Raw genomic sequence first — 51,439 nt, forward strand, 5'->3', positions numbered from 1 at the left:
CAACATGACCCAAAGAACGAACGTTCCCGTGACTGTCGTCGGGCTGAACGCACGAGGTGCGGCGTTGGCCCAGGCCTTGGCGGCGCATACCGCCGTCACAGTCTGGAAGGGGGTCGATCCTCTGTCCGAGGCGTCTCCCGTCGAGGGCGTCTCCCATGCCGAATCAGCACGAGAAGCCTTCACCGCCGCGCCTCTGATCATGATGTGCGTCGACGACTACGACCACGTCCAGCGCATTCTCGAGCAGGCGGAACCACATCTCTCCTCCGTCGACGTAGTCAACCTGACCTCGGGGACGGATGACCAGGCCGAGCAGGTAGCAGCCTGGCTCGGCGTGCGCAGCGGCGACTACCTCGATGGCGCCTTGATGGCTCACCCGGAGCATGTCGGCGACCCGGACACCGTGCTGGTCTACAGCGGATCACGCTCGGTGTTCGACCGCCATGCGGCCACGCTCGCGCGTCTGGGGAGCCCGCACTACCTGGGGCCGGACCCCGGTACCGCAGCCTTGTACGACGTAGCGATGCTCAATTTCGCCTGGTCCACCCTGCTTGGCTTCCTGGAGACAGCCGCCCTGCTCGGTACCGCGCAGGTCTCGGCCACGTCTGTGTCGCCGCTGCTGACCCGCTGGCTGTCCGGCACCGTGACAGAGGTGATCACTGACTACGCGAGCCAGGTCGACGATCGCCACTATCCAGGCGGCCAGGACTGGCTCGAACTGGACGCCCCGCTCATGGATCACCTCATCGAAGCCGGGAGGGCCCGCGGTGTCGATACCGCTCTGCCCGAACTCATCAGGTCACTGACCGCGAAGGGCATCGAAGCAGGCCACGGACAGGCGAGCTTCGCCAGCTTGGTCGAGGTCATACGAGGGTGACACCGTCGTCCCGCACTGGTCTGCCGCGCGACCTCGGACTCGAGGGCTCCTGGAGGAACAGTGCTCACCGAACCGCGTCCGGACGAGTGGTGGCAGCGGTTCTCACCACGGTTCGCCGGTGCACACGGGACAAAAAGAGTGGCCACCTAGTACGCCGTAGCTACTAGGTGGCCACACTCGACCAGGCGAGACTTCCCCTGGTCGCTCTGTCGGGGTGGCGGGATTTGAACCCACGACCTCTTCGTCCCGAACGAAGCGCGCTGCCAAGCTGCGCTACACCCCGAAGCAACGTCCACAAGTCTAGCGGACGCCGGGGAGTGCTCGCGCACGCTTTTCGGCCGGGGCTTCGGGGAGGGTCAGGAGGAGGCCACGAGGTCCAGCAGGGAGGCCTCCGGGCGGCAGCAGAACCGCACCGGGGCGTACGGGGAGGTGCCCAGGCCGCCGGACACGTGCAGCCACGCGTCCCCGTACTCGTGCAGCCCCCAGGCGCGCCTGCGGTCGATCCCGCAGTTGGTGACCAGCGTCCCGTAGAAGGGCAGGCACAGCTGGCCGCCGTGCGTGTGCCCGGCCAGGAGCAGCTGGTAGCCGTCGGCCGTGAACCGGTCGAGGTTGGACGGCTCCGGCGAGTGCAGCACGCCCAGGCGCAGGTCCGCCGACGGGTCGGCCGGTCCGGCGACCTCCTCGTACCTGTCCAGCTTGATGTGCGAGTCGTGCACCCCGGCCAGGGCGATGTCGAGTCCGCCCGCCTTCAGCCCGCCTCTGCGGTTGTTCAGGTCCAGCCACCCGGACGCGGACATGGCCTCGCCCAGCTCGCGCCAGGGCAGGTCCGGCACCCGGCGCTTGTTGTAGTCGTTCTTGCTGGTCCGCCACAGGTAGCGGGCCGGGTTCTTCGGCTGCGGCGAGAACAGGTCGTTGGACCCGTACACGAACGCGCCCGGCCGGTCCAGCAGCGGCCCCAGGGCCTCGGTGAACGGCCCCACCGCGTCGGGGTGCGCCAGCGAGTCACCCGTGTTGACCACGAGGTCCGGCTCGTGGGCCTCCAGCCCCCGGATCCACTCGATGAGCATCTTCCGGTCGGGTGTCAGGTGCGCGTCGGACAGGTGCAGGATCCGCAGCCGCGGGCTGCCGGGGGGCAGCAGAGGCAGCTCGTAGCGGCGCAGCCGGAACCAGTTGCGCTCGATGACCGAGGCGTAGACCAGTCCCGCCGCTCCGACGGCGCCCGTGATCGCGGCCGCGCGGCCCACCCGGCGCAGGATTCGTCTGTTGTCGGCGCCCATCGCCCTCCTTCGTCGTCACAGAGATCGTCGCAGATCCACGGAGCACACGGGCGCGAATCCCGCTGGCCGACCAACGGACCGGTGTGAGCTCCGTCCACACGGCGTCCGCGCGCGCAAACCGTTGGTGGCCCCGCGGCGCCCCGCCGTAGGATCGGCTCATGTCCGAACTCAAAGACCGCCTCCAGAACGACCTGACCACCGCCATCAAGGCGCGTGACAAGGTGCGCACCGGCACCCTGCGTATGGTCCTGGCCGCCATCTCCACCGAGGAGGCCGCCGGCAGCACCTCGCGCTCCCTCGGCGACGACGAGATCACCCGTCTGCTCACCCGGGAGGCCAAGAAGCGCCGCGAGGCCGCCGAGGCGTTCGACAAGGGCGACCGGCCCGAGCAGGCCGCGGCCGAGCGGGCCGAGAGCGAGGTCATCTCCGACTACCTGCCCAAGCAGCTCACCGACGAGGAGCTCGCGTCGCTGGTGGCCGAGGCCGTCACCGAGACCGGTGCCGAGGGCCCCCGCGCCATGGGCCAGGTCATGAAGGTCGTCAACCCCAAGATCGCCGGCCGGGCCGAGGGCGCCCGCGTGGCCGCCGAGGTCAAGCGCCAGCTCGCCGGATGACCCGACCCGGCCTGACCTGACCCGGTCTGACCTGGCTTGGACAGACCTGCCTGTTCTGACCGGTCCCGTCCCGGATCCGGCGGGGAACGCGAAGGGGCGGCGGTGCGCGCACAGCCGCCCCTTCACGCGTTCAGCCTCAGTCGTCCTCCCTGCCGGGGGAGTTCGACGCGGGCGCGACCGGGAACCAGTCCTCGTCGTCCTCCGGTCCGCTGGCGGTTCCGCCGCCGCTGCTGAGGAACACGTTGACCGTGGCCCCCTCCGGCAGCCGCGTCCCCGGATCCGGGTTGACCGCGGCCACCGTGCCCTCGGGCTCGGGGGAGCGGACCCGGGTCGAGGACACGTTCACCGTGTAGCCCGCGGCCTCCAGAGTGCTCACCGCGTCCGCCTCGGACCGGCCGAGCACGTCCGGCACGCCGCCGTCGTCACTGGCCGGGCTGGCGTCCTCGTCCGTGCGCGGAGCCGACGTCGAGCCGAACTGCGACGGGGCCGCCGACAGCTGCTCGACGTCCAGACCCTCGTGGGCGCCGACCATGGTCTCCTCCCAGATCGGGCCCGGGATCGTCGCCCCGTACACCACCGGGAAGTAGCGGTCGCCGATGGTGACGTTGCGCAGCGGGTACTGCTGCGGGCCGCGCGGGTCGCCCACGAAGACCGCACCGGCCATCTGCGGGGTGAACCCGGCGAACCAGGCAGCGGCCGAGCCGTCGGTGGTACCGGTCTTGCCCGCCGCCGGGCGGCCGATGTTCAGGGAGGCCGCGGTGCCGCCGTTGAAGGGCTGCTCCAGCAGGTAGCTGACACCGTCGGCCACCTCCTCGTCGAGCACCCGCTCGCACTCGGGCTCGATCTCGATCGTCTCGTGCGCGTGCTGGTCGATGATCCTGGTGATGGCCTGCGGCTCGCACAGCATCCCGCCCGAGGCGAAGACCGAGTAGGCGTTGGCCACCCGCAGCGGGGAGACCTCCTCGCTGCCCAGCGTGAAGCTGCTGTTGGCCAGCGACCGCTCGTTCTCGGTGAACAGCGTGCCGTCCGCGCGCCGCAGCCCCAGGTTCTCGGCCATCTCCATCACGTCGCAGATGCCCACCCGCGCCTGGAGCTGCGCGAAGTAGGTGTTGGACGAGGCCCTCGTCCCGGTCATCATGTTGTGCGTGGTGTTGGAGTTGGTGTCGCCTGAGTTGCTGGGAGACCAGGGACTCAGGGTGCCGCCGTTACAGCTGCGCTGCCCGGAGACGGTCACGCTGGACGGTGAGTTGAACGAGGTGCCGAACGGCAGCCCCTCGGCCAGCGCCGCCGCCAGGGTGAACGCCTTGAACGTGGACCCCGCCTGGAAGCCGCTGCTGCCGCCCCGGTTCGCGTCGGTGGCGAAGTTGATGGAGGTCTCGCCGAGCCTGCTCTCGTCGGGCCCGTAGTTGCGGCTCTGCACCATGCCCAGGATGTGGCCGGTGCCCGGCTGGATGACCACCTCGGCGGCCACCTTGCGGGACTCGTTCTCGCGCGGGACCCACTCGTCCACGGCCTCCTGCGCCGACACCTGGGTCTGCGGATCGAGCGTGGTGTGGATCTGGAGCCCGGCGGTGCGCAGCCAGCGCGCCCGCTCGGTCTCGTTCTGGCCGAAGCGCTCGTCCTTCTCGATCTCCTGGACCACGTAGTCACAGAAGAACGGCTGGTCGCTGGGCACGCACCCGTTGGGCGGGGTGGAGATCTCCACCTCCATCGGGACCTGCTTGGCCTCCTCGGCCTCCGCCTCGGTGATCGCGCCGGCGGCCACCATGCGGTCGAGCACGACGTTGCGCCGGTCGGTGGTCTGCTCGGGGAAGAAACGGGGATTGTAGAGGTAGGGGTAGCGCACCAGGCCCGCGATGGTGGCGGCCTGGTGCAGTTCCAGGTCGCTGGCGGGCACCTGGAAGAAGTGCTGCGCGGCGGACTCGACCCCGTAGGCGCCGTCGCTGAAGTAGGCGATGTTGAGGTAGCCCTCGAGGATCTCGTCCTTGCTCATCCGCTGTTCCAGGGCGACGGCGTAGCGCAGCTCCCGGATCTTGCGGGCGATCGTCGTCTCGGAGGCCTCCTCCAGCTCCTCCTGGGTGGTGGCCGCCTCGATCTGGACGTTCTTGACGTACTGCTGGGTGATGGAGGACGCGCCCTGGGTGTTGCCGCTGAGCGTGCGGACCGCGGCGCGCAGCGTGCCCGACACGTCCATGCCGCCGTGCTCGTAGAAGTGGGCGTCCTCGATGGCGAGGATCGCGTCGATCATGACCGGCGATACGTCCTCGAGTTCGACGAGTTCGCGGTTCTGGTCGAAGATCTCCGCGATGACGCCGCCCTCGCTGTCATAGATCGTCGATCTCTGAGGAGGCGGCGGAGTCTCTAGATTGCTGGGCATCTCCAGGAAGCCGCTGGCCACGTTGCGCGCCGTGATGCCCAGTCCCCCGACGGCGGGAAGGGCGAGTGCGGCGACGAGGAGTCCCGCGACGGCGCCGACGACGACCAGTTGGCTGATTCTTTGAAGCAATGTCCCCTGACCCACCCCATCAGACTAGGTGACCACGTACGTACGAAGTGGTCCGATGTGGAACGGATAGTGCGCGAACGCGCGGAAATGACCCGCGTACCGCGGGCTGTGCCCCCATGCCATCTTTTCATGCCTATCGCAGGCCGGGCACTGACCGGTTCGGCGGCGCGGCAAGCCCACCCCGTCCGATGCGGAGAGCCACCGGGCCCCCACGCAATGGCCCGAGCGGGCCATATCGGTGAGACGTGGAGGGGGTCCATCGGGTTCTGTTGTCGTGGCGAACGAATCCGTAACTTCTAGGCAACAGGGGTGGGCGTCGACCACCGCACCCCACGCGGCAGCGGGAGCCCACGGTGTTCTCCCCTCCGGCCAGGGCTCGCGTGTGCCCTGCGCCCCGGATCCGCTGGCGCGGGGAACCGGGTGCGCACAGGGGAGTTAGAGGCATGTGGACCGACCAGTGGACGACCAGGGCGCTGTGCCGACGGGTGGACCCCGACGCGCTGTTCGTCCAGGGCGCGGCGCAGCACCGCGCCAAACTCATCTGCCAGGAGTGCCCGGTACGCACCGACTGCCTGACCGACGCCCTCGACAACCGGGTCGAGTTCGGCGTCTGGGGCGGCATGACCGAACGCGAACGCCGCGCCCTGCTGCGCAAGCACCCCGGCGTCACCAGCTGGGGTCCGCTCCTGGAGGAGGCGCTCAGGGAGGGTGACGTCGACCTCGCCAGCTACGCGGCCGAGCACGCCGAGCGCCCTTCGCACGCCGAGCACCCTTCGCACGCCGAGCACCCTTCGCACGCCGAGCGCACCTCGGCGGCCTGACCGCCGCCCGCGGCCCCTACCGGTCGCGGCCCGCCAGCTCCTCGCCGACGTCGCGCAGTCCCGCCAGGTCGTGCACGTCCTCCGGCAGGGCGGTCACCTCGGCCACGCGCACACCGCCGTGCGCCGCCAGCAGCGCGTCCCGCAGCCGGATCTCGCGCCCGCGCGTGCGGACTCTCTCCGCGTGCAGCCGCAGGGCCGCCGATGCGGGCGTCCGCGTGCCCGAGCGCTCCAGCGCCTCCGCCGCGGCGACCGCCTCGCGCACGTCCAGGGTTCCGCCCGCCCCCTCGGGCAGCGGATGCGTCCGGTTGACCACCAGCCCGGCCAGCGGCATGGCGTCGGTGGCCAGCCGCTCCACGAAGTAGGCCGCCTCGCGCATCGCGTCCGTGTCCGGCACGGCCACCACCACGAAGGCCGTCCCCGGCGCCTGGAGCAGCCGGTAGGTGCGCTCCGCGCGCTTCTGGAAACCGCCGAACACCGTGTCGAACGCGGCGACGAAGGACCGCAGGTCGTCGAGGAGTTGGGCGCCCACGACCTTGCTGACCGCCGAGGTCACCAGGTTGAACCCGGCGCCGAGCAGCCGGAACGCCCCCGTGCTGGCCGGGGCGCTCAGGAAGCGGATCAGACGCCCGTCCAGGAAGCGGCCGAGCCTCTTGGGCGCGTCCAGGAAGTCCAGCGCGGACCGGCTGGGCGGGGTGTCCACCACGATCAGGTCCCAGTCCCCCGACTGGCGCAGCTGTCCCAGCTTCTCCATGGCCATGTACTCCTGCGTGCCCGAGAAGCTCGTGGAGAGGGTCTGGTAGAAGGGGTTGGCCAGGATCTGCCGGGCCCGCTCGGGGTCCGCGTGCTCCCTGACGACCTCGTCGAAGGTCCGCTTCATGTCGAGCATCATCGCGTGCAGGCTGCCGTCGGCGCCCTCGGACAGCGGGACCGGGCGCGGTGTGTCGTCCAGCGACTCCAGCCCGAGGGACTGGGCCAGCCGCCGTGCCGGATCCACGGTGATCACCACGGCCCGCCGCCCGCGCTCGGCGGCGCGCAGCCCCAGCGCCGCGGCCGTCGTGGTCTTGCCGACCCCGCCCGCGCCGCAGCACACGATGATCCGTGTACCGGGGTCGTCCACGAGGGCGTCCACGTCCAGGCGCCCGGCATCCACCACCGCGTTCACAGCCGCACCCCCTGCTCGACCAGCCGTCGCGCCAGGGAGTCCAGCGCGGCGCGGTCCACACCGCCCTCCAACAGAGGCAGCTCCAGCAGCGGGCGGCCCAGCTCCTCCAGGTCCGAGCGCATCCGGCGCTCCAGCCGCACCCGCAGCGCGTGGGACCGCAGCTCGCCGGCCAGCGCCGCCGCGAGTTCCCGCGCGTCCTCCAGACGCGCCTCCTTCAGCCCGGCGGCCAGCGCGTCCAGGTCCGTCTCCCCCTCCGCGGCGGCGGCCAGGTCGGCCTCGTCCAGCAGCGGCCGCCGCACCATGTTCACCAGTACCGCGCCCACGTTGAGCCCCAGCCCGCCGACCTCGGCGATCCCGTCCCGTGTCTCCTGGACCGGCATCTCCTCCAGCAGGGACACGAAGTGCACCCGGGTCTGCCCCGAGCGGATGACCTCCATGACCCGGTCGGCGTGGTTGCGGATCGGCCCCACGCGGGCCAGACCCGCCACCTCGGAGTTCACGTTGAGGAACTGGGCGATCCGGCCGGTGGGCGGCGCGTCCATCACCACCGCGTCGTAGTGGAAGGGGGCCGTCGGCGTGCTCTCGGCGGACCTGCGGCGACCGCCCCGGCGGCGCCGCACCGCCTCGGTGGCCTTGCCGGTGAGCAGGACGTCGCGCAGTCCGGGGGCGATGGTGGTGGCGAAGTCCACGGCGCCCAGCCGGTTCAGCGCCTGGCCCGCCCGGCGCATCCCGTAGAACATCTCCAGGTACTCCAGCAGCGCCGCCTCGGCGTCGGCGGCCAGCACGCTCACGCTGCCGCCGCCGGGCGCGGCCATCATCTCCCGCTCCTCGTAGGGCAGCGGCGGGCTGCCGAGGAGGGTGGAGACGCCCTGGCGGCCCTCCACCTCGACCAGCAGCACCCTCGCGCCGCCGGAGGCCAGCGCCAGCGCCAGCGCGGCGGCCGCCGTGGTCTTGCCGGTCCCGCCCTTGCCGGTAACGATGTGCAGCCGTGCTCCCGCGCAGGCCTCCCCCGGAGGCTTCGGTCCGTGCTCGCTCTCGCTCACTCCAGGCAGTCTATGCGGGCGCTCCAAGCGGGGCCGGGAGCGGTGCCGCGATGGGCACGGGAGGGCACGCGGATGAGTAAGGTGGCGGCGTTGACGTGCGGCGCCCCGCCGTGGGGCGGGTCGCCGGTGAGCGAGCAAGGGTGAGGGACACATGAGCAAGTGGGAGTACCAGACGGTGGCACTGCTGTCGCACGCCACCAAGCAGATCCTGGACAACTGGGGCGCCGACGGCTGGGAGCTCGTCTCCGTCGTGCCCGCCCCGCTGCCGGAGGGCACCGACCCCCGCAACCAGCAGTACGTCGCGTACATGAAGCGGCAGCTGTGATGGCCACCCCCGAGGAGCGGATCGCCGAGCTGGGTCTGACCCTGCCCGAGGTGGCCGCGCCGGTCGCGTCGTACACGCCCGCGGTACGCAGCGGGAACCACGTCTACGTGTCCGGCCAGCTGCCGTTCGTGGACGGAGAGCTCCCCGCCACGGGCAAGGTCGGTGCCGAGGTCACTCCGGAGGCGGCCAAGGAGCTGGCCGCGCGGTGCGCGCTGAACGCGGTCGCCGCGGTGCGCGCCGAGATCGGCGAGCTGTCCGGCGTGGTCCGTGTGGTGAAGGTGGGCGGCTTCGTGGCCAGCACCCCCGACTTCACGGGACAGCCCGGCGTGGTGAACGGGGCCAGCGACCTGCTGGCCGAGGTCTTCGGCGACGCCGGTGTGCACGCGCGCGCCGCAGTGGGCGTGGCGGCCCTGCCGTTGGACGCGCCGGTCGAGGTTGAGATGATCGTCGAGGTCCGCTGAGCGGTTCGCCCTCTTTCGGGGCGGTGACCCTCGTTTCGCGGTGCTCTGTCCCCGAGGAGGAGGGTACGCCGATGCACGACGACCCGGCAGGCGACGGTATCGCGCGCGAGGGCGCGGCGCCGAGCGGCTCCGCGCCCGACGGTGCCGTCGCGCCCCGCCCGGCCGCCACGGTCATGCTCTTGCGTTCGCGCGGCGGTGTCCAGGACGGGGGCGCGGACGGCCCCATGGAGGTCCTGCTCATGCGCAGGGTCCGCTCCATGGGGTTCGCCCCGGGCGCCTTCGTCTTCCCCGGCGGCGGGGTGGACGCGCGCGACGCCGACGGCGACCTGCCCTGGACCGGCCCCGGCCCCGAGGAGTGGGCGCGCACGCTGGGCACCGACGTGCGCATGGCCCGGGCGCTGGTGTGCGCCGCGGTCCGCGAGACCTTCGAGGAGACCGGCGTCCTGCTGGCCAGCGAACCCGAGCACGCGGGCGAGGAGGCCATCACCCTCGACACCTCCTCCGAGGACTGGGAGCGGGACCGGCTGGGGCTGATCGACCGCTCCCGCTCCTTCACCGAGGTCCTGTCCCGGCGCGGCCTCGTGCTCCGCTCGGAGTGGCTGCGCGCGTGGTCGCGCTGGATCACCCCGAGGGCCGAGCCGCGCCGCTACGACACCTGGTTCTTCGCGGCCGAACTCCCGCCGGGGCAGGTCTCGCGCGACGTGGGCGGCGAGGCCGACCTCACCCGGTGGACCGACCCCGCCGAGGTCCGCGGCGAGTGGGAGGCGGGCCGGATGCCGATGCTGCCGCCCACGGTCGTGGCCTGCGCCGAACTCGCGGACTGCCGGACCCTCCGGGGAGTACGGGAGGCCCGACGGGATATCGTCCCCATTGAGCCGGTTGTCCGGGAGATCGGCGGCCAGATGCGCGTCGTCGCGCCGAACGGGGTGGACTACCCTCTGCCGAAGCCCGACGCGACTCCCTGAGGGGCCGCCGATGCGCGGGTCGAGTGCCGGAGGCCCCGGCCGCTCCCCGGCCCGGTTCGGCGAGCGAAGCGAGGTGCGATGAGGATCGACGGTTCCGGGACACTGCGCGCCAGCTGCGTGCTGTGCCCCAATCCCGGCCCGATGACGCTGGAGGGCACCAACACCTGGATCCTGCGGGAGCCGGGCGCGCGCGGGGTCGTGGTCGTCGACCCCGGCCCCCACGACGAGCGCCACCTGGAGCGCGTGGCGCGGACCGTGCAGGAGCAGGGCGCCCAGGTCCTGATGGCCGTGGTGACCCACCGCCACCCCGACCACGGGGAGGGCGCCCGGTACTTCTCGGAGCTGACCGGCGCCCCCGTGCACGCGGTCGACCCCGGGACCAGGGTCGGCGGACGCGGTCTGTCCGACGGCGAGGTCCTGGAGGCCGACGGCCTACGGGTGCGGGTGATCGCCACCCCCGGCCACACGGAGGACTCCGTCTGCCTGATGGTGGAGGCCGACAACACCATCCTGACCGGCGACACGGTCCTGGGCCACGGCACCACGGTGATCGACGGCGACGACGGGCTGGGCCCCTACATGGAGTCGCTGTACCGGCTGCGCGCCCTCGTGCGCGAGCACGACGTGCGCACCCTGCTGCCCGGCCACGGCCCGATCATCACGTCCCCGTCGACGGTGCTGGACTCCTACGTCGACCACCGCGAGTCGCGCCTGGGGCAGGTCCTGGACGCGGTGCGCGCGGGGGCGACCGGGGTCGGGCAGATCGTCGATCGGGTCTACCCCGACGTCACCGAGCAGATCCGGTTCGCGGCGGCCTCGTCGGTGCGCGCCCAGCTGCGCTACCTCTCGGCGCGCGGGGAGCTGCCCGAGGACGTCGAGGCCTAGGCGGCGGGCGCTCCCCCGGGGCAGGGTGCGACGGCCTCCCGGACTTCGGAACGTCGGGAGCGGACGGCTTCGGACACGGCTGTGGCCGCCCACCCCGCCGGGGGGAGCGGCCACACAGCGTTCAGGCCCGGGAGTCCCTGCCTGAGGAACACGGTCTAGCGGGCGCGGCGGCGCATCCGCTCGACGTCGAGCAGGACGACGGCCTTGGCCTCGATCCGCAGCCAGCCGCGCAGGGCGAACTCGGCGAGGGCCTTGTTGACCGTCTCGCGGGAGGCGCCGACCAGCTGGGCGAGCTCCTCCTGGGTGAGGTCGTGGTGGACGTGCAGTCCGTCCTCGCCCTCCTTGCCGAACTTGTCGGCCAGTTCCAGCAGCGCCTTGGCGACGCGGCCGGGCACGTCGGTGAAGACGAGGTCGGCCATCACGTCGTTGGTCCGGCGCAGGCGGGCGGCCAGCGCCTTGAGCAGCTGGAGCGACACCTGCGGGCGGCTGGACAGGAACGGGCGCAGGTCGTCGTGGCCCAGTCCCGCGAGCACCGAGTCGGTGACCGCCACGGCGCTCGCGGTGCGCGGGCGCGGGTCGAACAGCGACAGCTCGCCGAACATCTCGCTGGGGCCGAGCACCCCGAGCAGGTTCTCGCGGCCGTCCACGGCCGTGCGGGTCAGCTTCACCTTCCCGCTGAGGATGACGTACAGGCGGTCGCCCTCGTCACCCTCACTGAACAGGGTCTGGCCGCGGCCGAGACGCACCTCGTTCACCGAGGAGCGGAGTGCGGCCGTGTCCTCCTCGTCCAGCGCCTCGAACAGAGGGGCCTTCCGCAGCACCTCGTTAATCTCGTCCACCACACGTCCTCCTAAAACCTGACCGCCAACAGTGTGACGTATATCGCACCCGGGTGTGAAACCAGGTCGTGATCCCGGCTTGTCCGCCGAGAGACAACTGCCCACAACAGCCGACGTCAGCCCCTGCGATCCTAGCCGTCCTCAGTTCTGTACCAGGGCTGTCCGCGCCGCGCCACCGGACATTGGTTACATAGCCCCGTTCGTCAGCGGTGGCGCAGTCCCGCTTCCGGCGGCCGTGCGGGCACGGCAGCAGGGCCGCGGTACGCCCCGTCACCGGGACGCCTACCCTGGGATGATGCCCCGTGACACACCAGACGCGACCGAGCCGACGACCACGCCCACCGGTGAGAGCCGGCTCGCGCTGGTCCGCCGCGCCCGCAGGATGTACCGGGAGCTCGTCGAGCTGTACCCGGACGCCCACTGCGAACTGAACTTCACGACCCCCCTGGAACTGCTGGTCGCGACGATCCTGTCCGCCCAGTGCACGGACAAGCGGGTCAACCAGGTCACTCCCGCCCTCTTCGCCCGTTACCCCGACGCGGAAGGCTACGCCTCGGCGCGGCGGGAGGAGCTGGAGGAGATGATCCGCTCGACCGGCTTCTTCCGGGCCAAGGCCAACAGCCTCATCGGACTCGGGCAGGAGCTGTGCGAACGGCACGGCGGAGAGGTTCCGAGGAAACTCTCCGACCTGGTCAAACTACCCGGTGTAGGACGAAAGACCGCAAACGTACTGCTCGGTAACGCCTTCGATGTGCCCGGCATCACCGTTGACACCCATTTCGGGCGGCTCGTCCGCCGCTTCGGGTGGACCGACGAGGAGGATCCGGTGAAGGTCGAGCACGAGATCGGCGCGCTCTTCCCGCGCCGGGACTGGACGATGCTCTCCCACCGCGTCATCTGGCACGGCCGCCGGGTCTGCCACTCCCGCAAGCCCGCGTGCGGGGCCTGCGGACTGGCTCGCCTGTGCCCCTCCTTCGGCGAGGGTCCCACGGACACCGCCACCGCCACCAAGCTGTTGCGGATGCGCTCCTTCTCCTGAGACCCCCGGAAAGCCGCGCGCCCGGGCGGGCAGGAGCGGACGTGACGGACAACGGGAGCAGGTGCCGGGGGTTTGTACCCTGATCACGTGAGTGTGCGCACATCGGCCCCGTCGCGGGCATCCCGGTCCGCGGCGCCCCGCGTGACGGCGGCACCCCCGCCCGCCGGCGCCGGGGAAGGTCCGACGACGTGACGACTCCCGAGGAGCAACGCGCTCCCTCGCGCGGCGCTCCCCCGGGCGCGGGCCCCACGGCCCCGCGAGGAGTCCGGCGCACGGCCCCTCCGATCCACCGACGGCGCGACGACTCCCGGAACAGGTTCCCCGCATGAACTCGATCCCGCTCTGGCTGGCCGCGCTCGCGGACGCCGCCGAGACGATGACCGTGCCGCCGCCCATGCGGCCGCCCGCCGAGGGAGGACGCGAGTCCGCCGTCCTCGTCCTCTTCGGCGAGGGCCCGAGGGGACCCGACCTCCTCCTCATCCAGCGCAGCGAGGGCCTGCGCCGCCACGCCGGACAGCCCGCCTTCCCCGGCGGTCGGATCGAGCCCTCCGACGCCTCCCCGGAGGCCGCGGCGCTGCGCGAGGCCGCGGAGGAGACCGGTCTCCTCCCCGAGGGGGTCGACGTCGTCGGCCGCCTCCCCGAGCTGTACCTGAGCTTCAGCGACTTCCGGGTGGCGCCCGTCCTGGGCTGGTGGCGCGAGCCCAGCGAGGTGCGGCCGACCGACCTGGGCGAGGTCGCCGCGGTCTCCCGCGTGCCCGTCGCCGACCTCGCCGACCCGGCCAACCGGGTCAAGGTGCGCTACGGGGGCGGGCCCCACTGGGGCCCCGGCTTCCGGGTGGACGGCATGCTCGTGTGGGGCTTCACCGGCGCGGTGGTCGACAGTCTGCTCGCCCTGGGCGGTTGGGAACTTCCCTGGCGCGACGAGGGTCTCACCGATGTGTTCGAAGCAACCCCGCAGGGCCTGCGGCCGGTCGGTTAGCGCTCACTCTTGGAGGGCAATGTGCTCGACGTGATCCTGGTCGTCCTGCTGCTGCTGTTCGCGGTGACGGGGTACCGACAGGGTTTCATCGTCGGTGTCTTCAGCTTCGTGGGCTTCGTCGGAGGCGGCGTCCTCGCCGCCCTGACGGCCCCGGAACTCATCCAGGAGTGGGTGGACGATCCCGGCAGGCAGGCGCTGCTGGCGATCGCCGTGGTGTTCCTGTCCGCGGCGCTCGGCCAGTTCCTGCTCTCCTACCTGGGCACCTTCGTCCGCAACAAGGTGACGTGGGACTCGGCCCGGGTTTTGGACGCCATCGGCGGCGCCGTGATCAGCGGGCTGTCGGTGCTGCTGGTGGCCTGGTTCATCGGCAGCACGGTCGCCAACTCGGCGCTGCCGTTCGTCGCGGGCCAGGTCAGGGACTCGCGGATCCTCCACTCGGTGGACACGCTGATGCCCGAGGCCGCCCACAACGGGTTCTCCACGTTCCGCCGGATCGTGGACCAGAGCGCCTTCCCGCAGGTGTTCAGCGGCCTGGGCACCGGCGAGCTGGCCGAGGTGGCACCGCCGGACCCGGACGTGCTCACCACCCCGGAGCTGATCGAGTCGAGCCGCAGCGTGGTGAAGGTGCTGGGCACCGCGCCCTCCTGCCAGCGCCGCGTGGAGGGGACCGGCTTCGCGTACGCGCAGGACCGGATCATGACCAACGCGCACGTGGTCGCCGGGGTCACCGACGACCTGCGGGTGGTCACCCGGGAGGGCTACCAGCTCGACGCCACGCTGGTGCTCTTCGACCCGCAGCAGGACCTGGCCGTGCTGCACGTGCCGGGCCTGGACCTGGAGCCGCTGGAGTTCGACCACGAGGCCCCGCAGGGCGGTGACGCGGTCGTGGCGGGCTTCCCGCGCAACAGCGGCTTCACGGCCGTCCCCGCGCGCGTACGGGCCCGCCAGACGGCTCAGGGGCCGGACTTCTACCACTCGCAGCAGGTGAGCCGGGAGATCTACCAGGTGCGCGCCGTGGTGCGCCCGGGCAACTCCGGTGGCCCGCTGCTGTCGCCGGACGGCACCGTGTACGGGGTGGTCTTCGCCGCCGCCACGAACGAGCCCGAGACGGGTTACGTGCTCACCGCCGACGAGATCGCGGAGAACGCCCGGAGCGGCCTGGAGAACAGCGGGCAGGTCTCCTCCCAGGCCTGCGACTGACCGGGGGCCTCCCGTCGTCCACAGGCCGGATCCGGGGCTTTCCAGGGCCTGTGTGAGGCGGTTGACTGGATGTACGGGGGTCCACGGGCACGGTCGGCACCGTGCTGCCCGTCTTCGCCCCGAATCCCGGGACCGCCCCGGGCCCCGCGACCGCGCACGGCCTCGCGGGCTGTGCCGGGCCGCCCGAGCAGTCGGGCCCACGACGCGGCGCGCGGGCCCGGACACGCACCGAGGGCGCCTTCCCGCAGGGAGGCGCCCTCGTGAGCGTCGGGTACCGACCCGGGCCCGGTCCTAGTTGGAACTCGGGTCGGGCGAGTGCTCCGTGGCCAGCGGCCAGCTCATCCGCACCACGGTCCCCCGGTCGCTGGGGTCGATCTTCACCTCGTCGGCCAGGCCCGTGATGACCGCCAGGCCCAGCCCCGGGGAGAACCCGGAGATCCCGCCGGGAGGGGTGTCCTCACCGTCCAGGAAGAGCCCGTCGAGCAGGGACGGGTTGGTGGGCTCCTCCGTGTCCTTGGCGGGGGCACGGTCGGAGACGACGACCTCGAAACGTTGCGTCGCGCTCCCGTTGGCGCGCAGGATGCTGCTCGTGGCGTCGGTGCGGGACTCCGACGCCGGATCAGGTCCGCTGCCGTCGATCAGCTGGAGCAGGATCGGCTGTGTCGGACAGTGCAGCTTGTGCGCCGCCACCGCCCGGGAACACGCCTCACCGACCGCCAGCCTGATCTCGTCGATCGCTGAGGCGGCGATGCCCGCCCGCCGCGCCACGGTGGCGGCCATGAGCCGTGCCGTGCGCACGTGAGCGGGGAGCGCGCTGATCGTGAGCGTGATGGTTGCCATCGCTCGCTCGGGGCTACTTCGCGGAACGCTTGTCGATGGCTTCCTGTACCGAGTCGTGGATACCGAAGACCTTGGTCAGACCGGTGATCCGGAAGATCTTCAGGATGCGCTCCTGGGTGCAGACCAGGTCGAGGGTCCCGTCGTGGGCCCGGACGCGCTTGAGCCCGCCCACGAGCACACCGAGGCCCGTCGAGTCCAGGAACTCCACCTTCTCCATGTTGACCACGAGATGGAAGTTGCCCTTGTTGACCAGGTCGATCAGCAGCTCGCGGAGCCGGGGCGCGGTATAGACATCGATCTCACCCTCAACGACGACGATCTCGGTGTCGCCCTCGGTGTAATGATCAAGCTTCAAGTCCACTAGTCCTCCAGCGCCGAACCGCGAAAAACGCGAATGATCTCTGCCGGGCGTTACCCCACCAGCACGCATTCAACCACGCGTGTCGAGTGCGTCTTCCTGTGATGCACAGAAAAACCGTGACACCGCGCCACTGTTCCCCCGGATGTCACACTGAAACCAATGTCCCAGTGCTCCACCCTTGGGTAGGAGGCGCCTGCGGGCCTCGAACGCGTACCAGTGAGGAGGGGTCTCGGATGAGGCGACCGGAGCCCGTGCTTCCCGGTGTGTGGCGTGACGATACCCGGTACCCGCAGGTGACCCACATCGAGCACGTGGCCCGCAACGACGGGGTGAGCGGGGAGTGGCCGGTGTGGACCGCGCCCCACCTGGTCGAACGGCTCGCCGACAGGGGGATCACGGGACCGTGGTCCCACCAGGCCGAAGCCGCCGACCTCGCACGTTCGGGCCGTGATGTGATCATAGCCACGGGTACCGCCTCGGGAAAGTCACTCGCCTTCCTCCTACCCGCTGTGGACGCGGTTGACGCGGGCGGAACCGTGCTCTACCTCTCCCCGACCAAGGCGCTCGCCCAGGACCAGCTGCGGTGGATAACGGACCTCTCCCTGCCGGGGATGCGGACAGCCGTCTATGACGGCGACACCTCGTCCGAGGAGCGTTCCTGGGTGCGCGAGCACGGCAACTACGTGCTGACCAACCCGGACATGCTGCACCACGGCATCCTGCCCCGCCACGGGGCGTGGTCGCGCTTCCTGCGTCGGCTCCGCTACGTGGTGATCGACGAGGCGCACCGATACCGGGGGGTTTTCGGCTCGCATGTCGCGCAGATCCTGCGACGGCTGCGCCGCGTGTGCGCCCGCTATCGGGCGCGTCCGGTGTTCGTGCTCGCCTCGGCCACCTCCGGCAGCCCCGCCGAGAGCGCCACCCGGCTGACCGGTGTGCCCGTCACGGCGGTCAGCAGGGACGGTTCCCCGCGCCCGGGGATGTCCGTGGCGCTGGTGGAGCCGGAGCTGACCGACCTGACCGGCGAGCACGGCGCGCCGATTCGCAGGACGGCGCCCTCGCAGGCCGCCGAGATGCTCGCCGACCTGGTACACGACGGCGTGCGCACCCTGGTGTTCGTCCGCTCCAGGCAGGGCGCTGAGGTGGTCGCGCTGACCACCCAGCGCCTGTTGTCCGAGCGCGGCGACCACGCCTTGGCCGGGAGGGTGGCCGCTTACAGGGGCGGATACCTGGCCTCGGAGCGCCGGGAGCTGGAGGAGGCGCTGCGCTCGGGGGAGATCCTGGGCCTGGCCAGTACCAACGCCCTGGAACTGGGGGTGGACATCAGCGGCCTGGACGCGGTGCTCATCGCCGGGTGGCCGGGAACGCTCGCGTCGCTGTGGCAGCAGGCAGGCCGCGCCGGGCGGCGCGGGGAGGACGCGCTGGCGGTGTTCATCGCCCGGGACGATCCCCTGGACACCTATCTGGCGCACCACCCGGAGGCCATTTTCGGCCGGTCCGTAGAAGCGACCGTCCTTGATCCGGAAAACCCGCACATCCTGGGGCCGCACCTGTGCGCGGCCGCCCAGGAACTGCCGATCACCAAGGACGACTTCGACCTCTTCGGGGCGACGACCGAGGAGCGGCTCGACGAACTCGTCGAGCGCCGTCTGCTGCGCAGGCGTCCACGGGGCTGGTTCTGGACGAGCAATGAACGGGCCAGTGACCTGGCCGATATCCGCGGATCAGGCGGACCGCCCGTGCAGATCGTCGACACCGGGAGTGGACAACTGCTCGGAGAGGTCGACGAGCCCGCCGCCCACGGCACCGTCCACCCCGGCGCGGTGTACCTGCACCAGGGGTACACGTACCTGGTCGACGACCTCGACCTCGACGAGGGCGTCGCCCTGGTCCACCCCGCGGAGCCGACCTACAGCACCTGGGCGCGCGACACCACCGACATCACCGTCCGGTCGGTGCTGCGCCAGGAGGAGTGGCCGAGCGGGGCCACGGTGTACTTCGGCGAGGTGCAGGTGGTGCGCCAGGTGGTGGGGTTCCTGCGCAGGGACGTGCGCACCGGTTCGGTGCTGGGGGAGCGGTCGCTGGACCTGCCCGAGCGCACCCTCGACACCCGTGCGGTGTGGTGGACGCTGCCCACCGAGGGCGAGGAGCGGCTGCGCCGGGAGGACGTGGGGCTGCTGGGCGCCGCACACGCCGCCGAGCACGCCGCGATCGGTCTGCTGCCGCTGCTGGCGACCTGCGACCGCTGGGACATCGGCGGGGTGTCCACCTCGGTGCACGGTGACACGGGCAGGCTGACGGTGTTCGTCTACGACGGGTACGAGGGCGGCGCGGGCTTCGCCGAACGGGGGTACGCGGCGGCGCGCGAGTGGTTGTCCGCGACCCGCGCGGCCATCGCCGGCTGCGAGTGCGACCAGGGCTGCCCGTCGTGCATCCAGTCGCCCAAGTGCGGTACCGGCAACGAGCCGTTGAGCAAGGCCGGTGCGCTGCGTCTGCTCGACGAGGTGCTCGCGGGCGGCGAGGACTGAGACCGTCCACAGGCTGTGGACGAAGCGCCGGGGGCGTGGAGTTATCCACAGGCTGGGGAAGGGTCTTTCGCCTCGACCCCAGCCCGTCGAACCTGGAGGGAAGAGGGCCGGAGCAGTCGGCCCCCGCCAGGAAGGCCGCCATGTCCGCTCCCGTGCTCCCGTCCGTTCCCGCCTTTGCGCCCACCGCGGCGCCGCCCCCGTCCGACGCCGGGATGACGACCTCCGAATACGCCTTCTGCACCATCGCGGCGGTCGCCTTCGCCGGGGTCCTCTACGCCGTGCTCACCAGCGGTGCGGTCGAGGACGTCCTCACCGATCTCGTGGTCAATGCGCTCGGCTCGGGTTTTTGACCGGGGATCGGCCACCGCGGAGGCGGCGATGGTGCTGCCCTCCCTGCTGCTCGTCCTGGCCGTGGCCCTCGGCGCAGTCCAGGCCGCGTCGGCACAGCTCTCCTGCGCCGACGCGGCGCGCGTGGGTGCGCGGGCGCTGGCCCGAGGCGAGCCCGACGACCGGGCCCGCGCCCTGGCGCTGACCGCCGCGCCGGACGGAGCGGACGTGCGCCTGTCCGAGGACGGGGGCATGGCCCGCGTCACCGTACGGACCCGACTCCTACTCGGCCCGGGGATCTCCCTGCCGGTGGACGGCAGTGCTTCCGTTCCCCTCGAACCCGGGAGCTGATACCGATGCGCTCCGACACCGGTTCCGCCACCGTCTGGTGGGTCGCCCTGGGCGCGCTGCTCTGGTCCACCACCCTCGCCGTCCTCGCGATCTCCGCGGCACGGCTCGACCGCGACCGTGCCACCACCGCGGCCGACCTGGCAGCGCTCGCGGCCGCCGCCGGGGCCGTCCACGGAACAGAACGGGCCTGCGCGCGGGCCCGCGACACCGCCGAGGCCAACCAAGCCTCCCTCGAATCCTGCGTCCTCACCGGCTCCACCGTCGAGGTGGTGGTCGCGGTTCCCTCGTCCCTCATCGAACGGCCCGTCCGTGCGCACTCCCGGGCCGGACCGGCCGCCGTCTCCTCCGAGGAAGTGGAATGAGCCCTGCCCCCGTCTCCGTGCTGGTGTGCGCCCTCCTGCTGGGAGCCCCCGCCCAGCCCGGGGACGCACCACCCTGCCCCGCCTCGCCCGCGCCGCACACCACAGGTCCCGTTGATCCCGACCACTCCATCGGCCCCGCGAACTTCGCGCACGTCCCTGGTTCCGCTGGTCTCACCCACGCGGTTGGTCCCCAGGGCGGTAGGAGCAGCGCTGGGCCAGAGGATTCCGCCCACTCCGCTGGTCCCCACGACAGCATGGGCACCACTGGGCCAGAGGAACCCGCTCCCCCCGTCGGGCCCACCGATCACGCGCACTCCGGTGACCCCGTTCGCTCCGACGACCCCGTTCGCTCCGGGGCACTCGGGAACTCCGGCGAAGCGGCTCCTCCCGGTGGTCCCGAGCCGTGCGCCGACCCGTCGCCGGTGCCCGCCTCCGCCTCCCCGGAACCGCCTGGGCCCGTGCGGGACGGCCCACGCGGCGCGACGGACGCACCCTCGCCCGTCAGCGAACCGGTGGTGTACCGCACGGCCGCCGCTCCGACCCCGACCGGTACGGCGTTGCGGATCGTCGGCAACGTCTCGACCGGAATCCTGGCGGTGCTGTGCGTCGTGGTGCCGGTACTGCGCCTGTCCGTCGGCTGGCCCCGCTTCCCCGTTCCCTACGAGGGCCAGCGGCGGCGCGGCTCCGGGGGCGAGGAATCCTGACCGTCACCGCGTCACCGCGTCACCGCGCACGCGACCGGGTCCGGGTCCGGGGACTCAACCGCCCAGGGCCCGGGACAGCAGCTCGGCGGCCATCGGCACGATGCCGATCAACACGAACGCGGGCAGGAAGCACAGTCCCAGGGGCGCCACCACCAGCACGCCCAGCCGTTCGACCCGGGCCGTTCCCCGTGCCCGCAGGGTCCGGCGCAGATCGGCCGCGTGCCGGTCCAGGAGGTCGGCCACCGGCGCCCCGGTGTCGGCGGCCCGGGCCAGGTCGCGCCCCACCGGGACGAGGGGCTCGGGCAGCGCCGGACGCCGCCACGCCTCGGCGGGAGCGGCACCCAGGCGCAGCTGTTCGGCCACCGCCATCAGCTCCTCCCCCAGCCTTCCCCGCGTCGCCCGGGACACCGCCGTGAGGCAGGCGGGCACCGTCGCCCCGGCACGGATCCCCGAGGCGAGCAGACCGATCACCACGGGCAGGTCGGCGGTCACCGGCAGCCGGTCCGAACGGGAAGCGGAGCTCCTGCGGGCACGCACCCACAGGGCGGCGCACACCCCGGCCGCGCCGACGCCTCCGACCGCGCCGAACAGGGCCACCGCGAGGGTCAGCGCGAACGCCCCCGCCAACGTCGGCCCCAGCAGCCGGACCGGCGGCCCCGGCCGGGTTGGAGGACGGGAGGGGGGACGCAGTTCGCGCGCCGGTCCCCCGCCCAGCAGTATCCACACACACGCGGCTCCCAGAACCGCGGCGGCCGTCAGGAACATCCGTCCTACCCTTTCTCTCCTCGCGCCCCACCACCGTGGCCGGAGCGATGCCGACCGTGCCTCTCCCCGAGATCCCGGGTCCAGACTCCCGGGCCGGATCCTGGTGTCTGGTGTCCGAGCTCCGGTGCCCGGGCGTGGCCCTGAGGCCCACTGGCCGGTGCCCGCTGCCCGCTGCCCCGTGGCCGGTGCCCGGCACCCGAGGTCCACTGTCCGGCGCCTGTCAGGGAAAGGCTGTCGCCGAGCGCACCATGCGCAGCGTCCACCAGGTTCCGAGAGCGTCCAGGGCCACCCCGCCCACCAGGCAGGCCAACCCCAGCGGCGTGGTCAGCAGGAACACCAGCGGCGACCCGCCCAGGCCGGAGGACAGCAGCAGCCCGACGGCGGGCAGGGCGGCCAGCACGATCGCGGTGGTGCGCGGACCGGTGGTGCGCGCGGCGGCCTCCGTGCGCTGCTCCTCCTGTTCGGTGAGGTTCGCCGCCAGGGCGTCCACCACTTCGGCTAGGCCCGCCCCGGTGTCCGCGGCCACCTCCCAACACACCGCCAGGTAGGCCAGCGCCCACAGGTCCGGTTCGCGCTCGGCCTCGCGGCGCAACGACGCCGCGTCGGTCAGAGCGCCCACCAGCGGGCCCGCCTCGGCGGCGGAGATCCGCAGGGCCTCCTCCGGCGGCTGTCCAGCGCGCAGCTCGGCGGCCAGCACCCGGCACAGCACCACCACCGCGCCGCGGCGCCGGGCACCCTCACCGGGACGGGCCGCCAGCGCCCTCCAGCCCACGGGCCGCGACACCGGACGCCGGAGACGGGGGAGGAGGGCCGCCAACCGGCTGCGCCGCGTGCCGGGGACCAGGCACAGCAGCACCAGACCTCCCGAACAGGCCACCAGCGCGGTCACCACCGACGCCACCCCCCGCCCAGACGGGCCGCCACCTCGTCCGCTCCCGCGTGCTCCCGGCGGGCGCCGTCGGGACCGAAGGACACCGCTGGCACCGCGTCCACCAGCCCGTCCGAGCCGCGTCTCAACACCCGCAGCTCGGCCAGGCGCCGCCCGTTGGGATCACGGACCAGGTGCACGACCATGACCCGGGTGGCGGCCAGTTGACTGTGCACGGCGGCCCGGTCCAGCCCGGCCGCGCACCCCAGCGCCTCCACCCGCGCGGGCACGTCACCCGCGCCGTTGGCGTGGAGGGTGCCCGCGCCGCCCTCGTGCCCGGTGTTCAGGGCGCCGAGCAGGGACACGATCTCGGGCCCGCGCGCCTCGCCGACCACCAGCCGGTCCGGACGCATCCGCAGCGCCTGCCGCACCAGGGTCTCCAACGACACCTCGCCGCTGCCCTCGATGTTGGGCGGACGGGTCTGGAGGCGGACCACGTGCGGGTGCTCGGGCCGCAGCTCCGGGGAGTCCTCGGCCAGGACGATCCGCTCTCCCGGATCCACCAGGGAGAGCAGGCACGACAGCAGGGTGGTCTTGCCCGTGCCGGTGCCCCCGCTGACCAGGAACGGCACCCGCGAGGCCACCAGGGACCGCAGCAGCGCGGCCCCGCAGGGGGTGACCGCCCCCCGCTCGGCCAGCCGCTCCAGGGTGAACACCCGCCGGGGCGGCAGCCGCAGCGACACGCACGCCCCGGCGGGAGCCACCGGCGGCAGCACCGCGTGCAGCCGTGCGCCGTTGGGAAGCCGGGCGTCCACGTACGGCACGGCCGAGTCCAGCCGCCGCCCCGCCTGCGCCGCCAGCCGCTGGGCCAGTCGGCGCACCGCGTCCGCCGACTCGAAGCACACCCCCGCCCGGCGCAGTCCCCCGCCGTCGTCCACCCACACCTCGTCGGGACCGTTGACGAGGATGTCGGTGACCCCGGATATGCGCCGGAAAAGGCAGTCATCTGCCGCCTGACCGGCGTCGGGCCTTTCCGGTACTGTCTCTTCACCGGCGCCGCCGTCCCGGCTCCGTCCTCGCAGCGCCCGCTCCGCTGCCCCCTGATCCTCTGCGAGACTCGGAGTCCCCCATGTCCTACGGACCCTACGGCCAGGCCGTCCCCCCGCCCCCGAAGAGGGGCATGTCCACCGGCGCGAAGATCGGCATCGGCTGCGGCGGCTGCCTCGGCGTCTTCGCCCTGGGCTTCGTCTTCCTCCTCGTCATCGGCCTCCTCGCGGGCGACCCGGAGCCCAGCACCGACACGACCACGGCTGCCAGCCCCGAGGCGGCGGCGGAGAGCGGCGCCCCGGAGGAGGCCGCGGCCGAGGAGGAGCCCGCCGCGGAGGAGTCCGCGGTCACGATGACCGCCACCCACGCGGGCACGGTGGGTGACACGATCGACGACACGACGTACACGGCGATCGACATCGTCGTCGTCAACGAGAGTGACGAGAGCGTCGATGTGAACCCCATCAACTTCACCGCGGTCCTCGCGGACGGCACGGTCGTGTCCGACTGGGCCGACACGGTGTTCGCGGACATCGACGCCATCGACGCGGTCACCCTCCAGCCGGGGCAGCGCGCGGAGGGTCAGATCGCGGTGGTCGGTGAGGTCGACGTCGCCAGCGTCGAGATGGGTGACATCCTGGGCCTGGGCGACCCGGTTGTGGCCGAAGTCCAGTAGCAGACCGGACCTTTCGGCCTAGTCGGGCACCCGCGCCGGGCGGTAGACTCGGCGCGGGAACGCTGTTCAGGTACAGCGCACGAAGGCCCCCAGCGTGATGCTGGGGACCTTCGTTGTGCCTGGATCAGTAGTCGCGGGCGACATCCAGGAACGCGGACCACTCGGCACCAGGGAACTCCAGATGCCCCAACTCACGGTGCTTGGTGTCACGCACGGCCGCGCCGGTGCCGGTGTCGGCGACCTCGACGCAATCCTGTCCCCGGCCGCTGGAGTAGGAGGACTTACGGAAGGTGAGGCGGGAACGCTCAGGCATGGGTCCTACTTCTGGTCGGTGCTCAGCTTGCTCTCCAAGAATGCCACCGTCTCAGCATGCGACAGGGCGGCATTCCTCACCGCAGAGAACACCCGGTCGTAGTGCGTGATCTCCGGTTCTTCCTCCAGGAACAGGCCGCTGATGGACTGCTCCAGGTACACCAGCGCCGGGTCGTGCGGGAACACCATCACGACGAACGACCCAGACAGGGCCGCATGTGGCCCGACCTGGTCAGGGATGACACGGACATCCACCGTGGGGCGGGGCCTGAGCAGGTCCGGAGCTGCTCGTCCAGGACGTCGCCGTCGACTTTGCGGAGCGCGGCCTCGTCGATGACGGCAGTCAGGCGGGGTGCGTCTGGCCTGTCGAGCAGGGACCGCCGCATCATCCGGGCTTCGACCCTCCGGTCGATTTCGCTTGGGTCGGTGACGCCGCTTCCCTCGATGACGGCGCGTGCGTAACCGGGGGTTTGGAGTAGGCCGGGCACGAACCCGAGCTGGTAGCTGCGCAGCTCTGTCGCTTCGGTCTCCAGGTCGATGTAGGCGGCGGCTCCGAACTCGTCGCGGTATCCCACCCACCATCCGGTGCGGCTGGCTTCGGCGGCCAAGGCCACGAGGGAGGCGCGTTCGCCAGCGTCGGTGACGCCGTAGATCCCCAGCAGAGTGAGCAGGTCGGCCTCACGGATCTTCTGAACCTTGCGGTTTTCGATCCGGGTGACCTTCGCAGCCGACCACTTCTGAGCTGGGGCCCGCCGCTTCGCCTCCTTGCTGACCGCGTCAACGGTCATCCCCTTCGCCGCGCGTAGGCGGAGCAGTTCCCGCGCGAGGCGGCGTCTGCGAAGGGTGGGGCTGGCGGCCAACTCGTCGCTCCTCGGGGTCGTCGGTGGCCGTGATTCTACGCGCCGGGGCGTTTTCTGCGACATTTTTCTCACCATTCACATCTGATCGATGTACTCATGGCGGATTGTCTCACCAACTTAGAAGTGAATATTGCATTCCTGGTTGCACTGAGGCAGCATGGCACTACCTGAACAGCCGCCGGACCTCCCATCCGGCACCCTGTACGAAGGAGGCGCCCTGTGCGCTACCTGTTCCTGATCGCGTCCGCGCTGTGGCTTGTGGCCCGCGCGACAGCTCACCACGCGCGTCAGCGCGGCAACCGGGTCCGCCGGTACGCCGCCCGGCCGCTGGCGCCCCGCCCCTCCGTCGTGACGGGCCCCATCCCGCTCATCACGCCCCTGATGGCGTCCGGTGTGGAGGCCCCGCCGCTCCCGCCACGCCCCGTGCTCCCGTGGCAGGCTCCCGCTCCAGCGCCGGTGGACGTCCTCCGCGCCGACCGGACCCGCCTCGGCGTCGCCGTCCTGCTCGACATCTCCCAGCCGCGCCCGGTGCGCAGCCCCGGACGTCACCGCGCGGAGGTCGCAGCATGATCGACACCCAGACCGGCGACCTGCTCGCGGTCATCCGCGACGCCATCGACGTTCCTTTCCCCGCCACCGACGCCGCGCGCCCCGCATACCTTGAGCTGTGCCGCGACCGGGGCGCCGCCGCGCGCTCCGCTCTGGACTACGCGCTGGCCACCGGCGACCTCGCGCGGGCCACGGACCTGGCCGACGAGGCCATTGCCGCGCACCCGGTCAACTATCCGATCGACGCCCGGTGGTCCGCGCGGGGCATGGACGCGGCGGTGACCGGATGAGGCCCCGCACCCCCCGACCCCGCCGCTCTCAGTGGTGTGACGACGAGAGCCGCGACCCGTCTGGGGTGGCCCGCTTCTGCGTCCGCGACCCCGGACACGCCAGCGATCACGAGGACATCCACGGCCGCCGCTGGGAACCCGCGCACGTCGCCCTGGAGCGCCTCCAGGAGCGGTGGGGCGACACGCACGACATCCGGCGCTCCGGCCACATGTGGGTGGCGCTCGCGCACAACCCCAAGCCGTGGGCGACGCACATCGAGCCGACCCCCGAACAACTGGAGGCGTCGATCGCGTCGCGGTCCGGGCTGTGCCCGCCGTCCCTGAGGGGTGTCGGATGACGTGGTGGTCGCTGGTGTGGACGCGGATGATCATGCACTGCCCGGTCCGCGGGTTCGTGGAGTGGTGCCCGCACCTGTACCCGCCGGACCGCCGATGAGCCCCCGCGCGCCCGGCCCTGTCCCTGCCGGGCGCACGGGCCCCTACACGCGTCCCCGGGCGCGCAGGGGGACGAGGAGGGCGTCGCGCACGACGCGCCAGTTGACGTCGTCGAGGGTGCGGTGGCCGAGGTCCTCGCGCACGGCCGCGATGGAGCGCAAGTCGTACTCGGTGTCGAGCTGGCGGTCGCCGTCGCGGTGGTCGACCACGAGTCCGGTCGCGTACCGGCGAACGGCCTCCGTGGACGTGATCGCGGCGGACCGGGCGGCCTCGTGCCAGCGCGCGTCGTGGGGGAGCCAGGACGCGAGCACTTCAGTCGGTGACGGGGGCACAGTTTCAGATCTCATAATTGGACGCTAGCAGAAAGGAAAGCGCAATGAGAAAGCTTTTGAAAATGGTGTTTGCGCAGCTCATCGTGTACTCGAAGGGCTGTCCTTCGTGCAGTGCAGAGAACTCGAACGGAAATACGCACTGCTGGAATTGCGGCAACGCCTTGGGCCCTGCGGACCCCTGGCCGCGTAGCTAGACCCCCGCGCGCCCGGAGTTCCGTCCCGGGCTCGCGGGCTCCAGCCCCGTCTCTGCTCCGTGGGGGAGAGGAGGCGGCGGTGCGTGGCCGGTAGGGGTACCGGCCGCGCGGAGGCCACCGGATCTAGGGCCGGTGGCCTCCCCTTCGCACATTCACCGTCACATACAGCATCCGGGGGGATACTTTGCGACACATGGTTTTGGTCATGGACATCCGCATGACACCAGGACAGGAGAGGCGCTACAGGGAGACCCGAGACATCCCGCCCGGAGAGGACGTCCGGGCGCGCGTGGTCGGCGAGCTCTGCGAGACCGTGGAGGGCATCGGCGCCCTCGACGACGTGTGGACCTCGAAGGTGCGGGGCCGCCCCGAGGAAGCGTGACCGGATCCGGCCACCGGCCACGGCACGCCCGCGCGGGTGGGAGCATGCCCCCATGACGGACGCGAAGTGGCCCCGGGGCGAGCTGGTGACGCTCTGGGGCGGCCCGATGGACGGCGAGCAGATGAGCTACGAGCCCGGGGAGCTGCCCGCGGATCCGACCGTGTGGGGCGGCTACTACATGGTGCCGGAGGTGGTGACCCCGGCCGCGCCGGAGGGTGTGGAGCTGCGCGCGGTGTACGAGCCCCGGCCTGGGGAGAGCCCGACGACGTGGTACTTCGACGGGTGGGTGCCCTGGTAGGCCCCGGACACGACGAAAGCGCCCCCGCCCTCCAGCAGGAGGACGGGGGCGCCGTGGTGTCGAAGGGGTGGGGTCAGAGGTCGGTGACCCTCAGCGGGCCGTAGATCGCCGTGCGGCGGGTGCCCGCGCGGACGACGTCGAGCCGCCACGCCAGATCCCCGGGCTCACTGAGGTAGCCCCTGTTGATCATGGCCAGGGCGGTCCCGGCGGCCGCGTCGAGGATGGTGATCTCCCCCGTCTCCGTGGACAGGATGACGGTGCCCGGGTCCGTGTCGAGCTGGTCGACGTCGGCCTTGAGGATGAGCTCCAGGACCGCGCCGGACAGGTCGTAGGCGGACCCGCTGTCGGGGTCGGTGATCTGGAGTTCGACTTCCTCGTCGTTCCACTCGTACAAGATCAGGCTCTGGTGTGTCGCCACGTCACCTCCTGGTTGCAGTGCCGTCGATGCGGCTGGTCGGGTGTGCGGCCCCCGCCGGGCGGGACGACGCGCGGGCTGTTCCCTCGGGTTGGTTGACGATGCGGGCCACAGCCTGCACCGGGGGGACGGGCTCGATGAGTTGTGTGGCGAGCGTGTTGAGCGCCAGCTCCGCGACGGCAGAGCCCGCGGTGTGCTTGGTGCCCTCGACGGTGGCCACGACCCCGAGGGACGCCACGGCGGTGCCGTAGGCGTGCTTCGTGCCGGACGCGTCCGTGACGGCCCCAAGGAGGCCCTCGACGGAGCCCCCGACGGCCTTCGTGCCGTCGACGACACCGGCCGCCCCGAGGGCCGCGATGGCGTTGCCGCCGCGGCCGCCGGTCTCTCCGGCGAGCGCCCCGAGGGACGCCACCGCAGAGCCGGTCGCAGCCTTCCGGCCGGGGATGTCGTCCACCAGGGCGGCCAGCGACGCGACCGCGTCACCACCAGGAGGAGCAGCCGCCCCTATCGGCGTGGTGCCGTCCCCGGCGGCCAGCTGGGCGACGTAGGTCGGCGGGGGGAGCGCGGTGCCCTCGATCTCGGCGACGACCAGGTCCATGGCCGCGCCTGTCTCCGGGCCGATCTCGCCGTCGACGGGCACCAGCCCGTAGGCGGTCTGGAAGTTGGCGACGGCCGTGGACATTTCCCCGCCGTAGTCGCCATCCGCGCCGAAGACCGGCAGTTCGTCCGGGTCCCAGATGAGGATCTGTTCCTGGCGTGGGGTGACCAGCCCGCCGGTGGACGCGTCGGTGTCCCCGGGCTGGAGGAGGACACCGGACTCGAACCGGTACGCGGACACCTCCGCCGTGATGCCGCCGGGGAGGGCGGTGCCGGTGTACGTGAAGATGCGGCCGCCGCCCCCGTGCTCGGGGTCGACGGTGACGACGGTGTTTGCGCCGTCGCTGCTCACCTCGATGCGCATCCACTGCCCGAACGCGACCGCGAAGCCGCCCGTGGCGGTGGGGGCGACCGGGGTTGCGGCTAGGCCGCCGGGCTGGAGGCGGCTGCCGATGTTGCCGTCGGCGGTCTCGTGCAAGACGAGGCCCATGGTGCCGAGGCGGGCGACCCACCGGCGTTCCGCGCTGCTGACGGCGCGGAGCGACGGCAGGTGCACGTACCAGCGCAGCCGCCACGGGGCCGCGGGGAGGCTGACCTCCAGCCGTGGCGTCGAGTTGGCGCGGTGGTGGCCGGTGTCGATGCGCACGCTGGTGAGCCCGTACAGGGTGCGGTCCGCGGAGTACGCGGAGCGCTCCGGGGCGACGATGCCGACGGCCCCGGCCCGCGCCGTCCGCGCCAGCGTGGACGCGGACGGCTGCGTGCCGGACGGGCCGGACAGGGAGTTGTTGACCGTGATGGCCACGGCGTGCCCCTCCCTACGCCGGGGTGACGTCCGACTGGGTCACACGCACCAGCAGGACCGTGTACGTGCCCGCGGCCCCGTAGGACTCCTCCGTGCTGAGCTTGATGGAGCCCTGCCACACACCACCGGAGTCCCACAGGCCCAGGTGCGTCACCGTGTACCCGCCGGGCACGTCGAACGTGAACTGGCCGCCAGCGTCGATCTGACCTCCGCTGGCGGGGTCCCACGTGACGGCCTGGCGGGCGTAGGTTCCGCCGGTGATCTCGTCGGCACCGGTGGTGCCGCCGTCCGTGGTGTGCAGGGACGCGCTGACCGCCCCGGACACGAGCCCTTCGAGGGTCCTGTCGAGGGCGACGACATGAAACGCCACGGCTAGGCCTCCTCTCCGAGGTCGGGCCGCCGGGTGTGCGGCGTGAGCCAGGCGGCGACGAACGCGGCCAGGGTCACGGTGGCCGTGGCGACGGTGTCAGGCAGGTCGTAGCCGAAGGCGTTGACGATGAACACGAGGACGGTCACGGCCGCGCCGGAGGCGGCACCGACAGACACCTTCATCTCCGGGATGAGGCTCCGGCCGGAGCTGGGGGAGGCGTGCATCAGGCCCCCCGGAGGTTCACGGTGCCGCTGATCTCCGCCGTCGCGGGCAGAGCCCCGCCGGTGCCGCCCGAGGACAGACCGGCCAGGGCCTTCTCCAGGGCCCGCTTGGTGACGGCCGCCTCGACCTGGTCGCAGGCGTAGGCGGTCATGAGGTCGCCGAAGTGGGCTTCCGCAGCGGAGCCCACGTACTCGCGGCACAGCCGCACACCCTCGGCAGTGCCGTCGCCGTAATCGCTGTCCACGCCGTCCGAGGGGCCGCCGGGGTAGACCATCGCGGCGCTGAATCCGGCGCGCTTGATGCGGAGCTGGAGCAGCTTCACGAGCTCTCCCGAGTCGCCCTTCTTGAGCCCGAAGTAGGCGGGCATGGTGTCCTCCGTGGTGTTGGTGGGGGCCCCGGGGGGCTGGGTGAACGTGCCGTCGCGGACGAGGTCATACGCCCGGTCGCCGGGGCACGAGGTGGCAATGAAGTCGCGGTGTCCGAGCACCGCCCCGGCGATCGACGTGTCCGGTTCCATCAGCCACTGCCGGAGCGCGCGCACCGCGTTGATCTGCTCCGGGGTGATCTCATCGTCGGGGCCGGTGGCCAGCGTGCACGAGTAGTGGGAGGTGTTGCCGCCCGGCTGCGCGGCCTGGGTTCGGTAGAGCCCGCGGCCCTCCAGGACGTAGCCGTGCGCGCAGGCCATGAACGAGTACCCGATGTCCGCCCAGCCGCGGGACGGCCCGGTGTGGAAGGAACGGGTGTCGCGCCAGTACTGGATGCACGCCGAGTGGTTCTTCGCGGCCAGTCCCTGGTTGGCGCTGTCGTAGTGGATGACGAGTCCGGATCGGGGGTTGGCCCGGGTCGCGGGCGAGGTTCCCCAGCCGAGATCGGCTCGGGAGACGTAGCGGGATGGTCGGGGCATGCATGCCTCCAGACATGACGAAGGGCCCGCCATCAAGACGGGCCCGGGGTGGGTCAGGGGACCAGAGACGACAGCGGCGCGTCGCCGCCCGCGATGGCCAGCAGCGCCAGGGCGAGCGCCGCCCCGGTGCCCCACCGCCACCGCTCCAGCGCCCGCAGGCGCGTCTCGTGGTCGGCCTGGGCGTTCTCCACGGTGGTCAGCCGATCCAGGCTGCGGCGCACGTCGCCCTGTGTTTCGCGGACGACGTCGTACACGTCGCGGGCGGTGATCACCCCCGAGAAAGGGTCCGGGGGCAGGGGCGGCGGCGTGGGCTGTGTGGTCATGGGTTACCTGTTCGTCGCTGCTGTGTACGCGTCATGGATCCGGGCCGACACCCCGCTCATGTGCCGCCCCCAATCCGGGGGGAACTGGGGAATCCCCTCGCGGGGGTTGTCGGCCGGTTCCTCGAAGATGTAGCGGAGCCGGTCGGGGCCGCCCCGGTCGTGCGGGGACAGCTCCACACCCACCACCCGGCGGGACCCCAGCAGCGTCGGCCGCCCGTCCGCCCCGGGCGGCCACATCAGGTCCGTGATCGACAGCATCACGTCGGAGCCCAGCCGTTCGGGTGGCACCCCGAGATTGTCGTCGGTGCTGGCCACGGTCACTTGGAGGATGCGGGAGATCCCGGACCTGTGCGTCCTCCACCAGGTGGCGTAGGCATCCAGGGTGGAGGTGAGCACGACGCCCTGGTAGTCGATGGACTGGTCCAGGACGGGCCATCCGGCGGAGGTGTGGTCGGTGGACGTGGTGACGGCCGACAGGAACGCCTCGTCGGTGGTGTCGTCGCGGGCCCCGCGCGTCTGCCAGGACGTGCCGGTTTCGGCTGCGTCCATCAGGTATGACCAGTCGGTGATGGTGCCCGGGTAGGTGGCCTCGTAGTAGGAGCCGAAGCTTCCGGTGGCTCGGGTGAGGGCCTGGAACTCGCGGCCCACGATGAGCCACTCAATGCCGTGGTCGACCTGGGAAAGCTCCTCCAGGCGCTGCCCGTAGGACGCGGTCTCCGACGCCAGATAGGTACGGTCCCGGGTCCGGGAGGACGCCTGGTTGCCGCCGTAGGTCAGGCCGATGTCGTACCCGGTGCCGCCGCCGGGCGGGTGCTGTGCCTGGTACACCAGGTCGCGGGCAAGGTCGACCTGGTCCCAACCCACATAGGTGAGGTCGTGGCGGATGATGCGGTGGTGCAGCCACGACTCCAGCGACGCCCCGGACAGCTGGACGGTGGTGCGGCCGCTGCTGTTGTTGATGGTCGCTGACCAGATGATGAACTGCCCGAGGTCCCGGTCGTTCCTCCAGACGTGCACGACCATGCGCCCCGGCCCTCGGGACAGGTCTCCGGGGTCCATGGGCAGCACCTCGCGGGCGGCTGCCGCGACCCGGGCGTTGGTGATGGGCAGGGTCGCGGAGAACGCTCCGGGCTGGCACAGGCGCCGGTCGAAGCTGACGTTCTTCAAGGGCAGGTCGGTGATGTGGGTGTCGGTGATCAGGTCGTGGATGGCGTACCGCCACGCAGGCACAGCGCCTCCTCTCTACAGGTAGGCGTGCCGGTAGGAGATGTGCACCCGCGTGTTCGGGCCCGCACCGGGCGCGGACAGCGCGACCGTGGACACCCCGGGCGGGATCGCGAACGCCTCCGGAGGCAGACCGGCCAGGTTCACCAGGGCGCCCGTGGTGACACCTGTGGAGCAGTTCACAACCAGGACGTCCCACTCGGCGAGCACGTTGGTGGACAGCCGCCCGGTCCAGGCCAGGGTGAACACGCGCCCGGTGGGTGTGGTCAGGGTGAGTTCCAGCGGGGCCTGCGCTGGCCCGTAGAACGTCAAGGTCGGGCGGGAGCTGGTGCTGCCGTTCTGGGGGAGGTAGCGCTCCTGCCCGGCGGGCACCACCACGTGCACGGGGTCGGGGTCGTAGCGGATGGGGTCCGGACACGTCCACTGGAGGACGTAGGGGATGTGACCGAGCCGGGCGTGCTTGTCGACGCTGATGATGCGCTGCGACACCCGCGCGTCCACGGAGAGGGTTTCCCCGAGGGCGGTGATGGTGAGCGGGTGCAGGGTCTCGTCGTCGGGCACGGCGCACGCCTGGCGGAGCTGGCGGAGCCGGTCGGCGACGGCGTCCCGGCTGGTGCGGATGCGCCCGGTCACGGTGATGGTGCGGGCGCGGGCGTAGGGCACCCCGGGCCGGTCGCCGTGGCGGCCAGGCCGGGGTCCGTCTCCCGAGTCGAGGGGCGGGAGGTCTTCCCAGCCGTCGATGCGCACGGTCTGGTACGCGGTGGCGGGGCCTAGTTCCAGGCCCCGCCATTCCAGGGTGGTCGGCAGCATCAGACACCTCCCCGCGCGGTGACCAGGCCCCACAGGGCCTCTCCGACGTCGTGCGGGCTCATCCGCTCTGTGGCCTCGAAGCGGTCGATGTGCACCGCAGCGCCCGCGTACCCGCCGCCGCCGGGCCCGTCACCAGGACGGCGCGGATCCGCGCCAGCACCCAGCGGGGCAGCCGCCCCGAGGGTGAGCGACATGGAATCCGCCATCTTCCGGACGCGCCGGTCGAGCCTGCTCTGGCCGAGGTCGAGCCCGGCCGAGATCCCCTCGGGGATCCACCTGCCAACCTGGTCACGCATGGCCTTCGACGGGCTGTTGATGCCCAGTGCGTCCTTTGCGGCTTGCAGCGCGCCCGCCGCGATGCCACGGAGGGTGCTGTACAGCTGCCCGGCCGCGCCGTAGACGCCGGACACGATCCCCGACACGATCCCCGCTCCGATCGACGCCCACTGCGAAAGTTTCCCGCGAATGGTACTGAGCGTCGCATTCCACAAATTCGTAATCGTGGACTTAATGGTATTCCAAGCGGCCGAAGCATTCCGCTTCAGACCTTCCCACGCATTCGAGAAAACCAACCCGATGAGCTTAAGCGTCGCCTTCAGCCCAGCCCAAATTGTTTCGATCGCTCCGAGGACAATACCCGTCAGCGCTGTCCAAATGCCGGAACCAATCTTTTTGATCCCCTCCCAGGCGCGCTCCCAGTCGCCAGTGATGATCCCCAGGATGGTCTCGATGATGCCCTCGATGGACTCAAGCCCACCCTCGACCATTCCCTCTAGGATCGTCCACAGGCCGCCGAAAAATTCGATGATTTCCTCACCGAAATTCTCCCAAATCCAGGTGATAGCTTCGGCGGCTGCAGACATAAGCTCACCGAGGAGTTCCCCGCCGACTTCGAGGATCTCAGCGAGCTGACCCCACCACTCTTGCACTGTCTCCAGCACATCGGAGGATGCCAGGGCCTCCCAGAGATCCTCCAGGATCGGGCTGATGGCCTCCCACAGGTCCTCCGCGCCGGAGCGGATGTGCTCCCACGCCTCGGACAGGGCCTCGCCCATCCGCGACATGGAGTCGGAAAATTCGCCGCCCTTTTCGCCAGCGCCCCGGAAAGCCTCCGTGATCAGGACCAGCGGAGAAAGCAGACCCAGCAGCCCGCCGGGCACGTGCTCATTAATCCACACGTAAGCCTGGCTGAGCCAGTCCACGAGCGTAATAATGCCCGCGACCAAATTCAGGGCGCCCGTGATAATACCGGCGAAAACGTCTGGGTTTTCCTCGATGGTCTCGAAAAGACCTGAGAGGGCATCCCAAATTCCGCCAAGGGCGTCTTCCAGGTCGGGGCCTAAGGCGTCGAGGAGGCCCTCGAATGCTCCGCTGGCGTCGTCGATTACGGGCCCGAGCCCCTCGAAGGCCCCGAAAAGGTCCTCGGAGAATCTGGAGAGGACCGGCGCCATGTCCTCGAAAGCGGATTCGAGGTGCGGGGAAAGGCTGTCGAAAAGGGACCCGAGGTCCCCGGCGACGTCCACGAGCGTCTGCTCCAGCGGCTGCGCCATCCGCTTGAGGTCGGACACCACGCTGTCGCGCAGCTCCGAGAAAGCATCCTTGACCTCGTCCGCCTGGGCGGCCGCGGCGAGACCGACACCAGCGATCCCGCCCCCGAAGGCCAGCGCCAGGGCGACACCGACCGTGGCGCCGATGGCGGGTAGCGCCCACAGGGCGAGGGCGGCCACGCCGACCAGGACGAAGACGTTCGTGAGCAGGGGCGCGAGGCCCTTCATGACGCCGCCCGCGCCAGCGGACCCGAGCCCGCCACCACCCGAGCCGATGCCCGGGAGCGCCTTCTTGAAGGACCCGAGGATGCCGGTCTCGAAGCCGCCCCCGGCGTCCTCACCGCTCCGCACGAACGTCGTGCGGCTGCTGCGGAGGCTGTCGTCAGCGCCGCGGGTGATGCCGTCCCCGACCGCCTCCCCCGCGTCCTCCCCAGCGGCGCCCATGGCGGGCTTGGCCTGCTGGAGGGAGCGGACGACGGTGGTCGTGATGCCGTCCCCGGCGTCCCGCCCGGCCCCCTCCCCGAGGACGCGGGTCGTGGCCAAGGTGGTCTTGAGCGCGGTCGTGATCTCGGCGCCGGTGCGGGTGCCGATGGTCTTGCCGTCGACGTCGAGATTGCGCTCGATGAGTGTGGCGGCGGTCTTGGCTTCGGCGGCCGCGGTCACCAGGCCGCGGCTGTACCCCCGGTCGTCGACATCGAGCGTTGCCACCAGCTCGCCGACATTCATAGCCATCGGGGGGTTCACCCCCCTCAGGTCATGTGTGGTGCCTCGCGCGCGCGTGCGCGCGCGGGCTCATAGGTCGCGGAGTACGTCGCGGGCCGCGGCGCCCTCGACGCGGGTCGGCTCACGCTCGACCAGGCGCCAGAACACCGTGTCGCGCGGCATGGCCAGCACGAAGGACGTGAAGGCGCGCACGGACATGTCGCTCAGCGCTTGCGCTTGGATCCCTTGCGCGAGCGCCCACCCTTCGAGCGCCCACCAGTACCGGCGGATGCAGGCGTCGAGCCGCCCGTCTTCGCGGCCAGCGCCCGCTCCTTCACCAGCCGCCCCGGCGCTTTTCCCTCCGCGACCGCCTTGTAGGCCTCCGCCCAGGTGATGCGGTTGCCGCCCGCGCTGGACAGCCCCCACGCCATGACCACACCCAGCTGGCGGATGGACATGCCACCGTCGTGCCACCGCTGGTACGCGCCGTCGCCGAAAAGGTCATCGATGGCCTCCTCCAGCTGGGCGTCAGACACTTCGGCCAAGTCGAGCTTGCGCAGCCGGGTCTGGGTGCGCAGGGTCACCGTGGAAGGAGACGGCACGCGCACTGTGACTCCGCGGATGACCTCGGTTTCCGGGGCGTCCTCGACGCCGACCCAGAAGTCGTCGAACGACTGGGTCTCCGTGGCGGCCGCGGCGGCGCGTTCTGCCTCGTCGGCTTCGGCGCGGAGCTGGGCGGCGCGCTCCAGGGACTCGTTGACGTCCATCAGGCGACGGCCTCCGTCGTGCTCGGGCCGCTGCGGGTGAGCACGGCGTTGAAGCTGACCTTCTCGTTGTGGCCGCCGCCGGACTCGCCGCGGCTGGTGGTGGCGTCCCAGACGGTCCACTGGTCGTCCATGGGGTACCTGAACCGGTACATGGCGTGCGAGTTCACCCCGAGCTTGTCGCCGCCCGCGTTGGTGGTGATTTGCGCCTGGCCGGGGTCGAGTTCCCCGGTCTCGCTGTCCTTGAGGAGGCGGCCCTCCATCGTGAGCGTGGCGCCGGTCTGCATCCGGTCCTGCGAGTAGTAGCCGTTCGAGTCCATCGTGGTCGTGTCCGCGACCTCCTCGTTCTCCGAGGTGTTGATCGTGGCCGTGAGCAGCCCGCCGACCTCTACCCACGTCGGGGTGGTGGGGGCGCCGTCGGACGCCTGGATGATGATGTCCCGCGCGTTCACCTGGTGCATGGCCATGGCGCGGACCTCCCTTGCATGACGAAGGCCCGCACACGGGCGGGCCGGGGTTGGTGTGGTGGTGGGGTCAGAAGCGCCGGTTGGCGGTCGGGCGTCCCAGTTCCATGGTCAGGTTGGCCGTCCACTCGTGGCGGCCGGTCTGGTCGCGGCCGATGTAGCCGGGACCACCCCCGTGCGCATACGCGAGCTGGAGCCACGTCCCGCCCGGGAGCGGCCGGTATCCGAGGCCGTTGAGCGCGTCGTAGGCCGCCTGCGCCAGCGCCTCCCCGGTGCGGGAGTCCTCCCGCGTGCCCCGCGCGCGGAGCTGGATTCGCACCGCGTCGATGGGCTCTGCGGCGGATGCGTCGGCGCCGGTGCCGTACAGGGCCACGGCCAACGCGGTGTCGGGGGCGTCCGGCAGGGTCGTGCCGTAGATGGTGCCGCCGGGCCCGGTGGGGTCGTAGACACCGACACCCAGTTCGTGCAGGAGGAGGCAGATCTCCTCTGTGAGGGTCACCGGAGCGCCCTCCGCACCTGCGCGGCCACCAGGCCCAGCATGGTGTCGGACTCAGCTTGCGCCGGGTCCTCAAGGTACTTGGCCTTCCGCCCCGGGTCGTGCCTCCAGGTGGTCTCCTCGTGCTGGCGGCGGGCATAGACCGTGTCGTAGTACACGGCGCCCTCCAGGCCCTCGACCACGGCCGTCCCGGAGCGCTCCAAGACGCCCTCCTCGTGGGGGACCTGCTTCCGGGACTCCCCGAGCAGGTGCTCCATCGCCTGGCCGAGGCCCTTCTCGGCGCCCGCGCGCCCGGCCGCGATGGCACGGGCCGCGTCGAACTTCACGGACACGTTGCTCATGTGAGGGACACCTCCAGGTGGGACGGGACGGGCATCTGGCGGCCGTCGTGCCGGTCGGCGCGGATCACGGTCGGCATGGTGCCGTCGGGGAGCGTGACACGGCTGCCCGTGGCGAAGTGCTGGGCGACGTCGAGGCGCACCCGCAAGGTGGTCTCGCTGATGACCTCGTCGCCCTCCGTGTCGCGGATCCTGCGGCGCTTCGCGTCCATCAGGGCCCGGACGGTGACCGGTGCCCCGTACACGGACCCGTGCGCGCCCGACCCGAGGTGAGGCTCGACGGTGATGTCCCACCCCATCTTGCGGAGCAGCGCCCCGGGGATCGTGCCGGGCATCAGCACCACCCCACAGGGCCAGTGCGCGGAGCGTGCCCCGTCAGACCGGCCTGCTGGAGGGTCAGGTACGCCTGCTCCGGAAGGCCTGCGCGAGCCGCGGCGCGCGCGGACGCGGAGGAGGACCCGCTCGACGCGGACCCCCCGCCACGGCCCCCCAGGGAGATGGACCCGGCGGTCACCGACGTCCACGAGCGCGGGTCACCGAGGTCGCCCTCCTGCTCCCCGCCGTTCATGCCGTTGTCGTCCCACCAGGCGCACAGCTCCAGCGTCGCCTCGCGGAGGGCCGCGGCGGTGTCGGGGTTGGTGGGGTCGTAGATGGCGGAGAGGAGTGCGGAGCGGATGCGCCGGGTGGCCCGGGTGAGCATCCGCTCCGCGCCGTCCGGGGTGTGCCCGAGGAACGCCTCCAGTTCCTCCGGGGTGGCGTAGTTGGCCACGGCTCACCCCCCGCCGTTGTCGCCCTTGGGCTTGTCGTCGGCCGGGGCCGTGGCGGGCGGGGCCTCGACCAGGTGCCAGCCGTCCGCCCGCTTGTGCTCCTCGCGGTCCTGGTGCAGGAGACCGAGGCGGGTGTCCTCGAAGGACCCCCGGACGGTCTGCACGCGCTCGACGGCGCGCCCGCCCTTGCGGTGCTCGTACAGCGGCATCAGGCGTCGCCCCCGTCCTTGGGCGCGTAGCGCTCGACCAGGGCGTCGCGGGTGGCCGCGTCGGCGTCCTCCTCGGACATGCCCTGGCCGATGGCGTAGGCCTTCCACGCCTCCTTGGACGCGGACTTGACCGGGCGTGCGGGGACCTCCTCGTCGCCCTGGCCGCTGCCGTCGTCCTCCTGCTCGATGGCCTCCACGGTGTACCCGTGGCGGCGGCAGTACGCGACGACGCCCTCGTGGTCGGTCTCCGTCCGGCCGTCGATGAACGGCACGGGCCCGATCTTGCCCATGAAGGGCTGACCGGCGGTGATGCGGTACATGGTTCGCATGGTGAGGTTCTCCTACTGGACCTTGATGTTGCGCCACACGGCGGCCGCCTTGGTGGCCTTGAGCGCCACGGACACCGGGCCGAGTTCGACCTCGCCCTTCTTCACGGCGCCCGCGCTGGAGAAGTCCGGGAGCCAGGTCCGCACGAGCTGTCCGTCGGTCGTGGTCACGCCGTGGAAACCGTCGATCCCGACGCGGTAGGCGTAGAGGTCGGTGAGGCCGGTCTCGGCGATGCCGCCGATGGTGCGGCCCTCGATCGGGATGATGGCGGTGGTGCTGCCCGCGCGTTCCCCGGGGTTGGCGAAGGTGGTGCCGCCGTAGGACTCGCGCATGATCGGGCGGCCGTTCTGGCCGATGAGGTCCTCGACGGGGTCCTTGACGTACTGGCCGGACCGGCGGACGATCGCGCGGAACTTCGCGATGGCCTTCGTGTTGCCCAGCACGATGGTCGGGGTGCCGTCGAGCAGGTCGAAGAACTCGTCGAGCGCGTCGAGGGCCTTGTGGGCGGCGCGGGTGTCGGTGTCCAGGTCGGTCCAGTCGGTGACCGCGCCGACCTGGTATTCGGTCGAACTCCCCACGAGCGCCTTGTCCAGGCCGTCGAAGCCCTGGGCGTCGTCGGCGCCGCCGCCCGCGGTGTCGCCGTTGATCACGGCGTCCTGGAATCGGGTCTGCGCGGCCTTGATCTTCTGGGCCATGTTCAGGGACACGGCGCCGGACGCGGCGGCGCCCACGCGGGCGAGCACCCGGTCGACCTCGAACGCGCCACCCAGAGGCACGAGTTCGGTGCTGTACTTCTGGGTCGTGACGTTCTGCGGGGTGTACTCGGTGTTGTACGCGCGGAACGCCGCGGTCGGCTGGGAGACGAGTCGCCGGTAGGCGTACTCCAGGGTGGCGCCGCCCCCGGAGGGGTTGACGGCGTCGTCGAAGATGAGCGTGTCCAGGATGACGGAGCCCTTGCGGAACTCGTCGATCACGGTCGTGTCCAGGTCTTCCTGGGCGTTGTTCTTGGCTTCGTCGAGGGTGACGGCCATGGGCTATGCCTTTCTGGTCAGGTGCGCCGGGGGCCGCTGGTCATGCGGGCGGCGACGGCGTCTTGGAGGGTGCGGGGCCGGTTGGGTGCGCCGGGCCTGCCGGTGCCGTCGGATCCGCCGCGGGGTGAGGTGCCCGGCGCCTGGCCGGTGGCGTAGTGCGGGTGGTCGGCGACCGCCTTCTTGATGGCGTCGCCGAGCTTGGTGGAGTAGTCCGCCGCGCCCGGGTCGAGCTTGGCCACCTTCGCCATGAAGCTCATGGAGTCGGTGAGCGCGGTCGGGTTCGCGCCGTGCTTGCCCGCGTGCTCGAAGATGGCGATCTTCGTGTTCGCGGTGCGGAGCTGTTCGGCGGTGTCGTCGGCCGGTGCCTGCCCGGTCTGCTGCCCCTGCTGCTGGGGCTGCTGGTTCTGCTGCTGGCCGGGCGCCTGGCCCTGGCCGTTCTGCTGCCCGCCCTGCTTGCCCTTGAGGGTGGCGATCTCCGATCGGAGGTTGTCCACCAGGCGCTGGAGGCGGGCGGGGTCGAGCGGCTGCCCGTCGGGGCCGACCGGCGGGGCCTGCCCGCCCTGCTGCCCCTGCTGGTTGCCGTCGTTCTGCTGGCCCTGCCCCTGCTGCTGGCCCTGGCCGTCGCCGCCGGCGCCCTGCTGCCCGGCGCCTGCCTGGCCGCCCTGGCCGTCGCCGCCGGACCCGGTCTCGTCGCCTCCGAGCACGGGCCACACGGGGCGGCCGGAGGGGAGGATGCCGAGCGCGTACAGGCCGGTGCGCGGGTGGCGGGGGAGGGTGGTCGTGGTGGTCATGGTGGGTGCCCTCCTGGGGCTGTGGTGGGTCCGGCCGCCTGGGCTGGACATGGCGACGGCCCCGGGCGGTGTGCACGGGGCCGAAGAAACTTCGTTGCGCTAGTTGACAAGGTTTGTGGGCATGCGTATCTTCGTTGTTGTTCGCAACAACGTTTTCAGGGAGACGCGATGACCGGCCAGACCCCCCTCTTCGACGACATGGACCTCTTCGGCTACGAGCAGGCCGACATCACCGAAGCCATCACCGAGACCGAGGCTGAGCAGCGCGCCGAGATCGAGCGCGACGCGGAGGGCATCCGCACGATGATCACCGCCACCCTCCCGGCCGGGGCCGCCGACCGTTGGGCCGCTACCCTCGGGGGCGCCGTCGAGCCGGTTGCCGATGACCAGGACGAGGAGCCGGGCCCGTGGGGCGTGTTCGAGGAGGGACTGTGCATCGCGGCCGTCGACTCCCGCGCGGTCGCTGACCAGCTCGCTGCCGAAGCGATCGCGGCCGACGACGGCGACTCTGAGGTGGTCGTTCTCCCGCTGTGCGTGGAGCACCGGGACGAGGAGCAGCCGCGCGGCACCTGCGAGGAGTGCGCCGCCGACGGCGAGGACCAGGACGACGAGGACCGCGAGATCCCGTCCCTGCAAGAGCTGTTCGGCAAGAACCGCCCCGAGGGCGCCACTGTCCACGCCTACGACGTGCCGTGCGGCGAGACCGGCGGCGTGCACCACGACTGGAATGACTCCGAGGTCAACTGCGAGGAGTGCCTTCGGATCATCCGCCCCGAGCGGTACGAGGAGGACAGTGCCGACGTCGACCAGGACGACGCCGAGGTTGACCTCGACGCGCTTCAGATGACTCCGATGGTCCGCCGGATGGTGGTCGACCTGGACAGCCGCAGCTGGCACTACCAGACCCGCAAGGGCGCGCTCGACAAGGGGCTCGTGACCGACATCAAGGCGACCGCGCTCACCGAATTCGGCGAGCAGGTGCGCGCCGCCCTCCTCGCGGAGTAACCACACCCTCAGCCCCGGCCAACCGGCCGGGGCCCCGTCATGTCAGGAGACGCGATCATGGACACCATGAGCAGAGCAGACAGATACCCGGGCCTTCCCCGCTACCTGGGCCCGGCCGACCTGGGCAGGAAGCTCGGGGTGACCACGGCCGCTATCGGCGTGTGGCTGGACAGGTACCCGCCCGGGTCGGACTCCCCAGCACCGGCCCCGGACGTCGCCGTGGGCGGCACGCTCGGATGGCGGGAGGAGCGCCTGCCCGAGTGGGAAGCGTGGCGGAAGCAGCGGCCCGGCCAGGGGGCCGGGGGCGGGCGTCCGCGCCGTCAGCCGGAGTAGTCGACCGGGGTCGGCGTCACCGACGCGTACCCCCGCATCCACGCCACGAAGGCGTTCCGGGTGCGGGGGTCCTCTGCGTTCGGGTCGTGCGGGCACGTGGAGCGGAGCGCCCCCTCGCGGGCGGCCGCGGCCCCGGCGGCGTGCGCGTCGAGGAGGTCGGTCGTGAAGCTCACCGTGTGCCTCCTCAGCGGTTGTAGTCGCGGCCCGGGTCGCCAGTCTGCCGCCCCTGCTCGATCCCGTCAACGAACTCCTGGAAGGTCGTGCGCCCGTGGGCGTCCCACCAGGCACGAAGCTCCTCGGACGCGTACCTCTCGGCGCGCGACCTCGGGCCGCTGAACAGGCTCATGGGGTCGATCCCCGCGGCCTCCCCTTCCGCATTGAGCATGACGCCGCGGAGTTCGGTCTCCGCGGCCACGTAGACGCGCTCGATGTGGAGGCGGTACTGCTCGCGCGCCAGCTGGGTGAAGGACCGCCGGTCGCTCTCCCCGGCGCGCTGCTGGCGGGTGAACTCCTGCCGCCTGACCGCCTCGGGCGACGTCCCGAGGACTTCGGCCATGGCCTCCTCGAAGGGCACACCGGCCGTGAGGAGTTCGTCGAGGCGCGCGTGCTGTGCGGCCTCCCGCTCCTCGCGTGCGCGCCGGCGCTCCTCGCGCTGGCGCGCGTTGCGGTCGCGGCGGTCCATCTCGTCGCGGAGCTGCACCAGACGGGCGGACTCGTAGTCGCCCTCGCGGATGCGGTCGGCGACGCGCGCCTCCAGGTCCTCATCCGACAGGGCGCGGAGTTCGTCCCGGTCGAGCTGGCCGAGTTCGGCCTGCCCGGGGGTGATGCCCCACGCCTGGTCGGCGGCGGCCTGCTGCTCGGGGTTGGCGGAGGACCTCGGGGCGACGACGGTCTCGCCGTCCAACGTGGTCGCGGTGTTCGGCTCCAGCGGGGTCGCCGGGTCCCAACCCTGCCCGGCCCGGTCGACGTTGCGGCGGGTGTTGCCTCCGCCGATCTGCTCCCGGTAGCTGAGCCGCTTGAGGCCGGGGTTGACGGCCAGGTGCTTCCGCATCTCAGCCTGCCACGCACGGACCTTCCTGCTGGTCCGCTGCTTCGCCTCGTCGGTGAAGCTCGCGGCCTGCTTCTCTTTCCACTTCCGGATGTTCCGCTCAATCGCGCGCTGGCGCATGCGCGCCTCGTAGCCCTTCGGGTCGGGCTTGCCCTCGGGCACGCGGGTCACGCCCGGCAGGTACGCGGACATGCTGTGCCTACAGTTCGGGTGCCACAACCCTCGGGCTCTGGCCTCGGGCACCGACCCGGCGACGTCCACCGTCAGCCAGACGTCATCCTCCAGCGCGTGCTCCACACGCAGCGGCCCGGACGGCCCGGACACCCTGTGCAGGATGCGGCCCTCCCACGGCCTACAGAGTTCGCATTCCTGGGCGTGATCGGAGATCCACACGAGGTCGATGTCGAGCGTCGCGAGCCGGTCATCCTGGCCGGTGACAGCGGCGCGCGCGGACGCGGTCCGCATGGCCATCTCCGTGTACGAGGACAGCCGCCAGCGGCGGCCGGACCGGTCGGTGAAGCCGAAGACTCCCCGGTCGACGAGCGCAGCCCATGCGGCTTGTGTGGCCTCCCGGCGCGACTGGCCCCCGGCCAGCATCCGAGCAGCGCCCCCGGCCACGGCGGACCGGTACGCGTCGAGCGCCTGGCGGAGCACGTTCGCGACGACGGCGCCGACGTCGCGCACGAGGGAGGCGGCGAGCGCTTCGATCGCGCCCGACTGCGGCACCTGCGCACGGGCGGCCGCCGCGCGGGACCCCAGCGGGGAGCGCGGCCACCACGCGGCGGGGATGTCCACCAGGGCGGACCGCGACCCGAGCTGCCACGCGCGGGCGAGACCCTCCCGGAGGGCCCGGGAGCCGTCGACGCGTAGCCGCTGCTGGATGGCGCGGACGCTGTCCGACAGCGCGCCGACCGACTCCAGCCGGGCCTCCCCCGCGCGCGCCGTGGACGCGCCCGGGTACCTGTCCAGGTGCCGAGACACCTGCCGGTAGAGCGCCAGCTCTCCCTCGCGGTAGATGGCGCCCACCTGGGCGGTGATTTCCTCGATGTCGTCGGGGTCCACACCAGGCACGCGCGGTCACCCCTCTCGGGTCACTCGCCGTCGTCGGACCCTTCGGGCGGGGCCCCGTCGTCGAGCTGGTTCCCGGCGAGACCCTCGGACGCGGACATCCACGGGTCGGCGGCGGTGACGGCCGACCGTTCCTTCTCGATGCGGTCCGCCTCCTCCTGCACTTCGGTGTCGGTCCACTCGGGGTGCTGGCGCTTCACGACCAGCCACGTGCTGATGGCCTCCGCGGCGCGGAGCATCTGAATGGACCGGGCCTCGGACTCCCGGGACGGGCGTTCGGCCGGGGCCATCTCGACCGTGGGCGGGGTGCTGGCGTCCACGCCCGTGTTGAACTGGGCGGCGTCGAGGGCAAGCCACGACTGCGCGATGCGGCGGAGCGCGGTCTTGACGTACATGCCCTTGCGCTCCGTGGTCGTCATGCTCGACTCTTTGCGGTCGACGACCTCCGTCGCGGTGCGCTCTCCGACCTCCGCCAGCCCGAACGTGCTGGGGCTGTAGCCGCAGCTCCTCGCGATCGTGGCCAGCAGGTCGTCCTTGGTCGCCCGGTGCTCCTCCGTGCGGATCTGGAACTGGGAGACGGTGATGCCGAACCCGCTTGCGGACGGGTCGAGTTCCAGCTCGTCGTACACCTCGCGCTCCATGTCGAAGTGCGAGCCCTGCCCCTCCCCGAGGGAGGTGAGCGCGCCGCGGGGAACGGCGATCCTCCCCTTGCCGAGTCGGATGTCGCGCATCCAGCTGGTCATGGTCTGGTCGATGGCGTCCATCTCGTCCCAGACGGGGGCGGCGTAGTCGGACCGGCCGTGGTAGCCGCGGTGGCGGCGGTTGGGGCGGATGTTGGGGATGTGCGTCGCGGTGAGGTACGGGATGCCGGTGAGCTGGCGGTTGGTGCCGGGCTCGACCAGGGCGTCGATGTGCGCGGCGTCCTCGTGCTGGCCGAAGGGGATGAGCTCCCCGAGGTTCGCGGACGTGCCTTCGTACAGGCCGTAGTCGATCAGGCCGACGCCCTGCTCGACGGCGTGGCGCTCCAGCAGGCGCACGACGGTGTCGCCGGTGCGCTCCAGCTCCCGCCAGAACGTGACCTCGATCAGGCGCCCGTAGCGGATGGTGGGGATGGCCATGTCCCCGGCCCAGGTGGTGAGGAGCGCCCGGTCGGGGACGGCCTCCCGGTCCCACACCGTGGCGAGGTAGGAGTCCCCGAGGGCGGCGCACTGCTCCAGGCTTTCGATGAGGCGCATGTGGAGGCCGCCGTCTTCCGCCAGCTGGTCGAATCGGGTCTGTGCGGCGGTGTTCTCGAACCGGATCGTGGGGGCTTCGGAGGCCAGCAGCCCGGCGGACGCGGACGCGATGTCGCCGGCCACCGGGACGTGCACGCGGCGCTCGGGTTCGTCGAGGGGGCGGCCCTGTGCCCAGAGGTAGGACTGGACGGAGGGCCGGTCGCGTTCGCGTTGCACGAGCCGGCCGTAGTGCTCGGCGAGGGCGTGTTTGTCGCCGACGTACCAGACGTCGGCCTGGCGCATGTCGTCGTAGATGGGGAGCATCTTGGGCGGCGGCCAGGGGGTGTCTTCGGCGGGGAGCGGCACGGGTCACCTCCCCCCGGTGGTCAGGTCGCGCAGGCGCGCGTACTTCTCGTCAGTGGTGTGGCCGTCCCAGCGTGCGAGCGGGTCATCTGCGGCCACGACGGGCACGTGTGCGAACAGGTCGAGGTCGGCCGGTGCGATGTGCCACGTGAGCTGACCGGCGGGCGTGTGCACGGTGAGGACGGGCCACTCGGGTTCGTCGGGGTCGGAGTAGGACAGGACCGACGGGTAGTCCGGGCGGGCGGCGAAGTGCGCGACGAGGTGCGCGCGCTCGCGGTAGACGTCCATGCGCGGGGTCACCTCCCCTCGGTGGTGTCGGGCTGGAGGAGGTACCGGGCCTCGACGGACTCGGGCGGGACGTCGAACCGGCAGCCGGTGCAGAACGTGACGGGCTTCTGGTGGGTGCCTTCGTTCAGGGTTCCGCAGCAGCAGCGCCACACGGGGGCGGCCTCAGGGGCGGCCACGGCGTCACCTCCTGGCGGTCTGGGGCGGCTTGTCGCCTGGCAGCAGGACCGCGGCCGCGGGGGCGGTGACGCGGATGGTGTGCGGGGAGTGGCCGCTGGCGCGCCAGCAGGCGAGCGGGTCGGCGCACGTGTAGGCGGCGGCTCCGCCGGTGGCGTGGATGCGGGTGATGATGTCGGCGGCGTCGGGCAGGGTGCCGTCCCACGCCTTCGTCCTGGGCGTGAGGGTGGTCGGCTTCCGGCGCGCACGTCGGGGCCGGGGCTTGGGCTTCTCCTCGCCCTGGGCCTGGTCACGGTTGGCGGCGATGCGGGCCCGGTCCCGGACGCGCTCGAAGGCGTCGACCTGGTCGCTGGCCATCCGGGTCATGGCGGCCTTCCGGATGAGCCTCTCGGCGTGCGCGGCGGCGCGGTCGGGGCAGGTGTGCACGCCGTGGGGGACGGCCCGGGTGGTGTGCGCCTCGGTGACGTCGTACACGGTCGGGCGGCCGGGGCGGATGTGTGCGGGGAGCGTGCGCTCCCGGACGACGTACCTCATGAGCCGTCGACGGGGAGTTCAGCGCGGACCGCGCAGTCCTTCGCCTCCAGGACCTTCCGGAGCGCGGTCGTGGTCTCGGCGCCCGGGGGGAGCGCGTGGTGGATCCAGTGCGCCAGGTCGGCGAAGCGCGCGGAGACGTCCTGGAGGTGCTCGGGGAGGTGGTCGTAGCGGAAGAACCGGAGCATGTCGTTCGTCGGGGACGGGACGTGCTCGGGGTGGTCGGTCGTGGCCATGGTCGGGTGCCTCCTCAGGCGGCGAGATCGAGAACAGGAAGTCGGAGGGTCGGCCTCCACAGCCACGCGGAGCTGTGCAGCCCGTAGCGCAAGGCGTCGGCGCTGTGGTCGTCGACCTTGATGGGGCGGTCTTCGCCCTTCTCGGCGGCCTTGTCGTCCCAGCTGTAGCCCGGGAGTTCGTTGATCAAGCCGGTGCAGGACCGGTGGATGCGGAGCCGGTCGAGGGCGAACAGGCTGGAGACGGTGCGGATGCCGTCGAGGACCTCGTTCGCGGCGTTGGCCACGCCGGGCACCTGGTCGTTCCACAGCTGCGTGGAGAACGACGCGGCGCTGGGGTCGATGTAGATCTTCTCCGGGCGGATGCCTCGCGCCTGGGCGTGGTCGGCGCCGGTGATCTCGCCCGGCCGGGGGATCTTGCGGAGCCAGTCCTGGACGGCCTTCGAGTACTCCGCGTCGGTCAGCTTCCGGCTGAGCTTGCTGGCGTGCCGGTACTCCGACGTGACGTACAGGCGGCGGTCGCGCCCGATGCCGATCGCGACCGCGGCGAACGGGTTCGTCGTCCCGTAGTCCACGCCCACCGACAGCCACCTGGTGATCTCGGGCATGCGATCGACGACGTGCACGGTCTCGTCGAACGCGTCGTAGATGGCGCCCGCGGCGAGACACCACTCGCCGTTGATGAAGCGGCGGCGCCACAGCCCGACGTACTGGCGTTGGAGGAGGTCGACGTATTCGGCGGTCAGGGACGGGTTGTCGTGCAGGGTGCTGTTCCACACGCGCATGCCGACCTCGTCCGCGCGGAGGATGAACTCCTGTCGGAGCCAGTGCGCGGGCCCGTCGGGGTTGGTCGTGGCCAGCAGGCGCGCGTTCGGAACGCGCAACCGGGACAGCAGCATCTTCCAGAACGCGGACGGGACGAGGGTCGCCTCGTCGACGTAGGCGAGACCGATGGTCGCGCCGCGGATCCTGCCTTCGGCCTTGACGTCCGTCGCGCCGACCAGGTGCACGGTCTTGCCGAGGATGACGGCGGTGGAGGCGCCCGGCGTGTAGTGCACGAACTTCGCGGCCGGGCCGAACAGGTCGGCCCTCTGGAGGGTGCCGATGACGTTGCGTTCGATCGTCGCGAGGCTCTTGCCCACGATCACGACCAGGCCGCCGGCGGGGGCGCGGGACAGCAGGATCAGGAACGCCAGCAGGGACGTGACGGTCTTGCCGCTCGACACGGCCCCGGACCACAGGCCGATCTGCGGGGTGGTGAGCGCCCCGGCGATCGTGCGGAGCTGGGCGGGCGACATGGTGTCACGCAGCCGGTCAAGGTTCACCGTCGCCCCCCTCGGTGGTGGGCACCTCCCCGGCCTGCTCGGGCGCGGACGGGGAGTCGACGTGGTCGGCCACGGAGAGCAGGGCGTCGCCGAGCTTCCCGAGCATGGACGCGACGTCTTCGGCGCCGTCGCGGGCGTCGAGCTTTTCGAGGCGGACGGCCTTCTCAGTGGCGGCCCCAACGGAGGCGATCAGAGCGTTGATGTCGCGGGGCGGCAACCGGTCGTGCTTGTAGCGGACGGCCTTCCCGGCGCTGACTTCGACGAGCTTGTGCTCGGGGGCTTCGAGGCGGTCGAGGATGTGCTCCGCCTGGCCGTAGAGGCGCTCGACGATGGCGGCCCGTCGGGCGGCGGCGTCGATCTGCTTCGCCTTCGTGGCTTCGGCGGTGCGGGTGCGGTCGAAGGTGAGCCCGAGGTGGTTGGTGATCTTCGAGAGCGTCGAGTCGGCGCACCCGATGTGTTCGGCGATGGCGTTGCGGCCGAGGCCTTGGGCGTGGAGCTGGCGGACGCGGGCTTCGACGTCGGGGTTGCCGAAGAACTTGCGGGGGGCGGCCACGCGGGGTCACCTCCCCGCGGGTGTGGTGGGGTCACATGGTGGGCTCCGTGGTGGGGCGGACATGTCGAAGGCCCCGCGGGCGCTGGGGGACTCGGTTAACCAGCGTCGCGGGGCCTTGGGCACACGTGTTGTGCTGCAAATGAGTGTGACAGCCACCAGTGACATAACAGGTGGTCCGGGGCGTCTGTGCAGGTCAGGGGACGCGTCGGCCCCGGTGATCGCGGGGTACGGTCTGTGCCGCTTCGGCCATGACGCTGGCTCCGGCGACCGCGAGGAGAGCGGCGGGGATGGCGGCGAGGGACCGCCAGTCGCCGGTGGGCCAGCCGGTCCACGCGAGGTAGCCGAACACGACGGCGAGGAGGGCGCCGGCGAGGATGCCGCGCGGGTGCGGGCGGGCGGTGCGGTCGGTCATCAGGATGCGTCCTTCGCGGTCGTGGTGGTGGGGTTGAGCAGGGCGCGGATGTCGCCCACGCGGTACTGGGGCCGCCCGAGGGGGTCGACCCAGCGGGGGGTGAGCTTGGGGGCGGCGCGCTTGCGGCCGCGGCGGCTGCCCCACTGGCGGATGCGGGCGGCGGTGACGGGCTCTCCGAGGGTGGTGAGGGCGCGGGCCGCGTCGGCGGCGGACATGAGCACCTCGTCGATGTCGCTGCGGGCGCGCTGGCGCCACGCGGCGACGTCGACCAGCCCGTCGCATTCGGGTTCGTGGCAGCGCGCTGTGGCGGCTCCCTCGCGGGCGTAGACGGGGTTCCCGCAGTCGGGGCAGAGCCCGGCGAGGACGCTGCCGGGGGTGTCTCCTCGGTGGAGGTGGTCGCGGGCTGCGGTGACGGCGGCGGTGATCTCGTCGACGGCGGCCCCGCCCTCGACGTGGTGGCGGACGCGCTCCAGCTGTGCGGCCAGGTGGGCGACGAGGCGGCTGTCGGCGGGGGCCTGCCCGAGGAGGTCACCGGCCAACACCAGACACCAGGTGCGCAGGGTGGACGTGAGGGCGTCGCGGACGAGGGACGCGGCGGGGTCGTAGGGGAGCGGGCGCTCGACGGAGCGTCCGCCGACACGCTGGCCGGTGCGGGACTGGCGGGTGAGGTCGACGTCCAACTCGGCCAGGAGGTCGGGCGCGTCGGTGAGGGCGACGGTGAGGCGGTGTGTGCACGTGGAGCAGACCCAGGCGTCGGCCACGATGCGGTCGCAGTCGGGGACGCGGCAGGTGCCGCCCGGGGTGGTCAACGGGAACCCTCCAGTTCCTTGTGGGTGCGGGTGAGCGTCTCGGACACGGCCAGTTCAGCCATGGCCCGGGCGGTCTCGTAGTCGATGCCTTCGAAGGTCTCGCGGGTGCGGGGGAGCGCGCGGGCGCCGCGTAGCTCGATGCGGTGGATCAGCTCTGTCTCGGCGTCAACGGAGTCCTCGACCTGAGCGGAGATCCAGGCGTCGAGCAGGGTCACGCGGAACATGGCGGCGTTGGCGGCGTGCTGTTGGAGGCGCGTCTCCGGGTTCTTCGCACGGCCGATCTTGATGTCGCCGGTGGAGAGGCGGGCGACGTAGAGGAACCCGGGGGTGGTGCGTCGGCTGGCGCGAAGATGGTGGGGAAGGTGCGCGCGGGAGGGCATGGGCCCCCTTTCAGGTCTGGGTGGGGCGGGTCGGTGTGGTCTTCTGGGCGCGCGTGATGCGCGAGGCGCGGCGGGCGACCGAGCGCCTACTTCGCCCATGGGTTGGTGGGGTTGAACCCGCTGGGAAGGGCCTCGGTCCACGGCCACTCGCCGCCGGACTCCAGCTCTTCGGGCCACTCCCTCTCGTCACGGTCGCCGCGCCAGGACACGAACTCGACGCGACGGCCTCGGCCGCTGCTGTGCTTGGAGCTGGAGGGGCGGATGCCGTACCCGAACTCGGGCCAACCGAGGAGGGCGCTGCTGCCGCGGGGGCGGAGGTCGCGTTTGCCGCCGACGCCGGTCATGGCGTGCCCGGCGTGCGCTTCGAGGAGCAGGCAGCAGCCGCGGGCCCTGATCAGGTTGAGGGCGGCCAGGATGGGGGCGACCTCGTCGTCGGAGTTGAGGGCGCGGGGTGCGAGCCGGTACAGGGGGCCCATGGCGACCATGTCGGGCTTGAGCACGGCCACCCTTCGCAGGAGCCAGGACACGTCGCGGTCGTTGGCCAGGTCGAGGCCCTCGGGGCGCACCTCGATCCACAGGTTGGTGTCGGTGACGTCGGATCCGATGGTTTGGGTCTTGAGCCACAGCGGCCGGAGCGCCCGGCGGGCCTGGGTGGCGGAGTTCTCGACGTCAACGATGAGGACGCGCCGGGGTGGGATGGGGGCACTGGTGAACGGGTGGATTCCGGCGGCGACGGTGACGGCGAGTTGGCGGAACAGGGTGGTCTTGCCCAACCCCTCGTGCCCGGTGAGGATGAGTCGGTCGCCGCGCTCCAGTAGCCCGGGGATGATCCAGTCGTAGGGGTCTTCGGGCACGGCGAGGAACTCCTCGATGGTCTGGGTGGTCAGGTCCTCCCCGGCCTCGAAGTCGCGGACGGCTTCCAGCTCTTGGATGGCGCGTTCGGCGAGTCCGGCGACGTGGCCGAGGGCGTCGTCGGTGCTGACGGTGGCGGCGGCCTGTTCTGCGATGGTTCGTCCGGCGGTGTGGAGGCGGCGGCGGACGGCGATGGCGCGGATGGTGTGGGCGTAGTGTCCGGCGGCTGCGGGGACGGGGCAGGCGTCGGGGAGGCCGGTGAGGTAGGTGAGGC

At 71.8% G+C, this 51,439-nt stretch carries 69 protein-coding genes, 1 tRNA gene and 1 pseudogene (1 of these 71 cut by a window edge); 23 read left to right on the forward strand and 48 right to left on the reverse strand.

Annotated features, from left to right (window positions below; genetic code table 11):
* Positions 1–877 (forward strand): NAD(P)-dependent oxidoreductase (locus tag ACSIH6_RS20310; RefSeq protein WP_435109884.1); only part of this gene is annotated, 877 nt, incomplete at its 5' end.
* Positions 878–1,086: 209 nt separating this feature from the next.
* On the opposite strand, the gene ACSIH6_RS20315 is transcribed toward ACSIH6_RS20310, so the two are convergent.
* Both ACSIH6_RS20315 and ACSIH6_RS20320 read right to left on the reverse strand, forming a co-directional pair.
* A tRNA-Pro gene (locus tag ACSIH6_RS20315) sits at positions 1,087–1,160 on the reverse strand.
* Positions 1,161–1,233: 73 nt separating this feature from the next.
* Entirely contained in the window at positions 1,234–2,154 is a 921-nt protein-coding gene (locus tag ACSIH6_RS20320; RefSeq protein ID WP_435109885.1) for a metallophosphoesterase, read from the reverse strand.
* A 158-nt stretch (positions 2,155–2,312) separates the two neighbouring features.
* Here ACSIH6_RS20320 and ACSIH6_RS20325 point away from each other — a divergent pair, with 158 nt between their 5' ends.
* Positions 2,313–2,768 (forward strand): GatB/YqeY domain-containing protein, encoded by a 456-nt coding sequence (locus ACSIH6_RS20325; RefSeq protein WP_435109886.1) that lies wholly within the window; start codon positions 2,313–2,315, stop codon positions 2,766–2,768.
* A gap of 136 nt (positions 2,769–2,904) precedes the next feature.
* Here the strand turns inward: ACSIH6_RS20325 and ACSIH6_RS20330 are convergent, their stop codons facing one another.
* Complete coding sequence (locus ACSIH6_RS20330) at positions 2,905–5,274, reverse strand: penicillin-binding protein (protein ID WP_435109970.1); 2,370 nt, start codon at positions 5,272–5,274, stop codon at positions 2,905–2,907.
* A gap of 443 nt (positions 5,275–5,717) precedes the next feature.
* Between ACSIH6_RS20330 and ACSIH6_RS20335 the strand changes: the two genes are divergently transcribed.
* The gene (locus ACSIH6_RS20335) at positions 5,718–6,095 is read left to right on the forward strand and encodes a WhiB family transcriptional regulator (protein WP_435109887.1); all 378 of its coding nucleotides are present in this window, start codon (positions 5,718–5,720) and stop codon (positions 6,093–6,095) included.
* A gap of 16 nt (positions 6,096–6,111) precedes the next feature.
* Here ACSIH6_RS20335 and bagB read toward each other — a convergent pair whose 3' ends face one another.
* Complete coding sequence (bagB, locus tag ACSIH6_RS20340; protein ID WP_435109888.1) at positions 6,112–7,257, reverse strand: ArsA family ATPase; 1,146 nt, start codon at positions 7,255–7,257, stop codon at positions 6,112–6,114.
* Complete coding sequence (gene bagA, locus ACSIH6_RS20345; RefSeq protein ID WP_435109889.1) at positions 7,254–8,300, reverse strand: ATPase BagA; 1,047 nt, start codon at positions 8,298–8,300, stop codon at positions 7,254–7,256. Before bagA ends, bagB begins: the two co-directional genes overlap by 4 nt.
* A 151-nt stretch (positions 8,301–8,451) precedes the next feature.
* On the opposite strand from bagA, the gene sp36 reads away from it, so the two are divergent.
* The 4 genes from sp36 (at position 8,452) to ACSIH6_RS20365 (ending at position 10,936) form a co-directional block, all read left to right on the forward strand.
* Positions 8,452–8,625 carry a Sp36 family protein gene (gene sp36, locus ACSIH6_RS20350; protein ID WP_082768610.1) on the forward strand — a complete coding sequence of 58 codons (174 nt, stop codon included), beginning with the start codon at positions 8,452–8,454 and terminating at the stop codon, positions 8,623–8,625.
* On the forward strand, positions 8,625–9,086 hold the full coding sequence (locus tag ACSIH6_RS20355) for a RidA family protein (protein WP_435109890.1): 462 nt from the start codon (positions 8,625–8,627) through the stop codon (positions 9,084–9,086). The genes sp36 and ACSIH6_RS20355 overlap by 1 nt, the downstream gene beginning before the upstream one ends.
* A gap of 71 nt (positions 9,087–9,157) precedes the next feature.
* A complete protein-coding gene (locus ACSIH6_RS20360) occupies positions 9,158–10,051 on the forward strand; it encodes an NUDIX hydrolase (protein WP_435109891.1) in 894 nt (297 codons plus the stop codon).
* A gap of 78 nt (positions 10,052–10,129) precedes the next feature.
* Positions 10,130–10,936, forward strand: a complete 807-nt coding sequence (locus tag ACSIH6_RS20365; RefSeq protein WP_435109892.1) for an MBL fold metallo-hydrolase — start codon at positions 10,130–10,132, stop codon at positions 10,934–10,936.
* 155 nt (positions 10,937–11,091) lie between these two features.
* Here ACSIH6_RS20365 and ACSIH6_RS20370 read toward each other — a convergent pair whose 3' ends face one another.
* Positions 11,092–11,778: a Crp/Fnr family transcriptional regulator gene (locus ACSIH6_RS20370; RefSeq protein WP_013156302.1), complete on the reverse strand. Its 687-nt coding sequence runs from the start codon at positions 11,776–11,778 to the stop codon at positions 11,092–11,094.
* Between the two features lie 289 nt (positions 11,779–12,067).
* Between ACSIH6_RS20370 and nth the strand changes: the two genes are divergently transcribed.
* From nth to ACSIH6_RS20385, 3 genes are all read left to right on the forward strand, one after another.
* Positions 12,068–12,814, forward strand: a complete 747-nt coding sequence (gene nth, locus ACSIH6_RS20375; protein WP_017568444.1) for an endonuclease III — start codon at positions 12,068–12,070, stop codon at positions 12,812–12,814.
* A 325-nt stretch (positions 12,815–13,139) separates the two neighbouring features.
* Positions 13,140–13,793, forward strand: a complete 654-nt coding sequence (locus tag ACSIH6_RS20380; protein WP_435109893.1) for an NUDIX hydrolase — start codon at positions 13,140–13,142, stop codon at positions 13,791–13,793.
* A gap of 21 nt (positions 13,794–13,814) precedes the next feature.
* Positions 13,815–14,993, forward strand: a complete 1,179-nt coding sequence (locus ACSIH6_RS20385; RefSeq protein ID WP_435109894.1) for a MarP family serine protease — start codon at positions 13,815–13,817, stop codon at positions 14,991–14,993.
* A gap of 291 nt (positions 14,994–15,284) precedes the next feature.
* Here ACSIH6_RS20385 and ACSIH6_RS20390 read toward each other — a convergent pair whose 3' ends face one another.
* Together ACSIH6_RS20390 and ACSIH6_RS20395 are read right to left on the reverse strand one after the other, a co-directional pair.
* Positions 15,285–15,833 carry an ATP-binding protein gene (locus ACSIH6_RS20390; protein WP_017568447.1) on the reverse strand — a complete coding sequence of 183 codons (549 nt, stop codon included), beginning with the start codon at positions 15,831–15,833 and terminating at the stop codon, positions 15,285–15,287.
* A 13-nt stretch (positions 15,834–15,846) separates the two neighbouring features.
* A complete protein-coding gene (locus ACSIH6_RS20395; protein ID WP_013156307.1) occupies positions 15,847–16,194 on the reverse strand; it encodes an STAS domain-containing protein in 348 nt (115 codons plus the stop codon).
* A gap of 233 nt (positions 16,195–16,427) precedes the next feature.
* Between ACSIH6_RS20395 and ACSIH6_RS20400 the strand changes: the two genes are divergently transcribed.
* The 5 genes from ACSIH6_RS20400 (at position 16,428) to ACSIH6_RS20420 (ending at position 20,466) form a co-directional block, all read left to right on the forward strand.
* On the forward strand, positions 16,428–18,722 hold the full coding sequence (locus ACSIH6_RS20400; RefSeq protein ID WP_435109895.1) for a DEAD/DEAH box helicase: 2,295 nt from the start codon (positions 16,428–16,430) through the stop codon (positions 18,720–18,722).
* A 140-nt stretch (positions 18,723–18,862) separates the two neighbouring features.
* Entirely contained in the window at positions 18,863–19,072 is a 210-nt protein-coding gene (locus tag ACSIH6_RS20405; RefSeq protein ID WP_435109896.1) for a DUF4244 domain-containing protein, read from the forward strand.
* Complete coding sequence (locus ACSIH6_RS20410; protein ID WP_435109897.1) at positions 19,050–19,400, forward strand: TadE family type IV pilus minor pilin; 351 nt, start codon at positions 19,050–19,052, stop codon at positions 19,398–19,400. The genes ACSIH6_RS20405 and ACSIH6_RS20410 overlap by 23 nt, the downstream gene beginning before the upstream one ends.
* 5 nt (positions 19,401–19,405) lie before the next feature.
* A complete protein-coding gene (locus tag ACSIH6_RS20415; RefSeq protein ID WP_435109898.1) occupies positions 19,406–19,762 on the forward strand; it encodes an Rv3654c family TadE-like protein in 357 nt (118 codons plus the stop codon).
* A gap of 458 nt (positions 19,763–20,220) precedes the next feature.
* Positions 20,221–20,466 (forward strand): hypothetical protein, encoded by a 246-nt coding sequence (locus tag ACSIH6_RS20420; RefSeq protein ID WP_435109899.1) that lies wholly within the window; start codon positions 20,221–20,223, stop codon positions 20,464–20,466.
* 54 nt (positions 20,467–20,520) lie between these two features.
* Here the strand turns inward: ACSIH6_RS20420 and ACSIH6_RS20425 are convergent, their stop codons facing one another.
* The 3 genes and pseudogenes from ACSIH6_RS20425 to ACSIH6_RS20435 all read right to left on the reverse strand — a co-directional run.
* Positions 20,521–21,231 carry a type II secretion system F family protein gene (locus ACSIH6_RS20425; RefSeq protein WP_435109900.1) on the reverse strand — a complete coding sequence of 237 codons (711 nt, stop codon included), beginning with the start codon at positions 21,229–21,231 and terminating at the stop codon, positions 20,521–20,523.
* A gap of 220 nt (positions 21,232–21,451) precedes the next feature.
* A complete protein-coding gene (locus tag ACSIH6_RS20430) occupies positions 21,452–22,132 on the reverse strand; it encodes a type II secretion system F family protein (RefSeq protein WP_435109901.1) in 681 nt (226 codons plus the stop codon).
* Positions 22,117–23,082: pseudogene (locus ACSIH6_RS20435) on the reverse strand (TadA family conjugal transfer-associated ATPase); the annotation flags it as partial. The pseudogene ACSIH6_RS20435 and the gene ACSIH6_RS20430, both read right to left, overlap by 16 nt.
* Before the next feature lie 146 nt (positions 23,083–23,228).
* Here ACSIH6_RS20435 and ACSIH6_RS20440 point away from each other — a divergent pair.
* On the forward strand, positions 23,229–23,822 hold the full coding sequence (locus ACSIH6_RS20440) for a DUF4352 domain-containing protein (RefSeq protein ID WP_435109902.1): 594 nt from the start codon (positions 23,229–23,231) through the stop codon (positions 23,820–23,822).
* 124 nt (positions 23,823–23,946) lie between these two features.
* On the opposite strand, the gene ACSIH6_RS20445 is transcribed toward ACSIH6_RS20440, so the two are convergent.
* The 3 genes from ACSIH6_RS20445 to ACSIH6_RS20455 are packed head-to-tail and all read right to left on the reverse strand — an operon-like array spanning position 23,947 to position 24,922.
* Complete coding sequence (locus tag ACSIH6_RS20445) at positions 23,947–24,135, reverse strand: DUF397 domain-containing protein (protein WP_435109903.1); 189 nt, start codon at positions 24,133–24,135, stop codon at positions 23,947–23,949.
* A 5-nt stretch (positions 24,136–24,140) separates the two neighbouring features.
* Complete coding sequence (locus ACSIH6_RS20450; RefSeq protein ID WP_435109904.1) at positions 24,141–24,389, reverse strand: Scr1 family TA system antitoxin-like transcriptional regulator; 249 nt, start codon at positions 24,387–24,389, stop codon at positions 24,141–24,143.
* Positions 24,323–24,922, reverse strand: coding sequence for a DUF5753 domain-containing protein (locus ACSIH6_RS20455; protein ID WP_435109971.1), 600 nt, complete (start codon positions 24,920–24,922; stop codon positions 24,323–24,325). The genes ACSIH6_RS20450 and ACSIH6_RS20455 overlap by 67 nt, the downstream gene beginning before the upstream one ends.
* A gap of 291 nt (positions 24,923–25,213) precedes the next feature.
* Between ACSIH6_RS20455 and ACSIH6_RS20460 the strand changes: the two genes are divergently transcribed.
* Genes ACSIH6_RS20460 through ACSIH6_RS20470 form a run of 3 tightly spaced genes read left to right on the forward strand, consistent with a single transcriptional unit; the run spans position 25,214 to position 26,171 of the window.
* The gene (locus ACSIH6_RS20460; RefSeq protein WP_435109905.1) at positions 25,214–25,564 is read left to right on the forward strand and encodes a hypothetical protein; all 351 of its coding nucleotides are present in this window, start codon (positions 25,214–25,216) and stop codon (positions 25,562–25,564) included.
* Positions 25,561–25,833 carry a hypothetical protein gene (locus tag ACSIH6_RS20465; RefSeq protein WP_435109906.1) on the forward strand — a complete coding sequence of 91 codons (273 nt, stop codon included), beginning with the start codon at positions 25,561–25,563 and terminating at the stop codon, positions 25,831–25,833. The genes ACSIH6_RS20460 and ACSIH6_RS20465 overlap by 4 nt, the downstream gene beginning before the upstream one ends.
* The gene (locus tag ACSIH6_RS20470; protein ID WP_435109907.1) at positions 25,830–26,171 is read left to right on the forward strand and encodes a hypothetical protein; all 342 of its coding nucleotides are present in this window, start codon (positions 25,830–25,832) and stop codon (positions 26,169–26,171) included. The genes ACSIH6_RS20465 and ACSIH6_RS20470 overlap by 4 nt, the downstream gene beginning before the upstream one ends.
* Before the next feature lie 141 nt (positions 26,172–26,312).
* Here the strand turns inward: ACSIH6_RS20470 and ACSIH6_RS20475 are convergent, their stop codons facing one another.
* Positions 26,313–26,615: a hypothetical protein gene (locus ACSIH6_RS20475; RefSeq protein ID WP_435109908.1), complete on the reverse strand. Its 303-nt coding sequence runs from the start codon at positions 26,613–26,615 to the stop codon at positions 26,313–26,315.
* Positions 26,616–26,999: 384 nt separating this feature from the next.
* Between ACSIH6_RS20475 and ACSIH6_RS20480 the strand changes: the two genes are divergently transcribed.
* Positions 27,000–27,176: a hypothetical protein gene (locus tag ACSIH6_RS20480; RefSeq protein WP_435109909.1), complete on the forward strand. Its 177-nt coding sequence runs from the start codon at positions 27,000–27,002 to the stop codon at positions 27,174–27,176.
* Between the two features lie 52 nt (positions 27,177–27,228).
* On the forward strand, positions 27,229–27,474 hold the full coding sequence (locus ACSIH6_RS20485) for a hypothetical protein (RefSeq protein WP_435109910.1): 246 nt from the start codon (positions 27,229–27,231) through the stop codon (positions 27,472–27,474).
* Positions 27,475–27,547: 73 nt separating this feature from the next.
* On the opposite strand, the gene ACSIH6_RS20490 is transcribed toward ACSIH6_RS20485, so the two are convergent.
* From ACSIH6_RS20490 to ACSIH6_RS20585, 20 genes are all read right to left on the reverse strand, one after another.
* Complete coding sequence (locus ACSIH6_RS20490) at positions 27,548–27,892, reverse strand: hypothetical protein (protein ID WP_435109911.1); 345 nt, start codon at positions 27,890–27,892, stop codon at positions 27,548–27,550.
* 1 nt (position 27,893) lies between these two features.
* Complete coding sequence (locus ACSIH6_RS20495; protein ID WP_435109912.1) at positions 27,894–29,288, reverse strand: peptidoglycan-binding domain-containing protein; 1,395 nt, start codon at positions 29,286–29,288, stop codon at positions 27,894–27,896.
* A gap of 13 nt (positions 29,289–29,301) precedes the next feature.
* Positions 29,302–29,658, reverse strand: coding sequence for a phage tail fiber protein (locus ACSIH6_RS20500; protein WP_435109913.1), 357 nt, complete (start codon positions 29,656–29,658; stop codon positions 29,302–29,304).
* A gap of 2 nt (positions 29,659–29,660) precedes the next feature.
* Positions 29,661–29,840: a hypothetical protein gene (locus ACSIH6_RS20505; protein WP_435109914.1), complete on the reverse strand. Its 180-nt coding sequence runs from the start codon at positions 29,838–29,840 to the stop codon at positions 29,661–29,663.
* 41 nt (positions 29,841–29,881) lie between these two features.
* Positions 29,882–30,784, reverse strand: a complete 903-nt coding sequence (locus tag ACSIH6_RS20510; protein WP_435109915.1) for a peptidoglycan recognition protein family protein — start codon at positions 30,782–30,784, stop codon at positions 29,882–29,884.
* 53 nt (positions 30,785–30,837) lie between these two features.
* Complete coding sequence (locus ACSIH6_RS20515; protein WP_435109916.1) at positions 30,838–31,107, reverse strand: hypothetical protein; 270 nt, start codon at positions 31,105–31,107, stop codon at positions 30,838–30,840.
* A gap of 3 nt (positions 31,108–31,110) precedes the next feature.
* Positions 31,111–32,337 (reverse strand): hypothetical protein, encoded by a 1,227-nt coding sequence (locus tag ACSIH6_RS20520; RefSeq protein WP_435109917.1) that lies wholly within the window; start codon positions 32,335–32,337, stop codon positions 31,111–31,113.
* 12 nt (positions 32,338–32,349) lie between these two features.
* The gene (locus ACSIH6_RS20525) at positions 32,350–33,141 is read right to left on the reverse strand and encodes a hypothetical protein (protein ID WP_435109918.1); all 792 of its coding nucleotides are present in this window, start codon (positions 33,139–33,141) and stop codon (positions 32,350–32,352) included.
* Positions 33,141–35,420, reverse strand: a complete 2,280-nt coding sequence (locus tag ACSIH6_RS20530) for a phage tail protein (RefSeq protein ID WP_435109919.1) — start codon at positions 35,418–35,420, stop codon at positions 33,141–33,143. The genes ACSIH6_RS20525 and ACSIH6_RS20530 overlap by 1 nt, the downstream gene beginning before the upstream one ends.
* A 60-nt stretch (positions 35,421–35,480) precedes the next feature.
* Positions 35,481–35,603 carry a hypothetical protein gene (locus tag ACSIH6_RS20535; protein ID WP_435109920.1) on the reverse strand — a complete coding sequence of 41 codons (123 nt, stop codon included), beginning with the start codon at positions 35,601–35,603 and terminating at the stop codon, positions 35,481–35,483.
* Between the two features lie 11 nt (positions 35,604–35,614).
* Entirely contained in the window at positions 35,615–36,157 is a 543-nt protein-coding gene (locus tag ACSIH6_RS20540; RefSeq protein WP_435109921.1) for a hypothetical protein, read from the reverse strand.
* Positions 36,157–36,621 carry a phage tail tube protein gene (locus ACSIH6_RS20545; RefSeq protein ID WP_435109922.1) on the reverse strand — a complete coding sequence of 155 codons (465 nt, stop codon included), beginning with the start codon at positions 36,619–36,621 and terminating at the stop codon, positions 36,157–36,159. Before ACSIH6_RS20545 ends, ACSIH6_RS20540 begins: the two co-directional genes overlap by 1 nt.
* A gap of 67 nt (positions 36,622–36,688) precedes the next feature.
* Entirely contained in the window at positions 36,689–37,117 is a 429-nt protein-coding gene (locus ACSIH6_RS20550) for a minor capsid protein (RefSeq protein ID WP_435109923.1), read from the reverse strand.
* A complete protein-coding gene (locus ACSIH6_RS20555) occupies positions 37,114–37,455 on the reverse strand; it encodes a hypothetical protein (protein ID WP_435109924.1) in 342 nt (113 codons plus the stop codon). The genes ACSIH6_RS20550 and ACSIH6_RS20555 overlap by 4 nt, the downstream gene beginning before the upstream one ends.
* Positions 37,452–37,787 (reverse strand): hypothetical protein, encoded by a 336-nt coding sequence (locus ACSIH6_RS20560; RefSeq protein WP_435109925.1) that lies wholly within the window; start codon positions 37,785–37,787, stop codon positions 37,452–37,454. Before ACSIH6_RS20560 ends, ACSIH6_RS20555 begins: the two co-directional genes overlap by 4 nt.
* Positions 37,787–38,221: a hypothetical protein gene (locus tag ACSIH6_RS20565; protein WP_435109926.1), complete on the reverse strand. Its 435-nt coding sequence runs from the start codon at positions 38,219–38,221 to the stop codon at positions 37,787–37,789. Before ACSIH6_RS20565 ends, ACSIH6_RS20560 begins: the two co-directional genes overlap by 1 nt.
* A 3-nt stretch (positions 38,222–38,224) precedes the next feature.
* The gene (locus tag ACSIH6_RS20570) at positions 38,225–38,428 is read right to left on the reverse strand and encodes a hypothetical protein (RefSeq protein ID WP_435109927.1); all 204 of its coding nucleotides are present in this window, start codon (positions 38,426–38,428) and stop codon (positions 38,225–38,227) included.
* The gene (locus ACSIH6_RS20575) at positions 38,428–38,757 is read right to left on the reverse strand and encodes a hypothetical protein (RefSeq protein WP_435109928.1); all 330 of its coding nucleotides are present in this window, start codon (positions 38,755–38,757) and stop codon (positions 38,428–38,430) included. Before ACSIH6_RS20575 ends, ACSIH6_RS20570 begins: the two co-directional genes overlap by 1 nt.
* Before the next feature lie 12 nt (positions 38,758–38,769).
* Complete coding sequence (locus ACSIH6_RS20580) at positions 38,770–39,786, reverse strand: major capsid protein (RefSeq protein ID WP_435109929.1); 1,017 nt, start codon at positions 39,784–39,786, stop codon at positions 38,770–38,772.
* Positions 39,787–39,803: 17 nt separating this feature from the next.
* Entirely contained in the window at positions 39,804–40,577 is a 774-nt protein-coding gene (locus ACSIH6_RS20585) for a hypothetical protein (RefSeq protein WP_435109930.1), read from the reverse strand.
* Positions 40,578–40,745: 168 nt separating this feature from the next.
* Between ACSIH6_RS20585 and ACSIH6_RS20590 the strand changes: the two genes are divergently transcribed.
* A complete protein-coding gene (locus ACSIH6_RS20590) occupies positions 40,746–41,582 on the forward strand; it encodes a hypothetical protein (RefSeq protein ID WP_435109931.1) in 837 nt (278 codons plus the stop codon).
* Positions 41,583–41,648: 66 nt separating this feature from the next.
* Complete coding sequence (locus ACSIH6_RS20595; protein WP_435109932.1) at positions 41,649–41,915, forward strand: hypothetical protein; 267 nt, start codon at positions 41,649–41,651, stop codon at positions 41,913–41,915.
* On the opposite strand, the gene ACSIH6_RS20600 is transcribed toward ACSIH6_RS20595, so the two are convergent.
* The 13 genes from ACSIH6_RS20600 to ACSIH6_RS20660 form a co-directional block, all read right to left on the reverse strand.
* Positions 41,903–42,088: a hypothetical protein gene (locus ACSIH6_RS20600; protein WP_435109933.1), complete on the reverse strand. Its 186-nt coding sequence runs from the start codon at positions 42,086–42,088 to the stop codon at positions 41,903–41,905. The genes ACSIH6_RS20595 and ACSIH6_RS20600 overlap by 13 nt on opposite strands.
* A gap of 11 nt (positions 42,089–42,099) precedes the next feature.
* Entirely contained in the window at positions 42,100–44,034 is a 1,935-nt protein-coding gene (locus ACSIH6_RS20605; protein WP_435109934.1) for a phage minor capsid protein, read from the reverse strand.
* A 20-nt stretch (positions 44,035–44,054) separates the two neighbouring features.
* Complete coding sequence (locus ACSIH6_RS20610) at positions 44,055–45,611, reverse strand: phage portal protein (protein ID WP_435109935.1); 1,557 nt, start codon at positions 45,609–45,611, stop codon at positions 44,055–44,057.
* Positions 45,612–45,614: 3 nt separating this feature from the next.
* Positions 45,615–45,896 carry a WDGH domain-containing protein gene (locus tag ACSIH6_RS20615; protein ID WP_435109936.1) on the reverse strand — a complete coding sequence of 94 codons (282 nt, stop codon included), beginning with the start codon at positions 45,894–45,896 and terminating at the stop codon, positions 45,615–45,617.
* A gap of 8 nt (positions 45,897–45,904) precedes the next feature.
* Entirely contained in the window at positions 45,905–46,072 is a 168-nt protein-coding gene (locus tag ACSIH6_RS20620) for a hypothetical protein (RefSeq protein ID WP_435109937.1), read from the reverse strand.
* A gap of 4 nt (positions 46,073–46,076) precedes the next feature.
* Positions 46,077–46,604: a hypothetical protein gene (locus tag ACSIH6_RS20625; RefSeq protein WP_435109938.1), complete on the reverse strand. Its 528-nt coding sequence runs from the start codon at positions 46,602–46,604 to the stop codon at positions 46,077–46,079.
* The gene (locus ACSIH6_RS20630; RefSeq protein ID WP_435109940.1) at positions 46,601–46,837 is read right to left on the reverse strand and encodes a hypothetical protein; all 237 of its coding nucleotides are present in this window, start codon (positions 46,835–46,837) and stop codon (positions 46,601–46,603) included. Before ACSIH6_RS20630 ends, ACSIH6_RS20625 begins: the two co-directional genes overlap by 4 nt.
* Before the next feature lie 14 nt (positions 46,838–46,851).
* Positions 46,852–48,159, reverse strand: coding sequence for a PBSX family phage terminase large subunit (locus tag ACSIH6_RS20635; RefSeq protein ID WP_435109941.1), 1,308 nt, complete (start codon positions 48,157–48,159; stop codon positions 46,852–46,854).
* Positions 48,149–48,712: a hypothetical protein gene (locus tag ACSIH6_RS20640; RefSeq protein WP_435109942.1), complete on the reverse strand. Its 564-nt coding sequence runs from the start codon at positions 48,710–48,712 to the stop codon at positions 48,149–48,151. The genes ACSIH6_RS20635 and ACSIH6_RS20640 overlap by 11 nt, the downstream gene beginning before the upstream one ends.
* A 193-nt stretch (positions 48,713–48,905) precedes the next feature.
* Positions 48,906–49,124 (reverse strand): hypothetical protein, encoded by a 219-nt coding sequence (locus tag ACSIH6_RS20645; RefSeq protein WP_435109943.1) that lies wholly within the window; start codon positions 49,122–49,124, stop codon positions 48,906–48,908.
* Positions 49,124–49,933: a hypothetical protein gene (locus ACSIH6_RS20650; protein ID WP_435109944.1), complete on the reverse strand. Its 810-nt coding sequence runs from the start codon at positions 49,931–49,933 to the stop codon at positions 49,124–49,126. Before ACSIH6_RS20650 ends, ACSIH6_RS20645 begins: the two co-directional genes overlap by 1 nt.
* Positions 49,930–50,313: a GIY-YIG nuclease family protein gene (locus ACSIH6_RS20655; protein ID WP_435109945.1), complete on the reverse strand. Its 384-nt coding sequence runs from the start codon at positions 50,311–50,313 to the stop codon at positions 49,930–49,932. Before ACSIH6_RS20655 ends, ACSIH6_RS20650 begins: the two co-directional genes overlap by 4 nt.
* Before the next feature lie 86 nt (positions 50,314–50,399).
* Positions 50,400–51,439 carry the 3' portion of an AAA family ATPase gene (locus ACSIH6_RS20660; protein WP_435109946.1) on the reverse strand. It continues 235 nt past the right edge of the window, so 1,040 of the gene's 1,275 nt are visible here — the last part of the coding sequence; the start codon falls outside the window, past its right edge — the gene reads right to left on this strand; its stop codon occupies positions 50,400–50,402.

Origin of the sequence: Nocardiopsis synnemataformans (genome assembly GCF_965343085.1) — a bacterium.
Taxonomy (GTDB): domain Bacteria; phylum Actinomycetota; class Actinomycetes; order Streptosporangiales; family Streptosporangiaceae; genus Nocardiopsis; species Nocardiopsis alborubida.

Excerpts from the sequence above, each read along its gene's own strand:
- ACSIH6_RS20320 (WP_435109885.1), bottom strand. The coding sequence starts at position 2,154 with ATGGGCGCCGACAACAGACGAATCCTGCGCCGGGTGGGCCGCGCGGCC.
- ACSIH6_RS20325 (WP_435109886.1), top strand. The coding sequence starts at position 2,313 with ATGTCCGAACTCAAAGACCGCCTCCAGAACGACCTGACCACCGCCATC.
- ACSIH6_RS20335 (WP_435109887.1), top strand. The coding sequence starts at position 5,718 with ATGTGGACCGACCAGTGGACGACCAGGGCGCTGTGCCGACGGGTGGAC.
- sp36 (WP_082768610.1), top strand. The coding sequence starts at position 8,452 with ATGAGCAAGTGGGAGTACCAGACGGTGGCACTGCTGTCGCACGCCACC.
- ACSIH6_RS20355 (WP_435109890.1), top strand. The coding sequence starts at position 8,625 with ATGGCCACCCCCGAGGAGCGGATCGCCGAGCTGGGTCTGACCCTGCCC.
- ACSIH6_RS20360 (WP_435109891.1), top strand. The coding sequence starts at position 9,158 with ATGCACGACGACCCGGCAGGCGACGGTATCGCGCGCGAGGGCGCGGCG.
- ACSIH6_RS20365 (WP_435109892.1), top strand. The coding sequence starts at position 10,130 with ATGAGGATCGACGGTTCCGGGACACTGCGCGCCAGCTGCGTGCTGTGC.
- nth (WP_017568444.1), top strand. The coding sequence starts at position 12,068 with ATGATGCCCCGTGACACACCAGACGCGACCGAGCCGACGACCACGCCC.
- ACSIH6_RS20380 (WP_435109893.1), top strand. The coding sequence starts at position 13,140 with ATGAACTCGATCCCGCTCTGGCTGGCCGCGCTCGCGGACGCCGCCGAG.
- ACSIH6_RS20390 (WP_017568447.1), bottom strand. The coding sequence starts at position 15,833 with ATGGCAACCATCACGCTCACGATCAGCGCGCTCCCCGCTCACGTGCGC.
- ACSIH6_RS20400 (WP_435109895.1), top strand. The coding sequence starts at position 16,428 with ATGAGGCGACCGGAGCCCGTGCTTCCCGGTGTGTGGCGTGACGATACC.
- ACSIH6_RS20405 (WP_435109896.1), top strand. The coding sequence starts at position 18,863 with ATGTCCGCTCCCGTGCTCCCGTCCGTTCCCGCCTTTGCGCCCACCGCG.
- ACSIH6_RS20410 (WP_435109897.1), top strand. The coding sequence starts at position 19,050 with ATGCGCTCGGCTCGGGTTTTTGACCGGGGATCGGCCACCGCGGAGGCG.
- ACSIH6_RS20415 (WP_435109898.1), top strand. The coding sequence starts at position 19,406 with ATGCGCTCCGACACCGGTTCCGCCACCGTCTGGTGGGTCGCCCTGGGC.
- ACSIH6_RS20425 (WP_435109900.1), bottom strand. The coding sequence starts at position 21,231 with ATGTTCCTGACGGCCGCCGCGGTTCTGGGAGCCGCGTGTGTGTGGATA.
- ACSIH6_RS20440 (WP_435109902.1), top strand. The coding sequence starts at position 23,229 with ATGTCCTACGGACCCTACGGCCAGGCCGTCCCCCCGCCCCCGAAGAGG.
- ACSIH6_RS20445 (WP_435109903.1), bottom strand. The coding sequence starts at position 24,135 with ATGCCTGAGCGTTCCCGCCTCACCTTCCGTAAGTCCTCCTACTCCAGC.
- ACSIH6_RS20455 (WP_435109971.1), bottom strand. The coding sequence starts at position 24,922 with ATGACCGTTGACGCGGTCAGCAAGGAGGCGAAGCGGCGGGCCCCAGCT.
- ACSIH6_RS20465 (WP_435109906.1), top strand. The coding sequence starts at position 25,561 with ATGATCGACACCCAGACCGGCGACCTGCTCGCGGTCATCCGCGACGCC.
- ACSIH6_RS20470 (WP_435109907.1), top strand. The coding sequence starts at position 25,830 with ATGAGGCCCCGCACCCCCCGACCCCGCCGCTCTCAGTGGTGTGACGAC.
- ACSIH6_RS20475 (WP_435109908.1), bottom strand. The coding sequence starts at position 26,615 with ATGAGATCTGAAACTGTGCCCCCGTCACCGACTGAAGTGCTCGCGTCC.
- ACSIH6_RS20480 (WP_435109909.1), top strand. The coding sequence starts at position 27,000 with ATGGACATCCGCATGACACCAGGACAGGAGAGGCGCTACAGGGAGACC.
- ACSIH6_RS20485 (WP_435109910.1), top strand. The coding sequence starts at position 27,229 with ATGACGGACGCGAAGTGGCCCCGGGGCGAGCTGGTGACGCTCTGGGGC.
- ACSIH6_RS20505 (WP_435109914.1), bottom strand. The coding sequence starts at position 29,840 with ATGAAGGTGTCTGTCGGTGCCGCCTCCGGCGCGGCCGTGACCGTCCTC.
- ACSIH6_RS20510 (WP_435109915.1), bottom strand. The coding sequence starts at position 30,784 with ATGCCCCGACCATCCCGCTACGTCTCCCGAGCCGATCTCGGCTGGGGA.
- ACSIH6_RS20515 (WP_435109916.1), bottom strand. The coding sequence starts at position 31,107 with ATGACCACACAGCCCACGCCGCCGCCCCTGCCCCCGGACCCTTTCTCG.
- ACSIH6_RS20525 (WP_435109918.1), bottom strand. The coding sequence starts at position 33,141 with ATGCTGCCGACCACCCTGGAATGGCGGGGCCTGGAACTAGGCCCCGCC.
- ACSIH6_RS20530 (WP_435109919.1), bottom strand. The coding sequence starts at position 35,420 with ATGGCTATGAATGTCGGCGAGCTGGTGGCAACGCTCGATGTCGACGAC.
- ACSIH6_RS20540 (WP_435109921.1), bottom strand. The coding sequence starts at position 36,157 with ATGGACGTCAACGAGTCCCTGGAGCGCGCCGCCCAGCTCCGCGCCGAA.
- ACSIH6_RS20545 (WP_435109922.1), bottom strand. The coding sequence starts at position 36,621 with ATGGCCATGCACCAGGTGAACGCGCGGGACATCATCATCCAGGCGTCC.
- ACSIH6_RS20555 (WP_435109924.1), bottom strand. The coding sequence starts at position 37,455 with ATGAGCAACGTGTCCGTGAAGTTCGACGCGGCCCGTGCCATCGCGGCC.
- ACSIH6_RS20560 (WP_435109925.1), bottom strand. The coding sequence starts at position 37,787 with ATGCCCGGCACGATCCCCGGGGCGCTGCTCCGCAAGATGGGGTGGGAC.
- ACSIH6_RS20570 (WP_435109927.1), bottom strand. The coding sequence starts at position 38,428 with ATGCCGCTGTACGAGCACCGCAAGGGCGGGCGCGCCGTCGAGCGCGTG.
- ACSIH6_RS20575 (WP_435109928.1), bottom strand. The coding sequence starts at position 38,757 with ATGCGAACCATGTACCGCATCACCGCCGGTCAGCCCTTCATGGGCAAG.
- ACSIH6_RS20580 (WP_435109929.1), bottom strand. The coding sequence starts at position 39,786 with ATGGCCGTCACCCTCGACGAAGCCAAGAACAACGCCCAGGAAGACCTG.
- ACSIH6_RS20585 (WP_435109930.1), bottom strand. The coding sequence starts at position 40,577 with ATGACCACCACGACCACCCTCCCCCGCCACCCGCGCACCGGCCTGTAC.
- ACSIH6_RS20590 (WP_435109931.1), top strand. The coding sequence starts at position 40,746 with ATGACCGGCCAGACCCCCCTCTTCGACGACATGGACCTCTTCGGCTAC.
- ACSIH6_RS20595 (WP_435109932.1), top strand. The coding sequence starts at position 41,649 with ATGAGCAGAGCAGACAGATACCCGGGCCTTCCCCGCTACCTGGGCCCG.
- ACSIH6_RS20615 (WP_435109936.1), bottom strand. The coding sequence starts at position 45,896 with ATGGACGTCTACCGCGAGCGCGCGCACCTCGTCGCGCACTTCGCCGCC.
- ACSIH6_RS20625 (WP_435109938.1), bottom strand. The coding sequence starts at position 46,604 with ATGAGGTACGTCGTCCGGGAGCGCACGCTCCCCGCACACATCCGCCCC.
- ACSIH6_RS20630 (WP_435109940.1), bottom strand. The coding sequence starts at position 46,837 with ATGGCCACGACCGACCACCCCGAGCACGTCCCGTCCCCGACGAACGAC.
- ACSIH6_RS20645 (WP_435109943.1), bottom strand. The coding sequence starts at position 49,124 with ATGACCGACCGCACCGCCCGCCCGCACCCGCGCGGCATCCTCGCCGGC.
- ACSIH6_RS20655 (WP_435109945.1), bottom strand. The coding sequence starts at position 50,313 with ATGCCCTCCCGCGCGCACCTTCCCCACCATCTTCGCGCCAGCCGACGC.